Origin of the sequence: Acidovorax sp. Leaf73 (genome assembly GCF_916855635.1) — a bacterium.
Lineage (GTDB): Bacteria > Pseudomonadota > Gammaproteobacteria > Burkholderiales > Burkholderiaceae_C > Acidovorax > Acidovorax facilis.
Genome location: NZ_CAKASI010000003.1, coordinates 1 through 57,671, shown reverse-complemented (window position 1 = coordinate 57,671; position 57,671 = coordinate 1). Strand labels below are relative to the sequence as shown.

At 59.7% G+C, this 57,671-nt stretch carries 49 protein-coding genes, 2 pseudogenes and 1 other annotated feature (1 of these 52 running past the window's edge); of the genes and pseudogenes, 20 read left to right on the top strand and 31 right to left on the bottom strand.

The window, feature by feature from the left end; all coding sequences use genetic code 11:
- On the top strand, window positions 1-355 hold the end of the coding sequence (locus LPA35_RS10085; protein ID WP_057226039.1) for an amidohydrolase family protein. It extends 989 nt beyond the left edge of the window; only the last 355 of its 1,344 coding nucleotides appear in the window; the start codon falls outside the window, past its left edge; its stop codon occupies window positions 353-355.
- A 266-nt stretch (window positions 356-621) separates the two neighbouring features.
- On the top strand, window positions 622-1,020 hold the full coding sequence (locus tag LPA35_RS10080) for a hypothetical protein (RefSeq protein WP_140426212.1): 399 nt from the start codon (window positions 622-624) through the stop codon (window positions 1,018-1,020).
- Between the two features lie 488 nt (window positions 1,021-1,508).
- Here the strand turns inward: LPA35_RS10080 and LPA35_RS10075 are convergent, their stop codons facing one another.
- The 6 genes from LPA35_RS10075 to LPA35_RS10050 all read right to left on the bottom strand — a co-directional run bounded on the left by LPA35_RS10075 (window position 1,509) and on the right by LPA35_RS10050 (window position 8,987).
- Window positions 1,509-5,087, bottom strand: coding sequence for a hypothetical protein (locus tag LPA35_RS10075; RefSeq protein WP_228896877.1), 3,579 nt, complete (start codon window positions 5,085-5,087; stop codon window positions 1,509-1,511).
- Between the two features lie 359 nt (window positions 5,088-5,446).
- Window positions 5,447-6,349 carry a caspase family protein gene (locus LPA35_RS10070; RefSeq protein WP_228896876.1) on the bottom strand — a complete coding sequence of 301 codons (903 nt, stop codon included), beginning with the start codon at window positions 6,347-6,349 and terminating at the stop codon, window positions 5,447-5,449.
- A 119-nt stretch (window positions 6,350-6,468) separates the two neighbouring features.
- A complete protein-coding gene (locus tag LPA35_RS10065; RefSeq protein ID WP_228896875.1) occupies window positions 6,469-7,698 on the bottom strand; it encodes a hypothetical protein in 1,230 nt (409 codons plus the stop codon).
- 297 nt (window positions 7,699-7,995) lie between these two features.
- The gene (locus LPA35_RS10060) at window positions 7,996-8,367 is read right to left on the bottom strand and encodes a hypothetical protein (protein WP_228896874.1); all 372 of its coding nucleotides are present in this window, start codon (window positions 8,365-8,367) and stop codon (window positions 7,996-7,998) included.
- A 63-nt stretch (window positions 8,368-8,430) separates the two neighbouring features.
- Window positions 8,431-8,652, bottom strand: a complete 222-nt coding sequence (locus LPA35_RS10055; RefSeq protein ID WP_228896873.1) for a hypothetical protein — start codon at window positions 8,650-8,652, stop codon at window positions 8,431-8,433.
- 26 nt (window positions 8,653-8,678) lie between these two features.
- Window positions 8,679-8,987, bottom strand: a complete 309-nt coding sequence (locus LPA35_RS10050; RefSeq protein ID WP_228896872.1) for a hypothetical protein — start codon at window positions 8,985-8,987, stop codon at window positions 8,679-8,681.
- Between the two features lie 90 nt (window positions 8,988-9,077).
- On the opposite strand from LPA35_RS10050, the gene LPA35_RS10045 reads away from it, so the two are divergent.
- The 5 genes from LPA35_RS10045 (at window position 9,078) to LPA35_RS10025 (ending at window position 12,609) form a co-directional block, all read left to right on the top strand.
- Complete coding sequence (locus LPA35_RS10045; protein ID WP_228896871.1) at window positions 9,078-10,001, top strand: DUF72 domain-containing protein; 924 nt, start codon at window positions 9,078-9,080, stop codon at window positions 9,999-10,001.
- A 238-nt stretch (window positions 10,002-10,239) separates the two neighbouring features.
- Entirely contained in the window at window positions 10,240-10,533 is a 294-nt protein-coding gene (locus LPA35_RS10040) for a DUF4148 domain-containing protein (protein ID WP_228896870.1), read from the top strand.
- Window positions 10,534-10,809: 276 nt separating this feature from the next.
- Window positions 10,810-11,613: a DNA/RNA non-specific endonuclease gene (locus LPA35_RS10035; protein ID WP_228896869.1), complete on the top strand. Its 804-nt coding sequence runs from the start codon at window positions 10,810-10,812 to the stop codon at window positions 11,611-11,613.
- A gap of 70 nt (window positions 11,614-11,683) precedes the next feature.
- Window positions 11,684-11,995: an HU family DNA-binding protein gene (locus tag LPA35_RS10030; protein WP_228896868.1), complete on the top strand. Its 312-nt coding sequence runs from the start codon at window positions 11,684-11,686 to the stop codon at window positions 11,993-11,995.
- Between the two features lie 152 nt (window positions 11,996-12,147).
- Window positions 12,148-12,609, top strand: a complete 462-nt coding sequence (locus LPA35_RS10025; RefSeq protein ID WP_228896867.1) for a helix-turn-helix transcriptional regulator — start codon at window positions 12,148-12,150, stop codon at window positions 12,607-12,609.
- A gap of 42 nt (window positions 12,610-12,651) precedes the next feature.
- Here the strand turns inward: LPA35_RS10025 and LPA35_RS10020 are convergent, their stop codons facing one another.
- Window positions 12,652-12,888, bottom strand: coding sequence for an MbcA/ParS/Xre antitoxin family protein (locus LPA35_RS10020; protein ID WP_228896866.1), 237 nt, complete (start codon window positions 12,886-12,888; stop codon window positions 12,652-12,654).
- Window positions 12,889-13,016: 128 nt separating this feature from the next.
- Between LPA35_RS10020 and LPA35_RS10015 the strand changes: the two genes are divergently transcribed.
- Window positions 13,017-14,162 carry a hypothetical protein gene (locus LPA35_RS10015; protein WP_228896865.1) on the top strand — a complete coding sequence of 382 codons (1,146 nt, stop codon included), beginning with the start codon at window positions 13,017-13,019 and terminating at the stop codon, window positions 14,160-14,162.
- A 44-nt stretch (window positions 14,163-14,206) separates the two neighbouring features.
- Here the strand turns inward: LPA35_RS10015 and LPA35_RS10010 are convergent, their stop codons facing one another.
- Window positions 14,207-15,874: an FRG domain-containing protein gene (locus LPA35_RS10010; RefSeq protein WP_228896864.1), complete on the bottom strand. Its 1,668-nt coding sequence runs from the start codon at window positions 15,872-15,874 to the stop codon at window positions 14,207-14,209.
- Window positions 15,875-16,554: 680 nt separating this feature from the next.
- On the opposite strand from LPA35_RS10010, the gene LPA35_RS10005 reads away from it, so the two are divergent.
- Together LPA35_RS10005 and LPA35_RS10000 are read left to right on the top strand one after the other, a co-directional pair.
- Window positions 16,555-16,875 (top strand): heavy-metal-associated domain-containing protein, encoded by a 321-nt coding sequence (locus tag LPA35_RS10005; protein ID WP_255669595.1) that lies wholly within the window; start codon window positions 16,555-16,557, stop codon window positions 16,873-16,875.
- A gap of 18 nt (window positions 16,876-16,893) precedes the next feature.
- The gene (locus LPA35_RS10000) at window positions 16,894-17,409 is read left to right on the top strand and encodes a hypothetical protein (RefSeq protein ID WP_228896863.1); all 516 of its coding nucleotides are present in this window, start codon (window positions 16,894-16,896) and stop codon (window positions 17,407-17,409) included.
- 390 nt (window positions 17,410-17,799) lie between these two features.
- Here the strand turns inward: LPA35_RS10000 and LPA35_RS09995 are convergent, their stop codons facing one another.
- The 8 genes from LPA35_RS09995 to LPA35_RS09960 all read right to left on the bottom strand — a co-directional run bounded on the left by LPA35_RS09995 (window position 17,800) and on the right by LPA35_RS09960 (window position 29,317).
- Window positions 17,800-20,949, bottom strand: a complete 3,150-nt coding sequence (locus tag LPA35_RS09995) for an efflux RND transporter permease subunit (RefSeq protein ID WP_228896862.1) — start codon at window positions 20,947-20,949, stop codon at window positions 17,800-17,802.
- Window positions 20,946-22,463 carry an efflux RND transporter periplasmic adaptor subunit gene (locus LPA35_RS09990; protein WP_228896861.1) on the bottom strand — a complete coding sequence of 506 codons (1,518 nt, stop codon included), beginning with the start codon at window positions 22,461-22,463 and terminating at the stop codon, window positions 20,946-20,948. Before LPA35_RS09990 ends, LPA35_RS09995 begins: the two co-directional genes overlap by 4 nt.
- A 12-nt stretch (window positions 22,464-22,475) precedes the next feature.
- Window positions 22,476-23,678, bottom strand: a complete 1,203-nt coding sequence (locus tag LPA35_RS09985; protein ID WP_228897285.1) for a TolC family protein — start codon at window positions 23,676-23,678, stop codon at window positions 22,476-22,478.
- Window positions 23,679-23,876: 198 nt separating this feature from the next.
- Window positions 23,877-24,362: a hypothetical protein gene (locus LPA35_RS09980; protein WP_228896860.1), complete on the bottom strand. Its 486-nt coding sequence runs from the start codon at window positions 24,360-24,362 to the stop codon at window positions 23,877-23,879.
- Window positions 24,363-24,401: 39 nt separating this feature from the next.
- The gene (locus LPA35_RS09975) at window positions 24,402-26,771 is read right to left on the bottom strand and encodes a heavy metal translocating P-type ATPase (RefSeq protein WP_228896859.1); all 2,370 of its coding nucleotides are present in this window, start codon (window positions 26,769-26,771) and stop codon (window positions 24,402-24,404) included.
- A gap of 41 nt (window positions 26,772-26,812) precedes the next feature.
- Window positions 26,813-27,052 (bottom strand): DUF2933 domain-containing protein, encoded by a 240-nt coding sequence (locus tag LPA35_RS09970; protein ID WP_228896858.1) that lies wholly within the window; start codon window positions 27,050-27,052, stop codon window positions 26,813-26,815.
- A 208-nt stretch (window positions 27,053-27,260) separates the two neighbouring features.
- Window positions 27,261-28,634 (bottom strand): heavy metal sensor histidine kinase, encoded by a 1,374-nt coding sequence (locus LPA35_RS09965; protein ID WP_228896857.1) that lies wholly within the window; start codon window positions 28,632-28,634, stop codon window positions 27,261-27,263.
- Window positions 28,631-29,317 carry a heavy metal response regulator transcription factor gene (locus tag LPA35_RS09960; RefSeq protein WP_228896856.1) on the bottom strand — a complete coding sequence of 229 codons (687 nt, stop codon included), beginning with the start codon at window positions 29,315-29,317 and terminating at the stop codon, window positions 28,631-28,633. Before LPA35_RS09960 ends, LPA35_RS09965 begins: the two co-directional genes overlap by 4 nt.
- Before the next feature lie 146 nt (window positions 29,318-29,463).
- Between LPA35_RS09960 and LPA35_RS09955 the strand changes: the two genes are divergently transcribed.
- The 5 genes from LPA35_RS09955 to LPA35_RS09935 are packed head-to-tail and all read left to right on the top strand — an operon-like array spanning window position 29,464 to window position 33,543.
- A complete protein-coding gene (locus LPA35_RS09955; RefSeq protein ID WP_228896855.1) occupies window positions 29,464-29,781 on the top strand; it encodes a hypothetical protein in 318 nt (105 codons plus the stop codon).
- Complete coding sequence (locus tag LPA35_RS09950; RefSeq protein ID WP_228896854.1) at window positions 29,778-31,211, top strand: TolC family protein; 1,434 nt, start codon at window positions 29,778-29,780, stop codon at window positions 31,209-31,211. Before LPA35_RS09955 ends, LPA35_RS09950 begins: the two co-directional genes overlap by 4 nt.
- 19 nt (window positions 31,212-31,230) lie before the next feature.
- Window positions 31,231-32,643 (top strand): multicopper oxidase family protein, encoded by a 1,413-nt coding sequence (locus LPA35_RS09945; protein WP_228896853.1) that lies wholly within the window; start codon window positions 31,231-31,233, stop codon window positions 32,641-32,643.
- A gap of 35 nt (window positions 32,644-32,678) precedes the next feature.
- Window positions 32,679-33,164, top strand: coding sequence for a plastocyanin/azurin family copper-binding protein (locus LPA35_RS09940; protein ID WP_228896852.1), 486 nt, complete (start codon window positions 32,679-32,681; stop codon window positions 33,162-33,164).
- A 37-nt stretch (window positions 33,165-33,201) separates the two neighbouring features.
- Complete coding sequence (locus tag LPA35_RS09935; protein ID WP_226445176.1) at window positions 33,202-33,543, top strand: copper-binding protein; 342 nt, start codon at window positions 33,202-33,204, stop codon at window positions 33,541-33,543.
- A gap of 273 nt (window positions 33,544-33,816) precedes the next feature.
- Here LPA35_RS09935 and cueR read toward each other — a convergent pair whose 3' ends face one another.
- Complete coding sequence (gene cueR, locus LPA35_RS09930) at window positions 33,817-34,377, bottom strand: Cu(I)-responsive transcriptional regulator (RefSeq protein WP_370641400.1); 561 nt, start codon at window positions 34,375-34,377, stop codon at window positions 33,817-33,819.
- 101 nt (window positions 34,378-34,478) lie between these two features.
- On the bottom strand, window positions 34,479-34,670 hold the full coding sequence (locus LPA35_RS09925) for a heavy-metal-associated domain-containing protein (protein ID WP_228896851.1): 192 nt from the start codon (window positions 34,668-34,670) through the stop codon (window positions 34,479-34,481).
- Between the two features lie 183 nt (window positions 34,671-34,853).
- On the opposite strand from LPA35_RS09925, the gene LPA35_RS09920 reads away from it, so the two are divergent.
- Window positions 34,854-37,262: a heavy metal translocating P-type ATPase gene (locus LPA35_RS09920; protein ID WP_228896850.1), complete on the top strand. Its 2,409-nt coding sequence runs from the start codon at window positions 34,854-34,856 to the stop codon at window positions 37,260-37,262.
- 72 nt (window positions 37,263-37,334) lie between these two features.
- Here LPA35_RS09920 and LPA35_RS09915 read toward each other — a convergent pair whose 3' ends face one another.
- Window positions 37,335-38,399: a DMT family transporter gene (locus LPA35_RS09915; RefSeq protein ID WP_228896849.1), complete on the bottom strand. Its 1,065-nt coding sequence runs from the start codon at window positions 38,397-38,399 to the stop codon at window positions 37,335-37,337.
- Between the two features lie 361 nt (window positions 38,400-38,760).
- Here LPA35_RS09915 and LPA35_RS09910 point away from each other — a divergent pair.
- Window positions 38,761-39,384: pseudogene (locus LPA35_RS09910) on the top strand (tyrosine-type recombinase/integrase).
- 833 nt (window positions 39,385-40,217) lie between these two features.
- Here LPA35_RS09910 and LPA35_RS09905 read toward each other — a convergent pair.
- From LPA35_RS09905 to LPA35_RS09885, 5 genes are all read right to left on the bottom strand, one after another.
- Window positions 40,218-40,979 (bottom strand): VacJ family lipoprotein, encoded by a 762-nt coding sequence (locus LPA35_RS09905; protein WP_228896848.1) that lies wholly within the window; start codon window positions 40,977-40,979, stop codon window positions 40,218-40,220.
- A gap of 89 nt (window positions 40,980-41,068) precedes the next feature.
- Window positions 41,069-42,463 carry a cell wall metabolism sensor histidine kinase WalK gene (locus LPA35_RS09900; RefSeq protein WP_228896847.1) on the bottom strand — a complete coding sequence of 465 codons (1,395 nt, stop codon included), beginning with the start codon at window positions 42,461-42,463 and terminating at the stop codon, window positions 41,069-41,071.
- Window positions 42,432-43,118, bottom strand: a complete 687-nt coding sequence (locus LPA35_RS09895) for a response regulator transcription factor (protein ID WP_228896846.1) — start codon at window positions 43,116-43,118, stop codon at window positions 42,432-42,434. The genes LPA35_RS09900 and LPA35_RS09895 overlap by 32 nt, the downstream gene beginning before the upstream one ends.
- 88 nt (window positions 43,119-43,206) lie before the next feature.
- Complete coding sequence (locus LPA35_RS09890; protein WP_228896845.1) at window positions 43,207-43,638, bottom strand: hypothetical protein; 432 nt, start codon at window positions 43,636-43,638, stop codon at window positions 43,207-43,209.
- Window positions 43,639-43,714: 76 nt separating this feature from the next.
- On the bottom strand, window positions 43,715-44,542 hold the full coding sequence (locus LPA35_RS09885; protein WP_228896844.1) for a MipA/OmpV family protein: 828 nt from the start codon (window positions 44,540-44,542) through the stop codon (window positions 43,715-43,717).
- 945 nt (window positions 44,543-45,487) lie between these two features.
- Between LPA35_RS09885 and LPA35_RS09880 the strand changes: the two genes are divergently transcribed.
- Entirely contained in the window at window positions 45,488-48,541 is a 3,054-nt protein-coding gene (locus LPA35_RS09880; RefSeq protein WP_228896843.1) for an EAL domain-containing protein, read from the top strand.
- A gap of 11 nt (window positions 48,542-48,552) precedes the next feature.
- Here the strand turns inward: LPA35_RS09880 and LPA35_RS09875 are convergent, their stop codons facing one another.
- The 4 genes and pseudogenes from LPA35_RS09875 to LPA35_RS09865 form a co-directional block, all read right to left on the bottom strand.
- Window positions 48,553-48,813 (bottom strand): hypothetical protein, encoded by a 261-nt coding sequence (locus LPA35_RS09875; protein WP_228896842.1) that lies wholly within the window; start codon window positions 48,811-48,813, stop codon window positions 48,553-48,555.
- A 296-nt stretch (window positions 48,814-49,109) separates the two neighbouring features.
- Entirely contained in the window at window positions 49,110-49,283 is a 174-nt protein-coding gene (locus LPA35_RS09870; RefSeq protein WP_228896841.1) for a hypothetical protein, read from the bottom strand.
- Window positions 49,284-49,325: 42 nt separating this feature from the next.
- A pseudogene (locus tag LPA35_RS26165) lies at window positions 49,326-49,499 on the bottom strand (HD domain-containing phosphohydrolase); the annotation flags it as partial.
- Window positions 49,500-49,547: 48 nt separating this feature from the next.
- Window positions 49,548-50,779, bottom strand: a protein-coding gene (locus LPA35_RS09865; protein WP_228896840.1) for an IS3 family transposase whose coding sequence is annotated in 2 segments (ribosomal slippage) — window positions 49,548-50,491 and window positions 50,491-50,779 — 1,233 coding nt in all. Because the reading frame shifts where the segments join, the coding sequence is not laid out codon by codon here.
- Window positions 50,385-50,501, bottom strand: a sequence feature (AL1L pseudoknot). (Overlaps the previous gene by 117 nt.)
- A 248-nt stretch (window positions 50,780-51,027) precedes the next feature.
- Between LPA35_RS09865 and LPA35_RS09860 the strand changes: the two genes are divergently transcribed.
- Window positions 51,028-54,000, top strand: coding sequence for an MASE4 domain-containing protein (locus LPA35_RS09860; protein WP_228896839.1), 2,973 nt, complete (start codon window positions 51,028-51,030; stop codon window positions 53,998-54,000).
- Entirely contained in the window at window positions 53,997-55,244 is a 1,248-nt protein-coding gene (locus LPA35_RS09855; protein ID WP_228896838.1) for an EAL domain-containing protein, read from the top strand. The genes LPA35_RS09860 and LPA35_RS09855 overlap by 4 nt, the downstream gene beginning before the upstream one ends.
- Window positions 55,245-55,278: 34 nt before the next feature.
- On the opposite strand, the gene LPA35_RS09850 is transcribed toward LPA35_RS09855, so the two are convergent.
- The 3 genes from LPA35_RS09850 to LPA35_RS26160 form a co-directional block, all read right to left on the bottom strand.
- Entirely contained in the window at window positions 55,279-55,881 is a 603-nt protein-coding gene (locus tag LPA35_RS09850; RefSeq protein WP_228896837.1) for a hypothetical protein, read from the bottom strand.
- 39 nt (window positions 55,882-55,920) lie between these two features.
- Window positions 55,921-56,625, bottom strand: coding sequence for an IPTL-CTERM sorting domain-containing protein (locus LPA35_RS09845; RefSeq protein ID WP_228896836.1), 705 nt, complete (start codon window positions 56,623-56,625; stop codon window positions 55,921-55,923).
- 679 nt (window positions 56,626-57,304) lie between these two features.
- Window positions 57,305-57,671 (bottom strand): hypothetical protein (locus tag LPA35_RS26160; RefSeq protein ID WP_370641399.1); only part of this gene is annotated, 367 nt, incomplete at its 5' end.

Here is a 57,671-nt window from a genome sequence, read left to right as displayed (position 1 = left end):
GCACGGCACCAACGCCAACGATTTGCAATACTTTGTCGACTACATCGGCATGACGCCAGCCGAGGCCCTGCGCTCGGCCACCCAACTGGGCGGCGAGATCATGCAACGGCCTAACGAGCTGGGCATGTTGAAGCCAGGCTATCTCGCTGACATCGTGCTGGTGGATGGCAATCCGCTGAAAAACCTGGCCTTGCTGCTGGACCCTGCCAAGGTGCAATTGGTGATGAAGGATGGCGCCATCCATAAGGACTGTGCCACCCCAGTGCCCTTTGAAGCAGCTTTGCACCTTCCCGGTGCGGACCGTCCATTGCAAGAGGAAGGTGTCAAAGAGGCACTGGCTGACCTCGCGAGCTGATACTGCTGGTAGGGGGGCTGCGACGAGTCCGCAGCACCATTAAGTGAGTTAGCGGCGCGCTGTGGACGCGCGTCGCTTCACTGGCAGACGTTTGAATCGCCCCAGTGTTGAACTGACCCCCAGAAGTTGGACAAACTTTAAGGGGTTCATGAAAAGTACCAAACAGGGTTCAAGCTCAAAGTGGTTATGAGCTTTTGGCTCGGGATGGTGGGGCGAAGCTGCTGGCGCGTCAATGGTCGGTGCCTGAGGAGAAGATCCGCACTTGGGTGAGCCACTACCGCCTGCACGGCATAGACGGATTGCGCCCCAAGCGCAGCACGTACAGTGCGCAGTCCAAACTGCAGGTACTGTCCCATCAGGATCGCGAACAGCTCTCCAGCCGCCAGGTCGCGGCGATCTATGACATCCGCAATCCCAACCAAGTCGTGGTCTGGCGACGCAATCTCGATCAACACCGCCTGCAGGCTGTTGAGAATGAGAAAGAAGAGCGTCCCAAGATGAAACAGGAAGGTCGCTGCGCAGCGCCGTCGAACAAGGTTGCCGCCGACGCAGCGCAAACCCGAAGAGAAGAGAACGAACGACTGCGCGCTGAGGCCGCGTACCTAAAAAAATTGCAGGCCTTGATTCGGTCGAAGAGATCAGCTGCGCCGACAAAGCGCATCTGATTGCCGGGTTGAGGTATCACCATAAATTGGCATACCTGGAGCATGTCGCAGGCCTGCCACGCAGCACGTTCTACTACCAATGTGTTGATTTCCACGCAGAAGTGACCCACTAACCCCCAGGAGGGGGTATGGCCGCCAGACCTCGGGGAGCGGCGGCCAGAATAGGCGCCGAACGCCCGAGCCCAATGACCGCTTAGTGCTAGCTAGCGAGAGTTTGGTTGGCCGAATTGAGCGACAGCAATCGCTGCTTAGCGGACTACGCCGGGGGACGGTAAGAGACAGATTCCGGAAGTTCAGCAATCGCTACTTTGCAACATATCGGCACCTAGGAGGATTCCAACGGGTTCCGCCGTGCCACCATTACCTTGAGCGTGTTGGTGTAGATCATGATTGTCATCGTCGAGCTTGTGCACAGCGCTAGTAGTCTTATGCGCCTACGCCAGCGGAATTGATTCCCATAACTTCTCGGAGGACAACCCGCTCGATCTTCACCAATTCTCGACGTCGGCCACGTCTGTAGGCTGACAGTCGAACAAGGTAAACGCAAAGACGAATGACTCGATCAGTTCGATGGTCTCGGTTCGTTCGCCTCGCAGCAGCCTTGCGGCGGCATTGGCAATTGGGAACTCACCTTGAAGAGCCGCATCCACGAGTTGCAGGCCAGCCCCCTTGATGTCATCCGTGAGCCCCAAATTGCTCCAAGCCTTCCTCGCATCGTCGAGAGTCTCGGAGACCGCCTGATAGATGCGCTCTTCCTCGGGCGTCCTGGTTCCCTTGCTGCTCCAGTACGCATCAATGCCTTGGAGTTCTGCCAAAGGGTTGGTGAGACGCGTAAATCCGTTCAGCGAATCCAGCGGAGCTGCATCGAGTCCTGCGACGGCGCACCAGGGTTGCGCCAGTTCATTTGGTAGAACCGGGTACAACCTATCGGAGCCAGAGGTAGCGAGGTTCGTCAATCCGAGCCCGTTCATCACAGGCAGAACGCAAATCTTGCGCCCGTCGTCCACGAGAGCGCGCCAAGCTGGCCAGTCACTCGCTAGGTCCACATCTGTTCCATCGGTATTCACAGGCAACGTGACCAGCACATCCGCAGGCGGCCACACCTCGGGAATTGTGGCCTCAGCCAGCAGATAAACGCCGATGCCAGGGCTAATCTTGGTCAGCTCGGTCCTCAGCCTCTCTTCCAGATCCTTGAACTCGGCTTCGCGATATCGGCGCGCGGCGAGTGCCGCCTTGCCAAGCGCACTCCCCTTTGGTGCCGTCCGACACCGGTGGGCGACGAACGGCTGCAGCCCTCTTTTCCCAGCCTCCCCGGCCATCGTCTGCAACATTTCCGCGAGGCGCCGCAGCTCATCTAGCTCTTTCGGGGCCTCAATTGACAACACATCCCATGGCTCCTCGGACGCCGCAATGGTGATGCTCTTCTGGATGTCAGCAAGCCAACCCATGTAGGCTGGAGCACCCTGCGGCAGCGCAAGAAACCTGCGGACGAGGTCCGTGGAGCAACTGGAAAGGATCGAGGGCAGCCTCGACCACCCCTGGGCCTCACCAGTTGGCGGCTCCTCCTGTGGTCCCACCAAACCTTGGGCTGCCTCGTAGACGCGCCCTAGGGCGTTGAGCGCCGTGGCATCTGACTTTCCTCTGAACTGCCCGTCAAGAAGCGCTCTGAGATTTGGGACGAGAAGACGAAGCAGATCCAGGCATTGCGCTAGATAGGCGGTGTAGCTCTCAGTAGCCAAGTTGGTGTTGAGTATGGCTAGCCACGCACGATTGCGGGCGACCTGCTCGGGCGCGGGAACGTTCGCCCTGGGCATGCGTTTGCGGGCAAGCGGGAAATCTCCGACTGTGGACGGAGCGACGGCCCCGTCAGCTCCGAGCGCATCGCTGGACACAATATTGGCCACAGGTGTCAGCGCCAGCAAGGTCTCACAGGTCTGATACACCTCGTTGTTGAGATCGGTCTGCACGGACGTTGCCACAAACCAGATGTCTGAGCGAACCTCCTGACCTTCCGGACATTCCCTCAAGCTCGGTGCCTCAGCCCAGGCCACATTGTCGGAGAACCGGCGAAACAACGCGTCCTGCCCCACTGCATCGACCCAGCGAATTGCCAGCGGTCTGTTGACCCTGGCTGTGACCTGGAGTAAAGAGACTACGGCCTGAAAGTCTGCGTCGATGAGCGGGGGGGAAAGTGCGGCCATCTCATCCAAGTGCGAATTCGGGATGACTTGACCGAGCAGCGAAGCCATGAGCCGCGTCAAGTCTCCCATGCTGCTCGCCGCCTGCAGCACGCGCCGCAGGTCGCTTGGAGCCAACCGAGCCAAAAGGCGAGCGGTCAAACCAGAAGCGATGATCTCAGTTCTGATCTCAGTGAAGCGTCGGGACGCAGCCACCGTCGGACCAATATCCGGTGGCTCAATGTCGCCAATCGCGAATCCGGCAGGCGTGCCCTGCAAAGACTTCGCCACCGCTTGTGCTTCCGCGGTGTGGAGCCATCGTCCTATCACCCGATGTGCGTTCGCGCGGTCCAGGCCCGTCAGAATCGCGCCGAAAAGCGCCGGTGTCGGTGCGGCCTTCAACCTGAGCGCCAGACCTTCAATTACGGCGTCATCGCATCCGGGTTGCTTAGAGAGCGTGCGCTCGAGGAATCGAGACATCTCGGATGCCGGCACCAGCCAAACCGCAGCTGCAGCCGTCGTTGACAAAATGGGCGGCGGGAACTCGTGAGACAGGCGTAGCAGCTCTGTTGACCTCAACTCGTGCAGCCCCACGATCCTGCCGTCCTGTGCGTCTTGAACCAGGTGCTCATCCTTGAGTCTGGTCAGTGCGAGCGAGACCGCAGGCGTGGGCTTGGCCAATACTCGTGGCAACTCTGACACCTCGACACTGCAACCTGCGGCGTTCGCACAAGCCACCACTCTCAAGACGTCCAACTCATCGTGTCGAGTGACATCGTTCATGCGCGCCGCAACCTGCGCGTGCAGCGTCTCGCTCAATCGATGACCCTGCGTAAGCACGTGGGTGTACTCAAGCAGGTGACCAGCCGCCAGCGCCCAAGGTTCTCGCCATCCTTGCCAAGCGGTTTGCCCTCTATCCCTCAGCTCTCGCCACACTCGCTCCGCCAGGATGTCGTCACCCTGAACCTTGACCTGGGCAGCGCGACGGCTATCTTTCAGCGGGTATCGATCCTCCTCTCGTACAGATGCCAAGAGCAGCAGCCCGGGTGTGCGATTTACCTCCGCAGTCAATGCGGTCCACCCCTCCGAGAACCCTCGGCCAACGTCATCGATGATGAAGCCAACGGGGGCATCTGCAGTTGCCCTTCTGGAGCGCGCAAGCTGGACAAGCGACGCAATTGCGTCTGGCGGCAGACGCTGAACCTGAAACCAACGCACTGCGTGGCGACTGGCGTACGCGGCTTCCCAAAGGACTGCGGACTTTCCTGAGCCGGAAGCGCCGTGAATGAGCGCGTTTCTGCGGCTCTCCAGCCCTTCGAGAACGGCTGCACGCAGCTCAGAGCGTTCTACAACGAGTCCTGCGGCTACGTGCGATGCCTGCGCATCGACACCCATGTAGAACAGCGGATCCTCATCGGGCGTAAGGAAATCCACAGCTGAACACAAGCCCTCGGTCAGCGCTGCCTCGACCACCGCTGATGTCAAAAGCGGCTGTAGAGCGTCGAACCGCTGCTGGACATCGGACACGGCAAGCCCAAGATAGGCGTTCGCCGCGCGTGTGCCGTTGTCATCAGAAAGATGCCCGACCACGCCCAGGAGGTCCGCAAAGTACATCTCGGCTTCGAAGTAGGTGCAGGCCTGCCTGGCCGAAATCTGAGCTACTGCGCTTCCGCGAGGGTCAGGCAGCACAAGCACCTTGGTTCGCGCAATGAGGCCAGCCAGCCCCTTGCGTCCCTTCAACTCGGCTACAACGGTCGGATAGGCGGAAAGTTCCTGACACTGGCGGACCGCAGTGCGGCGTTCGCCAACGTTGCTCTCGAGCACCAGCAAAAATTGGTCGTCAGGTTGAAGCCCCTTTCCGTCCCACATTTTCCTGACGAAACCCGCCACTGAGTGAGCTGAAAACGGGCCCATGTGGTCGCGTCGCGACTTAACCTGCGCGAGCGTTCTAGTGCTGGTCGTCTTGAGCTCAAGGTCGTCACCCCCTTCAGGGACAACGCTGCCGTCCCCAGACTGTCCTACAAAGCCTTCTACGGCAAGGCTTGCCGCAACCGCATCTTGATATCGAAAACCACGTCCAGCATGAGAGCCAGCTCTTGTCGCCAAACCAAACCTCCCCTTTTTTTTGTCCGAGCGAAATCTTCGCGCGTTCGTTCCGAGCTGCGGCGGCTATACGTGGCGCGCACCGTCTTAGTTTGCACCGCACTTTCGTCGACCGCCCTGGCTCGGGAGCTAACAGTCGATTCAGGCTAGATGGTGAATGGGCGCTCGCGCTCGAAATCAGGATTCTCCGCCCCTACAGGGTAGTAGTTGGGGTTTTGTGAGGGCTCAAGGTCCCCGGCCGCTATGGCTGTCCAGAAGTCATGGTGAGTGCCCTTGAATTGGCCGCCGGCCCAAGCCTTCTTAAGTGCCTGCGTGAAATCCCCCCCCGTGCCATTGTCCCAGGAGGACTCTCCGTCCTGACATCCAGAGATAAGAATGACGCTAGCCGCTAGACTCGAGGCTGACTTGGCGCTCGGTCCAGCCGCTTGCTGGAGCTTGTCATAGTCGTCTTTGAATCGCGCGTAGTTAGCCATCGAGCGCCGAAGCGGAAGACCCTTGATCAATTTGCCAGGACCGCCACGCAAGCCTGCAATGAAGTCACTATTGAGCGTGAACGCGAGATGCATGTCCTCCGGCGAACCTAGATCGAACGGCCTATGCTTCACTTGTCGAAAGAGTGACTTGGCGACAGTACCGCTGTTGCAACTGTCAGAGATGACCAGAATTCGCACTCCAGACTTGAACTCGTTCCACATGGCGTAGAGTTCGTCATCGATCAGCTGTCGGTCATACAGGCACCAAGTCTCGTCAAGCTCATCCGTCTCGCCGTCGCCGTTGATGTCGGGAACTTGCCCGCCGTGGCCCGAGAAGGTCAGCAGAAAGATATCGCCGGAGTCAAGATTGCCCGCGACTCTGCGCATCTCAGTGAGCACTGAGGCTGATGTCGCATTAGCGGTGAGCAGTGTGGCGCCAGAGAAGCCTTGGTCCTCGGCGATGCGCGCCATGTCGCGTGCGTCGTTTTCACAACCTCCGAGTGTTCCTGGGCCTCCATAAGCGGCGGAGTCGAGGCTGTTGACACCAATTGTCAGATAGAGACCTTTGCGAGACATAGGGTGTTTCTCCAGTTGAATACGTCGAAGCCGACCAGCAAGCGTTCGTTGTCCGAATTGGCGATGCATCCGTGAGCTCCGCCCACTCGACACCATCGGCTCAAATGGCAATTCGGTGATCAGCCACCAGCTGCTGCGGATGTGTCCTTAGTCTTATCGCTGGGTGCGCGCACCTGATCGTCCGCACGCAAGATCAACGGCTGGCAAATCGGCTTAGTCGGGTCCTCGCAGGATTGCGCCGCCCCCGTGGCGACCCTACCGTCGGGGAAGACGAGGCGCCATTCCACGATGGTGTTACCCGCCACCGAAACCCTCAGGCCCTTGAACCAACCGTCGGCGGCGACGATGTCGGTCGCCGCCACCAAGCTTGTGAGCGTGAGCCTGGGTGGATCCTTGTCTAGCCTGTCCTTAAGCCAGAGTCCACGCTTGGCAGCGATGAGAGGGATTAGCCCCGTGTCGGATGGCGTATGAAGTGCGACGAGATACTTCGCCGAATTGTCGACGTCAGTCGTAAGGGCCTTGGCCTGCGCGGCGATCACCGCGGCATGGGCAGTCAATGCGGGATCCGGCTTTCCGTCGGGGTCGGCAGGCTTCGCCTCGTCGGTCAGCTTTTTCACATGTGTGTCGGCCGCGCGCAGAGAGTTCCGCGCCTTGTCGATGGCATCACGGAGATCCTTGACCTTGCCGTCGAGTACTTTTTCGGGAGCTTCAGGCCATTTGATCGCGGTATCCACGTCGTACACAGAGATCGCGGGGAGGATTGCAGTCGCCCCAGTCTTGCCGTCCTTCCTCGCCTGAGTAACTCCTAGCTTCGAGACCACCTGTGCTCTGAGGACCCTAGTAGATAGGTCTTCATGCCGACTTCCCCCCATAACGTAGCTTGGGCGGAGCGCGGAAGCAACCGCGAAACCGAGTTCAATGACCGGAAGAATCGCAGATACAGCCGGGAGGCTCTTAGCCTTCCTATTAGGCGGGGGGACCGGGGGTTTGACTGCCACCATCGCGTCGAGATTGGTGGTGAGGTTCTCCACAGACCTCTTGTTCGACTCAAGCAACGTTTCCACCGAAGTCAAAGAGGAGAGATATCCAAGAAGGTGCGGCGAGTCCAGGAGAATTTCGTTGACGTTACCCGCGTTGTCTTTTACTTGGGTAGCCAGTTCGTTCGCCAACAAAGCTGCTTGTGAATACGCGAGACGCGTACTCGTCGCGACGACCTCGGGCGTCGTCTTGGGCGCTTCGCGCTTGAAATCGGACAAATCCGGTACTAGTGATTTGTAAAGCTCCGCGCGGTCTTTCTCCACGCTCAGCTTAAGTTTCTCAAGCTCCAGCGACTGTTTGATGGCAGCCATCTCGGTTTCCGGCTCCGCTAGTGCTGCTGTTGCGCATGCGCATGCGCAAAACATTGCGCACGCGCGCGCGATTTTTCCAAATTGCATCCTCTCCATGGTTCCCCCTCGAGTTTGTACTGGCCGCGAGCGAAGTGCACGACGGTGGCAAACATCTTCAACTGAACCAAAACAAATGCAACTAAAAAATCTCACATTCGCAGGGGTCGCTGCGGAACGGGCTTGGTTTTTACAGATTCATGGACTGCCAGGGCAGTCAGTTCTGTAGTGCCAGGGGAACAAGGCTATCGCGCTGGTGCGTCAGACTTTCAAAGCGCCATCACCCACAGTCCACTGCAACTCATCCACCACCCTGCGCATGATCCACACGCACTGCGCATCGGTACACCATCGCTTGGCCAGCAGCCCCTTCAACGCAGCCTTCACTGTCGCCTCCTGGTTGCCTTCGTAGGTCGCCAGCTTTCTTTGGCAGTACGGCACCATCTGTGAGACCAGATCGTCACACATCTGGAAGGCCGCCATGACCTCGCCTGGCGACGTGCCCGGGGCATAGAACTTCCCACCTTCCTCAACCAGGTTCATCTTGGGCTGGGCACCCGCAACAGCAGACGGCACTGCGGCCACCGGAAAGTCTTCCGGCACCCCGGGATAGTTGGCACGGTCTATCGACATATCGACTCCTTGCTGGCTGATGCACCATACAACCGGTAGCTGGTGCGGTGCAATCGGTTTGCTTTAAAACGGCGCAGGCGACTCCACCAGCTCCACAGGCCCGGGCCCCTCGTAAAGCACTACACCCGAGTGCTTCACCATCACCCGCCAGATATCACCCTCCTGCGTGATCGCATAGGCCTCCGCCTCCAGCGGCAGCACGGTCTCCGTCAGGAACACACCACCGGCTCCACCCGGTGGCGTGCACATCAGCGTCGGGTAGTTCCAGGGCGATTCGATCGGCATGGCGTGTCCTCAGTGGATCTTCACCCTCACACCAGCCGAACTTCAAAGTACGCTCCATCCCCTTCTCCCAGATCCCGGAACCCCGCCTGCTTGGCTGCCGCGCTGGCCTTGCCCCAGGCCTTGAGCAAAGTGAGATCGCTAGGAGACACCACCTCGGGTGGCGACTCTTCCAGGCTGTGCATGGTGTCCAGGGCGGCGGCCACCTGCTCGGGGCCGCCGAGTTGCTTTTCCAGGGCCTTGGCGTACCGGGTTTCTGCGGCAATGCGCTCCTTGGCAGGGATCTCTTCGGGGTAGTCGCGCAGGGTGACGACATAGGTGGATTCGATGACTTGCATGGCGCTGCTTCTCCTGTGGTTGAATACTGGATAAATATACAGCTTTTTGCCGCAAATGCGCATGTAGCATGAACCCAAGGAGGCCTCCCCATGGAGCACTCTTTCGCCCCTCACAGTCATGGCTTCAATCCCTTGGTCGGGACTGCCTCCTGGTCGGACAAGACCTTGCTCGATTGCGGCAAGTTCTATCCGCCCACGGCCAAGACACCCGAAGCACGGCTGCGCTTTTACGCCTCGCAGTTCAACCTGGTGGAGGTGGACACCAGCTACTACGCCATCCCTACAGTCACTACGGCCCAGCACTGGGCAGAACGCACACCGCCTGGGTTTGTGTTCAACGTGAAAGCTTTCAGCCTGTTCACTGGACAGTGGACCAGCACAGACGTTTTGCCCAAGGACATCAAGGAGGCTCTGGGGCCTGGGCGGCGCATGGTCTACAAGGATATGGCAGCGGAGTTTCGGGAGGAACTCTGGAAGCGCTTTGTGGCCTGTCTGGTGCCCTTACAGGTCAACGGCAAGCTGGGTCTGGTGCACTTCCAGTTCTCGCCGAAGGTAGTGCGCCACCCCGCCGCCATGGCCCACATCGAGCATTGTGTGCAGCATCTTCCAGGTCACACCTTGAGCATCGAGTTCCGGCATCCAAGCTGGTGGGAGAACGATGCGGTGACGGCAGACACCCTGGGCCTACTCAAGAGCCTGGGTCTGGTCCACACCATCGTGGATGGGCCGCAAGGATCGCCGCACAGCGTTCCTGCCATCTGGGAGACCACCCACCCTGACCATGCGCTGCTCAGGCTGCATGGGCGCAATGAAGTGGCCTATGGGATGCCAGCCAAGTCCGCAGCCGAGCGGTTTGACTATGCGTACACCTCCGTCGAGCTGCAGGCACTGGCCCATCGGTACAGCCCGATTGCGCGGTCGGTGCGGTATACGCATACGGTGTTCAACAACTGCATGGAGGACAAGAGCCAGCTCAATGCGCGGGAGTTTTTGGCGGAGTTGAAGGCGAGCTAAAGGAGCGCTGAATGCGAAGCGAAGGCGTGGAGAAACGGCGTAAGAAGGTTCCGAAAGATTGTTTTCAATACTGGAACAGTTAGTTTGCGACTGGGTGGTTTTTCTCTGAACACCATCGGCGTACAGTTCATCCCATCGATGAGCCGAACCCGCAAGGCGACTCACCGAACCCGGTTCAGGAATGGTTTTTGACCCGGCTTTTTTGAGACGCTTTTTTTAGCTTTTAAGGATTCTCATCATGAACAAGACCGCCCGTTTCCTCTCCATCGCTGCTGTTGCTGCTTTCGCCTCGTTTGGCGCCCACGCTGACGAAGCCGATGGCTCGCAATTCGCCCTGAAGTTCGACACGAACCGCACCCGCGCTGAAGTGCAAGCCGAAGCTGTAGTGGAAGCCAAGACCCACAGCATGGAACCCGCAGGCTCGCGCGTGGTGACCTACAAGTCCACGGCTGACCGCGCCGCTGTGCGTGCCCAGGCTGCTGAAGCCCTGCGCACCGGCCAGATTCCCCACGGCGAATTCAGCGCCATGTAATGGGTAGACCAACTGCTTGAGTTGGATTGAAGCAGTTGCGGGACTTCCCAGGGTGGTGGCACTTTGCATTTGCGGGTGCTGCTGCCATGGGGAGTGTTAACTGAACCGCAGGGGCGGGCAGGCAGATCGGGCTCCCTTTGGGAGCCCTTTCTGTTTGTGGACCCCATCTCTGCAAGCAGCTGTAAAACCCTGCGGGATCCGAGCATTCGGGCCAGAAGCGAGAGGTGATCGGTGCTCCAATCGGGCTCCGTCAAAACCGACTCGAATGCCCCTGCTGTGAATCGTTTGTTCTCTTGGCCTGGCCGTGTGCGCCTGGCAGCTGTGCTGGCCCTGTCTCTGGCCGGCGTTGCTCTCCCGAATCTTTCCTGGGCACGTTCTCCGCAGTTCGACAGTGCGGCGCTGCTCACGCCCGAGCCCACCTCCTTTGCGCAGTGCCCGCAGTTCTTTGCGAACGGCACACCACCCGCCATCACGCCCCGGCCGCAGTTGCGGGAGCTTTGCTACGAGGCGTTTGCGGTGCTGCACTCCGGGACCACCAAGACACCGGTGTTCGTGGCCCAGCGGTTGAACCGCAGGCGCATTGAGGATGCTGACGAGAAGCGGGCGAAGCGCTTCTTTGCAGATGCGCGCTTGCCCAGTGGCGAGCGGGCGGAGCTGGAGGACTACAAGAACTCTGGCTACTCCCGAGGGCACATGGCCCCTGCAGGAGACATGCCCACGCCAACGGCAATGGCCCAGAGCTTCAGTCTGGCGAACATGGTCCCTCAAAACGCTCAGCACAACGGGGGCGCCTGGAACAAGATCGAGCAGGACACGCGGCACTATGTGAAGCGGGCCAAGGGGGATGTGTTTGTGATCACCGGGCCGGTGTTCACGGATGCGGGGCCACGCATTGGAGCCAACGGGGTGAAGGTGCCGACCTATCTGTACAAGCTGGTGTACGACGCCACGACCCAAAGGGCCTGGGCACACTGGCAGGAGAACCGCGAGGGGGAGACAGTGGGACGGCCGATCAGTTATCAGGAACTGGTGAAGAGAACCGGAGTGGAGTTTTTGCCAAAAAGTGCACTGCAGCATTGAGTGGCAGCAAGGGCCGTGTCAGGGGCGAGGTTATAAATCGGTCCTTTCCAACCTCTACACGTGAGCATCCATGAACCGCGCAGAACTCGTTGAAATCCTGGCTTCCAAGAATGACCTTTCCAAGACCGCAGCCAATGCAGTGCTGGAAACGCTGATCGACACCATCCAGACCGCCGTCAAGAAGGGCGATGCCGTGCAGCTGGTCGGCTTCGGCACCTTCAAGTCGGCCAAGCGTGCAGCACGCACGGGCAAGAACCCCTCGACCGGTGCAGCGCTGAAGATCCCGGCGAGCACGGTGCCGAAGTTCGTGGCGGGTGCGAAGTTCAAGGCGGTGGTGGACACCAAGGCTGCCAAGCGCAAGGCGGACAAGGCTGGAAAGTAAGTACAGCGTTCTCGGCCACAACCGAAACAAAAGCCGCCAAGGGCTTAGGCCTCTGGCGGTTTTGTTTTTTGCGGAGACGAAGAAGGATTGCGACACCGGCTGCGCACCAGCCCCTAAGTGCGCGTTAAGTGGTCAAAGTTACCATCGGGCATATGAATACATTTTCTAATGCCTTTCGCGCTGAAGTTGTTCGCATGGCGCGCAAGGAGCTAAAGCCTGAACTTCAGGGCATGCGCAAGGCGATCACTGGCCAACGTTCCGAGATCGCCGCTCTGAAGCGAGAAGTGAAGAGCCTCACTTCGCAGCTGAAGTCGACTCAGCGTCAAACCAAGGTTGGGGGTGTGGCTGCGCCATCTGATCAACCCAAAGTGTCGAAACGCGCCGCGCGCGAGGAGTTCGTATTCGCGCCGGAGATGCTGGCGCAGATGCGCAATGCATTGGGCGCCACCCAGCTTCAAATGGCGGCCCTGCTGGCCGTCTCTCCACTCTCGTACTCGCGGTGGGAGAAGGGGCAGGCCCAGCCCCGGACCAAACAGCTGGCGAAGATTGAGGAACTGGTGAACATGGGGCCAGCCAAGGCCGAGAAGAAGATGCGCCAGGCTGCGAAGGCCTGAGGCCCAGCTGCGCGGCATGCGCTGTGGACCGCCACGAAGGATCTAGGCGAAGCTGCCTTTCTGGATTTTCAGAAGCGTTGCTTGGATCAACGCCAGCCCTTCGGGTTCTTGCAGTACATCCCAAGGACGGCGGTTTCCGAAGGCGGGAAGTGGCGCCGCCAGCCACTCCTGCAGCCAAGCCTCGGCGCTGAATCCCTCGGGGTTGCCCGACTCCAACACGATCCGGTGGACCAGGTCCGTCAGAACTTGTGGGGGGCGGGCGTCGTTGGGGTTGACCATGCTGCATTCTGGTCTTGTGCCCCAGCACTCGCAACCCTGGGGCTGGGCCTCAGTGTGAAGACTTCGACCCGCGTGTTTGCCTACCACGCGCGTGTTAGATAACATGGCCGTGTTACCACGCCACCGCCATGCCCACCCCCAAGTCATCCCAACGAACCGCGCAAGCCTTGCAGCGCGTGGCTGGGCTGTTCGAATCCAAGGATTGGAAGGCCCAGGCCAGTGAACCCGGCAGCACGGGGCCAGACCTCGTCGTTCGGCGGCGGGGTAAGCGCTACGGGGTTGTACTCAAAGCCACATCAGAAGGGCGGGCGGACCGGGTGATTCCGCTGTTGTCCCAAGCCGTTCTTGAGGCCCGGGCATATGCCCTTCAGTCGCGTGGATCCATGCCCATGGCCGTGGTGCACGTGGACCATGCGCCGAGAGCGCTCGTTGCCAATGTGATGGCTTTTACGCAGGAGTTTGCGGCGGAGGTTGCCGTGGGCTTCGTCTCTGCAGAGGGAGCGAGTGAGTTTCTGGGGGAGGGATTGGATGGCCTCAACGTCTCCGCGCCCTTCAGACCACGACAGGTCAAGGGCACCCAGATTCGCACGGACAACCTGTTTTCTGATCTGAACCAGTGGATGCTGAAGGTCTTGTTGGCGCCAGAGTTGCCAGAAGGGATGCTGAACGCTCCCCGGGGCCGGTACCGCAATGGGGTGGAGCTTGCGCGGGCCGCCCAGGTTTCTGCGATGACCGCCTCCAGGTTCTTGCAGCAGCTGCGGCGCGAGAGATTCCTACTGGAGTCTCAAGAATTCCTCACGCTGGTGCAGAGAGAGGAGCTGTTTGAGCGCTGGAGTTCAGTGGCGCCCTACGGCACTCCAGATGTGCCTGCCCGGTTCTTGGCCAACATACAAATTGGCGAGCGTGTTCAAGAGCTCTTGAACAAAGTCGAAGGAGATGCCTGCCTGGGGCTGTTTGCGGCAGCGGATGGGCTCCGCGTGGGACATGTGAGCGGCGTTCCCAGGTGCATCTGCGTCCGTCACATGCCTCGGTTCAACCTGGCGACTCCGGGAAGCAATCCATGGAATGCCCTCCAGCCGTTTCCGAAGGAAGCGCCGCACGTGTTGCTACGGGTGGCGAGGTTTCCGGAATCGACGTTTCGTGGGGCTGTGCGCCGGGATGGGGTGATGGTGGCCGATGTGATCCAGGTCTGGCTGGATGTGTTGAATCACCCGACGCGGGGGCAGGAGCAGGCGGAGCACATTTTTAGGAAGGTGCTACGGCCTTTGGTTTGAAGCGACTGTCTTGGACGTCGCGAAACACAGGATGGAACCAAAGATCACTCCGGAAACCAGTACACGGGAAAGTGCTTTGGCAGATCGTCGGGCGCCTTATAGAGCGCCAAGATACGCTTCAACATATCGTCCTCATCGGGTCCGGGGAAGAGATGTCTTGCGGTCTGCAGCCCCGTCGGGCGAAATCCATCGGCAAACTTGATCTTCAGGCCGACGAATCGGCTTACCGCGTTTCGGTACAGATTGCCGGCACCACCCAGGAGCGCGCAAGCTTGGCGATGGGGCCTCAACGCCTGATCTGGCGTTACTAAGTGCTCGGTGTCGACCATGGGTGCCAGCCCTTCCGGAACAAAAAACACATAGATAGCCGAGCCACTAAACGGGGCAGGCAGCATGCCGCTGGTTGACAGGCCGGTCGGCTCGACGGTTATCTTGTTAAATGCGAACCACTCGGCCACCCTGATGTCGCGCGTCACGTCGATGTAAGGAGTCGGTGCACCGTAGTGCTGCAAGATGAGGTTGCGCCTCACATTGCCGAAGCCTAGGTTGTGGCGCTTCACATAGGTGTCAATCACGCTCCCGTCAGAACCGGTCACTGTCAAGACAGAGTGCGGCTCAACGCCGTCGAAGGCGCGGGGCAAATCCGAACTGTCGCCCGCGAACACCTGGCACGACGCAGCGGCAGGTCCGGTCAAGGGCTTCGGTAGGTACGGTTGCCCGTCCAATGTGAAATAGTTGACGGGGTCACCAAACGCCATATCGGAGTAGAAGTGCCAGTCCAGCATGTGTGCGGCGAACGCGCGGAAATGGTTAGGGTCGTTAAGGAACGCGTCATAGTGGCGATACAGCGAGGGCACGATACTGTGATCGCGAACATCGGAATACGGCGTGACGAGTGCTGCCACTAAGTTTCTCCGGTCAGGTAGCCGGTGCTCCCGAGACTGGCCTCGAAACACGACCGAGACCTTGAGGGGCGACCGTTCGCAGGCGATTCGCAAGTCGTCGACAAGACCATCGAGCTCAGCTTGGTCGTTCACAACAAGCGTTGGGATGCCAGCGTCATCGTCGTGCACCACGCGCCGTCGAGGCAATAGCGGGCCTACAAGTCGCATCATTAGCGAACGCCCGAGGCAGAAGTGGTCTGAGGGCCCTCGCAGCAGCACATCCTTTATGGCGGTAGGCTGAGTCTGCAGTTGGACGAGATCCCGCTGGTTTCCAAGCCAAGTGTTGCGAATTTTTCCATCCTGGGGCCACATGACGAATCCCGTCAAGGGGTCGAAAAGAAACAGGTCCGGGTGGGAGGATGGGGCATCCACATTATCGAAAAGCGACGCCGCCGGGTTGTAGGCGTTCACCATGGAGCGCGAGATAAAGCTGAGTCCCTGGTCATCAGTTGGCGTCTTGACTCCAAGGGTCCTCAGCAGGTCCACGATGCGCTGGTTGTGATCGAGGTCGGGGAGCGGATGGAGCGGTTCGATGGACAGGCGCAGTTCGCCAGGAAGCGTCCCTAACTGCGAGAAGCACATGCCGAATGACAGGAAGAAGCGGGCTCGCCGCCGATAGGCAACCTCGACGGTATCAAGCATGCCGTCGTACGGGCCGATCGCATCGCCATCGCCTGCGTCGAAAGCCGGAAGCCGAGCGCGATCCATGACGTGGTGAATTACGCGCTGTTGCGGGCACGAAATTATTTGGCCTGCGATGTTGTTCATGCTTTCTCCCCAAAGACAATCCAGACTGTGGGACCAATGATGGCACGAGTACAAAGGGTGCTTGCCTCCCGAAAGCACTATCCAACCATCGAGGCAGCGCGATGCCTTCAGCTACTCGTATGCTGCGGCGCATCGATCGGGAGAGCCCGTCTCAGCGCACAAGGCGGATTGCCGGGTCGGATGCCCGCGATATGCGAGCTTGGAGGCCGATCGCTATGGTAGGTTGGCGACGACTGATTTGGGTCGATAGCTGCCAGTCCTTGAGTACACGCTAACTACCGCACCCAGCCTTGAATAGCCATCCCGGCAGGCCGCTTTGCAGCGATTGCGGTCGCTCGTCCAGCCACCATGGAAGTCCGCTGACGAACTCTCATCGGACGTTCGGAGCGGTGGGCCATTTTTTTGGATGGAGATGGAGAACACCAATACGTTGGCTCCTGACACGTGTTGCGCCTTGAAGCCAGTTCAAGCAGGTTCGCGAGCTTCGCAGTCGACTCGGAAAGACGTTAAGTGCCTCTCAGCATGCAGCTCGCAAAGCATGATCGAATCGGCATAGCCTTGTCTGCCTGAGCGAGTGCCGCTCTCGATCTTGATGCCCGGTTGATCTTTGCGAATGAGCTTGACCTTCTCATCGTGGAAAGGTTCATAGTCAAACAGTGAATCAACCAAAGGAGGCTCACATGGTCCATTTCAATGTTCCTGATATGACATGCGGCGGTTGCGCTCAGCGCATTCGTCGAGCAATCGCTCAGGCTCAAATGCCAGCGGGCGTCGAAGTAGAAATCGATGTGGCCGCGCGGCAGGTCCGCGTTCCTGGGCAAGCCGAAGACGGCACTGTGGAGCTTGTCCGCTCTGCACTTGAGCGTGCCGGATACAAAGCAGACGCCGTGGTGGGGACTTCATCGAGCCGAACAACTGGTGGCTGCTGTGCGTCTCGGTCCACAGCCTCTGTTGACGTGAATCAAGGCGCTGCGAACCGTACGTCGTCATGCTGCAGTTGAACCAACAAGGAGACCATCATGCGTCTGAATATCGTCGCTGGGCTGTTGACAACCCTTTTCGTGGCGGGCTGTGCCATCGCGCAATCTCCAAAACCTGCGGACGAACACGCAGGCCACCACCCCGGTGATGCGCAGAGCGGTGGCGTAGCCGTCCAGTCCGCCCCGGCAGCTACTACCCCGCCAACACCGGACGCCTTTGATCGCCAGATGAAGGCGATGCAGGAAATGCACAAAAAAATGCAGGTGGCCAAGACTCCCGCCGAACGATCCGCACTGATGGATGAGCACATGAAGCTCATGCAATCCGGCATGGCCATGATGGGCGCGGGTAGTTCTGGTGGCATGGGCATGGGCATGGGCATGGGGATGATGCAGCAAGGGGCACAGGCCAAACCTGCCGCACCTGCAGCCTCTGGAAACCCGGGCATGGGAGGCATGATGGGTATGCACGCTCAAATGGAGCGCCGCATGGCCATGATGGAACAGATGATGCAAATGATGGTGGATCGCCAGGCGGCCATGCCATCCAAATAGCCCCCGCGAGCGTCCTGAGGGGCGCTCGCCGCAAATCTCATTGAGATTCTTTTGTAGATTGCCTTCCTGAATCAACCAGCGCAAGGCGCGTTGTCCCTGAGCCCGTTACTGCCGCCCCCCAAGCACGACGCATCTCACGAATGGGCATGTGTTCGGTTCTTGTGCATCCATGGTTGATCGATAGCTCAACTGGATGCCATTGACATCGGCGACGGTGCTCTTATCGGGTTTTCAGCGACAGCGACAGGGGGTACCGCTGACCGGGTGGCGCCGCTTTGAGCGACACCCAGGCCATGGAGACCAGTTCGATTGAGGCTGCATTGCCTGGCGTCGCCACGCAACCTCTCGATTTGCAAACTCGATGCCCCCAAGGGGCCACCAAAGCCAGCCTCACGAAGCCTCAGCGTCCAGCAGATCGCGTTTTCTCGGCTTTCTCATCAGCACATAGGCTGCAGGAATCACGAACAAGGACAGCAGCGGCGCGGTCACCATTCCGCCCAGCATGGGGGCCGCGATGCGGCTCATGACCTCCGAGCCCGTCCCACTGCTCCACACGATGGGCACCAGGCCCGCCAGAATGACTGCCACGGTCATGGCCTTGGGTCGCACGCGCAGCACGGCACCTTCCCGAATCGCGTCCAGCAGCTCTTCCAGTGTGGGCTGCCTGCCGTCTGGACATCTCTCTGCGAGTGCCTGCTTGAGGTAGATGAGCATGACCACCCCGAACTCTGCCGCGACCCCCGCCAGGGCGATGAAGCCCACACCGGTGGCGATGGACAGGTTGTAGTTCATCAGGTAGAGGAACCAGATGCCCCCGGTCAACGCGAATGGCAACGTCGCCATGATCAGTCCCGCCTCACCCATGCGCGAGAAGGTCAAGTACAAAAGCACGAAAATGATCAGCAAGGTGGCTGGTACCACCACCTTGAGGCGAGCATTGGCCCGCTCCAGGTACTCGAACTGGCCAGAGTACGTGATGCTGACTCCTGGCTGCAGCTTGATCTGTCGGCTCACCGCATCGCGCAGGTCATTGGCCACCGATGCCAGATCTCGTCCCCGCACATCAACATACACCCAGCCCGATGGACGGGCGTTCTCGCTCTTGAGCATGGGCGGACCATCGGTGATGGAGATGCTGGCCACCGTACCCAGCGTGATCTGCTGCCCCATGGGGGTGACGATGGGCAACTGCACCAGGCGTTCTGGCGAGTCTCGCCACTCACGTGGGTAGCGCAGGTTGATCGGGAAGCGGGCCAGGCCCTCGACGGTTTCCGAGACGTTTTCACCGCCAATGGCCCCGGAGACCACGGCCTGGATCTCGCTCACGTTCAGCCCGTAGCGACCTGCGGCCGTGCGATCGATGCGGACATCGACATAGCGGCCCCCAGTCAGGCGCTCGGCCAGTGACGAGCTCACTCCCGGAATGCCCTTGGCGACCTGCTCGACCTGTGCAGCGATCCCATCGATCACTTCCAGGTCGTTGCCGGTCACCTTGACCCCGATGGGACTCTTGATGCCCGTGGCCAGCATGTCGATGCGGTTACGGATGGGCGGAATCCAGATGTTGGACAGGCCGGGAATCTTGACGGCCTTGTCCAACTCTTCGATCAGGCCCTCGGGCGTCATTCCTGGACGCCATTGATCTCTGGGCTTGAGCTTCACCGTGGTCTCGAACATTTCCAGCGGGGCTGGATCGGTGGCTGTCTCTGCTCGGCCAGCCTTGCCGAAGACGCGTTCAACCTCGGGAACCGTCTTGATCATCCGGTTGCTGAGTTGCAGCAGTTCGGTAGCCCGCTGTGCCGAAAGGCCCGGGAGCGCCGAAGGCATGTACAGCAGATCGCCTTCATCAAGCCTGGGCAAGAACTCACCCCCCAAACGCGTCAATGGCCAGATCGTGGTCGTCAGTGCGAGCACTGCGATAACCAGGGTGGATTTCGGACGGTGCAGAACCCATTCCAGCAAAGGCCGGTACACGGCAATCAGCGCACGCGTGATGGGGTTTTTCTGCTCGTCAGGGATACGCCCTCGGATCCAGTAGCCCATGAGGACAGGGATCAGCGTGACCGAGAGAGCCGCTGCTGCGGCCATCGCATAGGTCTTGGTGAACGCCAGCGGTCCGAACAGGCGGCCTTCCTGCGCTTCCAGCGTGAAGACCGGCACGAAGGACAAGGTGATGATGAGCAGCGAGAAGAACAGCGCGGGGCCGACCTCCTCGGCAGCTTCGGTGATCACCTTCCAGCGTTCTTCCCCCACCAGCTGGCGGTCGGGATGCTTGTGCTGCCAGGCCTCCAGCTTCTTGTGAGCGTTCTCAATCATGACCACTGCTGCATCGACCATGGCGCCCACGGCGATTGCGATCCCGCCCAGGGACATGATGTTGGCGTTGATGCCCTGGTAGCGCATCACCAGAAACGCCGCCATGATCCCCAGAGGCAGAGAAATGATGGCGACCAGCGCAGAGCGCAGGTGCCAGAGAAACAGAACACAGACCAGGGCCACCACGATGAACTCCTCCACAAGTTTGGTGGCGAGGTTTTGGATCGCACGCTCAATGAGTGCATTGCGGTCGTAGGTGGTGACGATCTCCACGCCCTTGGGCAGGCTGCTTTGAAGCTCACTGAGCTTGGCCTTGACGGCTTTGATGGTCTCCTGGGCATTTTTGCCAGAGCGCAGAATCACGACGCCACCGGCTACTTCACCCTCGCCGTCGAGTTCCGCGATACCGCGCCGCATCTCCGGCCCGATTTGTAGCGTCGCGACATCGCCCAGGCGAATAGGAATCCCGGCGCGCGACACCAGCGGGATGGCGCGGAAGTCGTCCAGCGTCTTGAGGTAGCCGCTGGCGCGCACCATGTACTCGGCCCCGGACAACTCCAGCACCGATCCCCCCGTTTCCTGGTTGGCTCCCATGATGGCCTCGCGCACTTGCCCCTGAGTCAGCCCTTGGGCCGCGAGCTTGATCGGATCGAGCACAACCTGGTACTGCTTGACCATACCTCCGACAGAGGCCACTTCCGCGACGTTGGGCAGGCTCTTGAGTTCGAACTTCAGGAACCAGTCCTGCAGGGCGCGCATCTGGGCCAGGTCGTTCTTGCCGGTGCGGTCTACCAGGGCGTACTGGAAGATCCAGCCGACCCCAGTGGCATCCGGGCCCAACGACGACTTGGCCGTAGCGGGTAGTCGTCCCTGCACCTGGTTCATGTACTCCAGCACCCGCGAGCGCGCCCAGTACAGGTCCGTACCATCCTCGAACAGGATGTAGACGAATGAGTCGCCAAAGAACGAGAAACCTCGCACCGTCTTGGCGCCCGGGACGGACAGCATGGTGGTGGACAGCGGGTATGTGACCTGGTTCTCCACTATCTGCGGTGCTTGACCAGGATAGGAGGTGCGGATGATGACCTGGACATCCGACAAATCGGGAAGAGCGTCCACGGGGGTGCTGCGCACGCCCCACACGCCCCAGGCGGTCAGCATCACGGTCGCCAACAGAACCAGGAATCGGTTCGCCACCGACCAGTGGATCAGACGCGCGATCATGGCTTGATCCTTTCCACGGCGGTGATCACAAAGTCCTTGCCTTGCTGCTGGAAGGTGAACTTGACCTGCTGCTCGGGTTTCAGGGCCTTGGCCAGCTCCGGGTTTGCCAGCTTGAAAGGCATGGTCATGCCGGGCCACTTCAGCTCAGGCACGGCCTCATGGGTGAGGGTCAGCTCGGTCGGTGTGATCTCATCGACCACTCCCCGCACGGTGTAACTCCTGGCGGCTGTTTCAGCCGGGGCCGATGGACTCTGTTCGCTGATCGGCTGCGCGCCGATGGCTTGAGGCTGTGCGGGCACGATACCCCGCAGGCTGGCTTCCGAGTCGATCAAGAACTGCGCCGAGGCGACCACCTGTTGCCCTGCGGTCAGCCCGCTGTGTATGACAAGGCGGTCATCGATTTCGGCGCCGAGTTGCACCTGGACGGGGTGGTACTTTCCGGGGCCGTCCACCACGTAGACCAGGGCCCGCTTGCCGGTACGGATCACCGCTTCGCTGGGGACGAGCAGCGCTGGCTGTGTGCGTCCAGCCAGGACAATTTGCCCGGACATGCCCGCCTTCAGGCGCTGGGTGGGGTTGGGTAGCTCCAGGCGCACGCGCACCGTGCGGGTGTCCCTGTTGGCCTCTGGAAGGATGCTCACGACACGCGCCTTGAGGGTTTCGCCCGGAAACGCGGCCAGGCGCACCTGGGCGTCCTGCCCCAGTTGCAAGGGACCGCTTTGCGCTTCGGGAACAGCGGCCTCGATCCAGACGCTGGCTAGGCCGTTCACGCGCACCAGGCTGGCCCCAGCAGCGACCGTCATGCCCTGGCGCACCATCAGTTCGGCCACCAACCCCGCCTGTGGAAAGGTCACCGTGTAGCGGCCCTGAGGTTCGCCCGTGCGCTCCACCTGGGCCACCAGCGAGGCAGGCATGCCCAGCAGTGACAACCGCTGGCGCGCTGCTGCCGTTAGCGATTCGTCCTTAAGCGCCCGGACAGCGAGGAACTCGCGCTGCGCAGACACCCACTCAGGCAGCAGCAGATCGGCCAATGGCGCGCCTGCTGCCACCACGTCGCCCGGGGCCCGGGCATAGACACGCTCCACAAATCCAGCAGAACGCGCCTGGACGATGCTCACATCCCGGTCATTGAGCTGGACCGTGCCCAGCACATCCACATCAGCCCCAATGTCGCGCTGCTCCACCATGGCGGTGCGCAGGCCGAGGGCTTGCACCGCCTGGGCGGAGACGCTCAATCCTGCGCCTTGTTGAGTGTCCTCATCGGCGTACTTGGGAACCAGGGCCATGTCCATGTAGGGCGATTTGCCAGGCTTGTCGAATTTCTGCGTCGGCACCATGGGGTCGTACCAGTACAGCACCTTGCGGTCGGTCTTCGCAGCTTCTGCAGATGCGGGCGTAGCGCCAGGTGCATGACTGCTTGCGATGCGCCATTGGGAGACTCCCCAGCCGAGGGCAATGCCTGCAGCAACCAGTGCCACAGCCACAACTGTTTTCCTGAAAACGGTATTGGTCATGTTGTTCTCCCTTCAGTCCGCGATCAGGCTGTTCAGGCGGGCAATCACGGTGTCCCGCTGTGCCTGCAGCTCAATGAGCCGCCAGTGCGACTCCCGCACTTGAGCCCGAGCCGCCAGCACGGCGCTCAAGTCATCTTTGGCGGCCTGGTAGTTGGCCAGCGCGAGTTCAGCGCGCCCCTGTGCCAGGCCCATACCAGCCGACTGCAGCCGCTCGATCTGGCTGTTCAGTGACGCCAGCTCTGAGGCGCTGTCCTCCAGCTCCTGCAGGTGCCTGCGGGTCACGTCTTCCTGCTCAGCTTCCAGGCGCTGCAGCTCCAGCTGCTTGGCCTTGATCTGGGGTCCCTGGCGCCGCTCCTGTTGCCAGGGAAGGTCAAAGGTCACCTGGAAAGACACCATGTCGCCCCAGCGACGGTCGCGGCGGCTGTAGGCGACTTCCCAGGACCAATCACCCTTGGTTTCTGCTTGGGCTTCGCGCGTTTCCGCTAAGGCTATCGCCTGCATGGCCGGGTACTGCGCTAGTTCCGCGTGGCGGTGTACCTCAGAGCGCAGCTGATCCAAAGGGCGGCTCAGCGGCCCGGGAGTTCCCTGCAGCGCCTCGTCGGCTCGGGCTCCGACCCACCGCCGCAGCATCGCCCTGGCCTTGGAGCGGTCCCGCTGCAGTTCGTCCCTGCGGTCCGACAGCGCAAGCGCTTCCTGCTTGGCCATGAGAAGATCGCCCGCCTGGGCCGTCCCCCCCGCGATGCGGGCAAGCAGGCTGTCCTGCAGGCGCTGGTTCTCACTCAGTAGACCGGCGAGCACCTGGGCGCGCTGTTCAATGGCCTGGGCCATGATCCAGGCTTGGCTCAGCTCCTGGCGGATCTGCAGACGCTGGACGCCCAGGGCTGCGCGCTCGCGTTCCACTTTGGCCTCGGCACCGGCAATCTGGGCATCTCGTTTGGCGCGGTTGGGCACCTCCTGCATCAGCGCCAGGCGCTGCATGGTCATGGACTCGCGTGTGAGGCTGAAGCGGTCCATGCCGCTGATGGGAAAGTTCTCGATTCCGACTGAGAGCTTGGGGTCCGGCAGGGTTCCAGCCGCTTTCTGGGAACTGCTGGCCGCGTCAACCTGCAGTCGCTGGGCCGTGATGCGGGGACTGTGCTGCTCCGCCAGATCCAAGGCTTCGGAAAAGCCCAGGGCGTGTGCCTGGTTGCCAGCCAAGACAATGCCGGCCAGCATGAGCCACGAAGCGGTCAAACGCACATTCCCGGGGTTTGGCACCCAGATGCGCTGGGAAACGTGAGAAATGCGCAGTTGCGCAGGCAAGCGCTCGCATGGAGCGCCAAAGGAGATGATGGGCATGATGGTCCTCGAAATGAAGGGGCACGAAGTCAGACCTGCGCATACGCTGCAAGGCAGCGCGCAAGACGTGCACGATCAATTCCGAAAGACCTGATGCGTCAGATAGATGGGGGGAGATCCCGCTCGACTGTCCAGCTCTGCGTAGACAGCCCGAGGGTCAATAGGGCTCTCGGAGTCCAGGATTACAGGCAGCACATAGGCGACCCAGATGGCGTGCGCCGCGAGCGCCTGCAGATCGAGACCTTGGAGCGAGGGGGAAGACAAGCTGTCGCCGTCACAATGGGCTCGGCACAGCTGAGGATCTTGCTCATCCATCGTTCCCGCCATAGCGTGGCAATCGGGCATGGAGGGCATGCCGACTGAGTCCTCCATGGCCATGCCCGCTTTTTGCATCGATGCCGCATGGGCTGCGGAGTCCAGCTTGGGACAGGCATAGGCGGCCAACGCGAACTGCATCAGAAGCAACACCGCGACCAGAACGCTGGTTATCCAGCGTCCTTGGCGCAACACGGTGTTCCTGACAGCGATCATGGTGCGAATGGTATCCAGAATGCCAGTCACGGACTTAACCCAGATCAAGTCCGTGCAAGCAGCCCCTCCTCAGCCCTTGCGCAGCCGCAGCGCGTTGGTGATCACCGACGCAGAACTCAGGCTCATCGCCAGGGCCGCAATCATTGGCGACAGCAGCCATCCGGTGAAGGGATACAGCAGCCCTGCGGCGATCGGGATGCCCAGCGCGTTGTAGAGGAAGGCAAACATCAGGTTCTGCTTCATGTTGCCCACCGTTGCCTCCGACAATTCCCGCGCTGTGGAAATCCCCCGCAGATCGCCCTTGACCAAGGTGACCTGTGCGCTGTTCATCGCCACATCGGTGCCGGTGCCCATCGCGATCCCCACATCCGCCTTGGCAAGGGCGGGCGCGTCGTTGATTCCGTCCCCCGCCATGGCAACGACACGGCCTTCGGCCTGCAGCCGCGACACGAGAGCCAGCTTGTCGGCAGGCTTGACCTCACCATGGACCTCATCAATCCCCAGCTTTGCCCCCACCGCCTTGGCAGTGGTCATGCCGTCACCCGTGGCCATGACAATGCGCAGTCCCGCCGCATGCAAGGTCGCCAGCGCTTCCGGCGTGCTGGCCTTGATGGCATCCGAGACCGCCAGCAGGCCTTGAAGCTGGCCGTCGGCCGCCAGGTACATCACGCTGGCGCCTGTGGCGCGCAAGGCCTCTGCCTGCGAAAGCAGCGGATCTGCAGAAACCCCCACCTGCTCCATGAGGACCGTGTTGCCCAGGGCGAGTTGGCGCCCGGAGACACGCCCGCGTACACCGATGCCCGACCCGGACTCGAAGTCCTCGGGCTTGTCCAGAACCAACTCCTTGGCGCGGGCCGCCTGAACAATGGCATCGGCCAGCGGATGCTCGCTGCCTTGGTCCAGACTGGCCGCCAGGCGCAGAACCTCATCCTCGGACAGACCGGGCATGGCCACCACACGTTCGAAGGAGGGCTTGCCTTCGGTGAGCGTTCCGGTTTTGTCCACGATCAGCGTGTCCACCTTGCGCAGGTTCTCGATGGCTGCCGCGTCCCTGAACAGCACGCCGCTGGTCGCCCCCCGGCCGGTAGCCACCATGATCGACATGGGTGTTGCCAGGCCCAACGCACAAGGGCACGCGATGATCAGCACCGCAACTGCATTGACCAGGCCGTAGACCCAGCGTGGCTCCGGACCGAACAGGCCCCACGCGAAGAGTGTGAGCAACGCGATACCCACCACGGCCATCACGAAGTAGCCCGCCACCTGGTCGGCCATGCGCTGCATGGGAGCCCGTGAGCGCTGTGCCTGCGCAACCATCTGAACGATCTGGGACAGCATGGTGGCGGAGCCAACCCGCTCGGACCGGATCACCAGTGCCCCGTTGGTATTGAGCGTGGCACCTATAACTGCATCACCAGGCCCTTTGACGATGGGCACCGGCTCACCAGTGAGCATGGCTTCGTCCACTGCACTGCTCCCCTCGACCACCACGCCATCCACCGGCACCTTCTCACCGGGGCGCACGCGCAAGAGGTCTCCCACATGGACATGGGACAAGGGAACATCACTCTCCTGACCGTTGGCGTCAATACGCCGCGCGGTCTTGGGGGCCAGGCCCAGCAGCGACTTGATGGCGGCCGAAGTCTGCGAGCGCGCCTTGAGCTCCAGCATCTGACCCAGCAGCGTGAGAGAGATGATGACGGCTGCAGCTTCGAAGTACACCGCCACGCGGCCCATGGCCTGGAACGAGGCTGGAAATACCCCAGGCGCCACGGTGGCGACTACGCTGTAGACGAAAGCGGCACCGGTGCCCAGGCTGATCAGCGTCCACATGTTGGGACTGCGGTTGGCGATGGACTGGGCGCCACGCACAAAGAAGGGCCAGCCAGCCCACAGCACGATGGGAACCGTCAGCACCAGCTCAATCCAGCTCTGTGTGGCCATTTCGAACCACTGCAGCCGGTGCCCCACCATGGCCAGAACAGTGACCACGACGGTGAGGGGCAGCGTCCACCAGAAGCGATGCCGGAAATCCACGAGCTCGGCGTTTTCTCCCTCATCCAGCGTGGGGAGTATGGGCTCCAATGTCATGCCGCATTTGGGACAGTTTCCAGGATGGTCCTGTTGCACCTCCGGGTGCATTGGGCAGGTGTAGGTTGTGCCCGGTTGTGCCGCTTCGGGCTCGGGCTGATGCGTGCTCTCGCTGATAGGAGTCGAGAGAAACTTTTGCGGCGCTTCCATGAAGCGTGCTTTGCATTTGGCGCTGCAAAAGTAGTAGCGATTTCCCTCATGCTCTGTCGAGTGATGCGACTGTTCTGTCACACCCATCCCACACACGGGATCCTTCAGCCCCAAGGACGGCGCAGCTGGATTCCCGTGTTGCCCATCATGATGGTGGTGTTCGTGATGGGAGTGCTCGTGCGATGTTGGGGATGACATAGATGGAACTCCGGTTAGTGTGTTGGGTGTCCTGAGCAGGGTTACTTTTGGCCCGAACTGCCTTTGTGTGAACCGTGGCCCCCGTGTCCATGGAAAAAGTGCATCAGGGGACACGCCAGCAACAGCAGGTAGGGCCAATAGCCAGCGATATGCGACCAGTGCTCTCTGAGAAGAAAAAAGACACCGATGAACGCAAGCATGATCACTGCTCCGATCAATTTTTTGCTGCTCCCAGTAGGGGCTGTAGCGTCCGGATGCTCTGCGGTGTGGTCGTGGTTCATAGTGCTCTCCGAGGGGGGTCAACGAAATCGTGTGGGACCTTGTGGAAACGATAGGACTTAACACGATGGGAATGTCAAGCGTTTAAGTGAATGGGTCTGGACGTTCACACCTGGGCTGTTCGTGAGGTGGTGCCTATTGAGTCCTTCAGGTTTGGGCGTCAATGAGCTTTGCGGTGGTCATCCATCTGCGTCGCATGGTTTACAACGCTCAGCCCATCGGGAAAAACATGGAGAAGCACGTCTTGCCATGGCTTGAAGTCACCGAAATGTGGCCACGATGCGCATGAACGATGGCCTGGGTGATAGACAGACCAAGACCTGCTCCATCTGAATCCAGTTGCCTTCGCGACTTGTCGGCCCGGAAAAATCGGTCAAACAGCCGAGGAATCATCTGTTCATCGATAGTCGGCCCTGTGTTGAGGACACTCACTGTGGTTCCTTGAAGGTCCCCCTTGATGTCAATGACTACGTCTTCGCCAGGCGGCGTATATCTGATCGCATTGGAGAGAAGATTGCTAAGGGCCCGCCGAAGCATCAGCCGATCACCGGAGATCTCGGCCTCTCCAGATTGCTTTAACTGCACCTGCTTCTCTTCGGCGAGCGCCTCATAGAAGTCAAACAGAGCCTGCGTTTCATCGTGAACTGCGATTTTTTCCAAGCTGGGTAGGATGAGCCCGTGGTCAGCCTTCGCCAGGAACAGCATGTCGGCGATCATCCTGGCCAGGCGCTGGTATTCCTCGGCGTTAGAGGCCAGGATGTCCCGGTATTCCCCTGGCGACCGGTTCTGGCTGAGCGTTACCTGCGTCTGCGTCATCAGGTTGTTAATGGGCGTACGCAGCTCATGGGCCAAGTCCGAAGAAAATTCGGACAGACGATCAAACTCTTCCTTCAGTCGGCGGAGCATCTCGTTGAGAGTGGTAGCAAGGTCTGCCATCTCTACAGGAAACTCTTGAGTGGGCATCCTCTCGTCTAGCCGCTGTGCCGTAATAGCCATAGCGCGAGACCGCATGGCGCGAAGGGGGGCCAAGCCATTCTTGGCGGCCCACCAGCCCAGGACCCCGGCCACTAGCGTTGCCAGTGCCACATAGCCCACGAGCACCTGAATGAGGCCTTGCATGAAATGCTTGTGGTGTGCAATGTCCAATGCGACCCAGATCTGGAGCGGCGGAGCAGAGGAGCCCGGTAACAGCACGGATTCGGACATTCCCCGGTACTCGTCGTCCTTGGTTTGCCACGACGCAACTCCCAAGCGAGCTGTTTGGGTCCGGGTGGTCAGGTCCTGTGGAAACTGGAAGTCTGCTGTCGAGTAAAGCGGTTGCGTCCCCTGCAGCACGCTGACGTATAGACCTGCATGGCTATGCAGAACGTCGTCCAGCCGTACTTGCAGGTCCTCGGGCGATTTGGCTTTTCCAATCACTTCGCGTGTCAGGTGAATCTTGTCACGCAGTGCATCCCGGTCCAGTTCCACGAAATGCTTGTCAATCGAGATAGCTACGAGGGTCCCCAGCCCGACGAGCACAACCCCGGAGGCCAAAGTGAAAAAGACCGTCAGTCGTGTTGTGAGCGAGTAGCCAACTTTCACACAGGCTCCTGAGGTGCCTCAAGCACATATCCCATGCCCCGCACCGTCTGGACCAGTTTGGTGTCGTAGGCGTCATCGATCTTGGCCCGAAGCCTCCGCATCGCAACCTCAATCACGTTGGAGTCGCTGTCGAAATTCATGCCCCATACCTGAGATGCAATCAGGGAGCGAGGTAGGACTTCCCCTTGGCGGCGCATGAGCAACTCCAGGAGTCCGAACTCCTTGGCAGTGAGGTCGATGCGCTTGCCCAAGCGACTTACGCGTCGGCGCAGAAGATCGAGTTCGAGGTCGGCCACCTGCAGGACCGTCACCTCCGTGCCATTGCGACCGCGCCGCAGGATGGTGCGCACGCGCGCTAGCAGCTCGGCAAAAGAAAAAGGTTTGACCAGATAGTCGTCGGCACCAAGTTCCAGGCCCTTCACCCGGTCTTGGACTTGGTCCTTTGCTGTGAGAAACAGGACGGGCATCGCCTGGCCATGACGGCGCAGGCTGGAGAGCACCTGCCATCCGTCCATCCCTGGAAGCATCACGTCCAGGATCACCAGGTCGTAGTCACCTCTCTTTGCCAAGTGCAGGCCATCCACGCCGTTGTGGACCAGATCGGCATTGAACCCCGCCTCGCGCAGCCCTTGGCGCAGGTACTCGCCAGTTTTGATTTCATCTTCGACGATCAAAATTTTCATGCGGTAACCCCAGCACTGCGTGTGGCCGCAAGTGTGCTCGCAGATCGCAGGCTTTCTTGAACATAACAAAGATGTAATAAAGCCGTTATGTCGTTGGAAGCCAGTGGCTCACACAATGATCAGCATCAAGAACGCATGGTGAACCTATGAAAATTTTCTGGCTTTCACGTACTCGCTCAAACCGCTGGCTGGCCGCTGGGTTGATGGTGCCGTCCCTGGCATTTTCACAAATGACAGAGGGTGACACCGCGAAGGTGGACTACCAGCTTTCGTACCGATCAGCCCTCTCGGGCTACGAGGCCTACAAAGAGCAATCCGTCCAGCCCTGGAAAGCGGCCAATGACAAGGTGGGCGAGATCGGAGGATGGCGTACCTATGCAAAGGAAATGCGCCAGACAGTGCCGACAACCGGGCAGGATGAGCCCGCCCAGGGCCACGACGCGCACCACGGGAGCAAGCAATGAGCGGCCCCGTGCACACGCCTCGCACCAAACTCGTGATCGCCGTGGCGGCAGTTGCGGTCTTGTCTGGCTGCGCCAGCGTGAATTTGGAGCAGAACCTCTCCAGCGCCAATGCAGCGACAAGCAGTTTCACGGACGGCAAACTCACCTTGGCCCGAGACAAGAAGGAGCAAGACGCGTTGCGCCAGCGCGCTTCGGATTTGCTGTCCAAACCGCTGAGCCAAAAGGATGCCGTGCAACTTGCATTGGTCAATAGCCCATCCATGCAGGCCCTCGTGGCCCAAAACTGGGCGGACGCTTCCACAGCAGCCCAGTCCGGCCGCATCGCCAACCCCATTTTGAGCCTGGAGCGGGTTCGCCTGGGTAGCGAGACGGAAATCGGTCGCCTCCTGTCCTTCGGCCTGCTGGATCTGCTGACCTTGCCAACACGCAAAGGTATTGCCGAGCAGCAAATCAAAAAGACCCAGTTACGCCTGAGTAGCGACGTGGTGGACCAAGTGACACAGGTGCGCCAGGCCTGGGTCCGCGCTGTCGCCGCACAACAGACGCTGACTTACACCCAACAGGTCTTCGCCAGCGCCCAAGCCAGTGCTGAACTGGCCAAGCGCATGCAGTCGGTGGGCAATTTCAACAAGCTTGATCGTGCACGCCAGCAAGCGTTCTATGCGGACACAGCGACTCAGCTGGCCACCGCCCAGCACCAGGTCACCGCAGCCCGTGAGGAGCTGGTGCGGCTGATGGGCCTGGACGACAACCAAGCCCAACAGCTCACGTTGCCTGAGCGCCTGCCCACACTACCCAAGGAGCCGCTGTCCCCATCGGACGCTGGCCGCCAGGCGTCCAAGGGACGTCTGGATCTGCAGATCGCGAAGGCCGACTACGACGCAGCCGCACGCACGCAAGGCTGGAACACGATCACGACCTTCACGGACATCGAGTTGGGTGTACGGCGCGACTCTGTCTTCGATGCAGCCGAGAACACCCACGCCACACGGCGCGGCTTCGAGATCAGTCTGCAGCTGCCGATCTTCGATTGGGGTGGCATGCGACGCGATGCCATGAACGCGCAAACCCTGGCCGCTGCCAACCGCCTGGAGGCCGCAGGTCGCGCGGCAGGCTCGAACTTGCGCGAGAGCTATTCCGCGTACCGCACGGCGTATGAAATCGCGCGCCACCACCGCGACGAGGTGATCCCTCTGAGAAAAACCATCTCCGAAGAAAACCAGCTTCGCTACAACGGGATGCTGATCAGCGTTTTCGAGTTGCTTGCTGACTCCCGCGATCAGGTGAACTCGGTGATGGCGGCCCTGAACGCCGAACAGCAGTTCTGGCTGGCGGACGCCGCTCTCCAGGCGTCTCTCATTGGCAAGCCCACCAGCGTTGGCGTCTCGGGCGGCGGTGCAGCCGCTGCCGAGGCTGGTGCAGGCCACTGATCCCCTCAAGGAAACCATCATGAATTCAAGAAGAGATTTTTTCCGGTTTGCTGGCATTGCTGGAGGGGCCGTGGCGGCAGCGAGTGTGAGCAGGGTGGCGATGGCCGCTCTCCCTGAGCCTGTGTTCCAAACCAGCGCGGACACCATGGCACCTCTGGTGCCTAACTCCGGGCGCCCCTACAACCCGGTGGTCACGCTCAATGGCTGGACGCTGCCCTGGCGCATGAATCAAGGGGTCAAGGAGTTCCACCTGGTGGCAGAGCCGGTGGTGCGAGAAATGGCCCCAGGTATGAAGGCCCACCTGTGGGGATACAACGGCCAGAGTCCTGGCCCCACCATCGAAGTAGTGGAAGGTGATCGCATTCGCATTTTCGTGACCAACAAGCTGCCCGAGCACACCAGCATCCACTGGCATGGACAGCGCTTGCCCAATGGCATGGATGGCGTGGCGGGCCTTAATCAGCCCGCCATTCAGCCTGGCAAGACCTTTGTCTACGAATTCGTGGCACGCCGTCCAGGCACCTTCATGTACCACCCGCATGCCGATGAGATGACGCAGATGGCCATGGGAATGATGGGCTTGTGGATCACCCACCCCAAAGCCAAACATCCCCTTATTGATGAGGTGCAACGCGACTTCTGTTTCCTCCTGAGCGCCTACGACATTGAACCCGGCGCCGCGACGCCCAAGGTCGCGGAAATGCTGAACTTCAATCTGTGGACATGGAACAGCCGCATCTTTCCTGGCATCGATTCATTGAACGTCCGGCACAACGACAAGGTACGCATCCGCGTCGGCAACCTGACCATGACCAATCACCCCATGCATTTGCATGGCCATGAGTTTTTGGTCACAGGCACGGATGGTGGTCCTACGCCAAAGAGCACCCGTCTCTATGAGGTAACCACCGATGTGGCCGTGGGCCAGATGCGCCAAATCGAATTCGTCGCGGACGAAGAAGGCGACTGGGCATTTCACTGCCACAAGAGCCACCACACCATGAACGCGATGGGACACAACATTCCAACCATGATCGGCGTGGACCACCGAGGCGTGGCCAAAAAGATCAACAATCTGATCCCCGACTACATGGTGATGGGCGAGCGGGGTATGGCCGACATGACCGAGATGGAGATGCCCATTCCGGACAACACCATTCCCATGATGACTGGGGAAGGCCCCTTTGGGTCGGTCGAGATGGGTGGCATGTTCAGTGTCCTGAAGGTGCGCCGCGACCAGAAGCCTGGTGACTACAAGAACCCGGGTTGGTACAAGAACCCAGTGGGTACGGTGGCCTATGAGTACACCGGCCCAAGTGCTGAGCCTGCCCGATTCAAGGCCGAGGGTGGTCAGTCTATGCCCCTCAAAGAGAAGCCCAGCTCGGACACCATCGTCAAGGTCAAAAAGCCGTCCTCACACAGTGGCCACTGATCGTCTCCATTCCACGTTCACAACCCAAGCTAACTATGAAACGCACTCTTTCTCTGATCGCTGCCTCAACCCTGGTGGCTCTGTCTTTCAACAGCTTTGCGGGCGGTACCCACAGCGGCGGTCACGGCCACGGAAGCGAGGAGTCAGCCATTGGTCAACCCGGCAAGGCTGCCAAGGTGACCCGCACGATCAACGTGGACATGGCTGACACCATGCGCTTCACACCTGCTGCCATATCCGTCAAACAGGGAGAAACCATCAAGTTCGTGATCAAGAACAGTGGTCAGGTCAAACACGAATTCAGCTTGGGAACCGAGGCCGAGCTGAAGGAACACTACGAAACGATGAAGAAATTCCCGGATATGGAGCATGACGAACCCAGCAAGCTTTCTCTTGCTCCTGGCAAACAAGGCGAAATCATCTGGCAGTTCACAAAGGCTGGTGAAGTCAAGTTTGCCTGCCTCTATCCGGGCCACTACGACGCGGGTATGAAAGGCCAGATCACTGTGGTCAAGAAGTAAGAAGCTATTTCTCTCATCCACTGAACAAGGATTTCATATGAAAAACGCACATACCTTTCTGCTCAGCATCGCGCTATCGTTGACCACTCTTTTGCCGATGTCCGCGATCGCGCAGGCCTCGGCCGAAGCCGGTAAACCCTCTGCCATGACGTCCGCCTCGATGACAGATGGAGAGGTGCGCAAGATCGACAAGGATGCGGGAAAAATCACCATCAAGCACGGTGACATCAAGCATTTGGAGATGCCGGGCATGACCATGGTTTTCACAGCCAAGGACAAGGCCTTGCTCGACAAGACACAAGTGGGCGACAAAATCCGCTTCATGGTTGTCAGCGAGGGCGGAAAGATGGTCGTTACCGCCATCGAACCTGCCAAGTAAGGAGGCTGGGGTAGAGAGCGCCCCCAGGGGGCGCCCCTCACCACACGTAGTCAAACCGGTAGGGAAAAATCGCTTCTAACTACATCGACACTGCGATGGCGACTGTGTCGCCCGCGTTCCTGTTAGCGGTACTCCCCAAGTCAGGCTTTCCGTCAACTCTCAGGAGCAAGCGCTGGGCAAGGAGCGCAAAAAGTCATGATCCTCGATACGCGGCCGCCTAAGCATGGAGGCCAGCAGCAGCCGCTTCATGTGGAAGGCTCTTGGCTATCTAGGTCAGTGCGCGCCTCGATGCACATGTACGCCACGCATCCAAGTCATGAGATCCAAATGACTGGTTGTCGGCTTGTCGGCCACCCCAGAGTGAGCAGTGGATGCCTTGGCACCGCGACGCTTCGGTTTGACAAAGCTAGCACTGTGATTAGGGGCCGAGGGACTGTCTGCGGCGAGGTTTTCCAGAATGGCGCAATGGGCATGATCGTCCCCTGCGCACACAGAAACCAACTGCTCTAACGCCGATTTCATCTCGACAATTTCCCGTAGCTTTTCCTCCAGATCTGCCAGATGGCGCTCGGCAATAGTTTTTACCTGCCGACTGGTGCGGTGTGTGTCGCCCCATTGGCCGATCAGCTCTGCAATCTGGGGCATGGAGAAGCCGAGGCGGCGCGACTGCCGGATGAAGCGGAGTACCGAGACTTCACGCTCACCGTATTTTCGATATCCGGCCTCGCTGCGTTCAGCTTCCGGCAACAAACCTGTTTGCTCGTAGTGGCGGATCATCTTGGCCGATACGCCTGCCGCCTTGGCTGCATCGCCGATGTTCATGAGTGTGGTCATGGATGCTCCTGTGCAATGGAATAACACGGTAGCAAGGACTTTCGTCCTTACCACCGTGTCAATGTCAAGCGCTCTGAGTATTACGTTCTGTAAAGCCTAGATCAGGCGGGCGGATATCCAGCTTCGGTCAGTGCCTCGACCAGTGTCTTGCGATCTTCCGCACTTTGCACAGTGACCATGCGTTTGGACATGTCCACCTGCACTTTGCATTCAGGGTCTGTCATCTGAAGCGTCTGGCTCACCATACCAGCGCAGTGTCCGCAGGTCATGTCGGGGAGTTGGAATTGATGCATTTTTCACCTCTTGGAAAAAGTTAAGAGGCTTTCAGTCTCCGGTTTGCCACTGGGGCAAGGTCAAGTGGCCAGATAGATATCCAAACAAGGAGCGCCGGCTCGCTTGCGTCTCCCATCGTGTCAACCCTGAAAGTTCGAACTCTGCCGGTTAACGCCGGAGTTGAACACCACATGGAGATTGCTATGAATACCTCTGCCCATGAAGCGGGGCCGTCCGCCTCACTATCGATCGCACACCTGAATCTTCCGATACTTGGCATGACCTGCGGCTCTTGCGTTGGACGGGTTGAAAAGGCCCTCAAAGCCGTCCCTGGGGTCCGTGAGGTGACCGTGAATATTGCTACTGAGCGCGCCTCCGTGGTTGCCGCCTCCACGGTGCCGGTCCCGGCCTTGGCTGCGGCTGTCGAAAAGGCTGGATACGCAATAGCGGAAGAGTCCGTGGAGCTGTTGATCGGTGGGATGACCTGCGCGTCGTGCGTGGGACGTGTCGAAAAAGCGCTGAAGGGTGTACCAGGCGTCAAGCACGCGGAAGTCAATCTAGCCACGGAGCGTGCGCAGGTTCGTTTCGATGCAGGATTGCCTCCCGAACGCCTGGTAGCCGCCGTTGTTAAGGCGGGCTATGAGGCAAAGGTTGCGGATACGAGCACTTCCACTGAACACGACAAGCAGTCGGCGCCCTGGTGGCCTGTCGCTCTAGCCGCTGGTCTGTCCTTCCCCCTGGTATTGCCCATGCTTGGCATGCTGTTCGGTCAAGACTGGACACTCAACGGCTGGATTCAACTGGCCCTGGCCACCCCTGTGCAGTTCTGGCTGGGCGCGAGGTTCTACCGCGCTGGCTGGAAGGCTCTTCGTGCAGGCGCAGGCAACATGGATCTGCTGGTCGCATTGGGTACGTCGGCCGGGTACGGCTTGAGCTTGTACCTGCTGTTCAAGCACGCTGAGCACGGGACGCCCCACCTGTACTTTGAAGCCTCCGCTGTCATCGTCACGCTAGTCCTTCTCGGGAAGTGGCTGGAAGCCCGAGCCAAACGGCAAACCACGGAAGCGATCCGGGCGCTGCATGCGCTGCGCCCAGAAATTGCGCGTGTGCGCACTGATGCCGGTGACATTGATCTACCACTCTCACGCGTGAAAGTAGGTGATACGGTGGTTGTCCGCCCTGGGGAGAGAGTCCCAGTAGATGGCTCGGTGATCGAAGGCGCCAGCCAGGTGGATGAGTCATTGATCACCGGGGAGAGCCTGCCTGTGGCGAAGCATGTCGGCGACAAGGTGACGGGGGGCGCCGTGAACGCAGAAGGCTTACTGCTTGTACGAACGACCGCCATTGGCGCTGAGTCGACCCTGTCTCGCATCGTGCGAATGGTGGAGTCGGCCCAGGCAAAAAAGGCTCCCATCCAGCGGATAGTGGATGAAGTGAGTGCAGTCTTTGTGCCTGTGGTGCTCGGCCTTGCTGCCATCACACTGATGGGCTGGGGCTTCGCCACTGGCAACTGGGAGGAGGCAATCCTTAATGCCGTCGCGGTACTTGTGATCGCGTGCCCTTGTGCGCTGGGCTTGGCTACTCCCACCGCGATCATGGCGGGCACCGGCGTTGCAGCACGCCACGGTATTCTGATCAAGGATGCAGAAGCACTGGAGGTTGCCCACCGCATAGACACCGTGGCGTTCGACAAGACCGGTACCCTGACCGAGGGGAAGCCCACTTTGACGGCTGCGATGCCTGCCGAAGGCCTCCAGGATCAGTTGCTGCCGTTTGCTGCGGCCATTCAGAACGGCAGCGAGCATCCACTGGCAAAGGCCGTGATGGACGCTGCACGCACCCAGGGTGTGACCGTTCCTCGTGCCACTGAGGTCACAGCGGTAGCTGGCAGAGGCATGTCTGCTGTCATCGAAGGACGCCAGATCCGCCTCGGGAGTACACGTTACATGGAGGAGTTGGGTGTCAACATGGCCAGTCTGACCGGGGCTGCAGCACAGATGCAACAAGAGGGCCGCACAGTATCCTGGTTGGCTGACGTGACCGATGCGCCAGAAGTGATGGGTTTATTGGCATTTGGAGACACAGTGAAGCCCAGCTCACAACAGGCCATTGCCCAACTGCATGCTCTGGGCATCCAGACCGTCCTGCTCACCGGGGACAACAAGGGAAGCGCAAGCGCAGTAGCCCGCGCGTTGGGCATCGATCAGGTTCGTGCTGATGTGCTGCCGGAAGGCAAGGCGGATATCGTGGCGCAGCTCAAGTCAGGTGGCAGGCACGTTGCGATGGTGGGTGACGGCATCAACGACGCGCCCGCTCTGGCTGCGGCGAATGTGGGAATTGCCATGTCCACGGGCACCGACGTGGCCATGCATGCTGCGGGGATCACGCTGATGCATGGTGACCCCGCGTTGATCGCAGATGCCATCGACATCTCCCGGCGCACGTACGCAAAGATCCGTCAGAACCTTTTCTGGGCATTCGCGTACAACGTGGTCGGGATCCCCTTGGCTGCATTTGGCCTGTTGAATCCCATGGTGGCGGGAGCAGCTATGGCCCTCAGCAGCGTGAGTGTGGTGACCAATGCGTTGCTGCTGCGTTCTTGGAAGAGGTAAGGACTAGCGCCAGATCCGACAACGGATCCTGTCAGATGCAGACCGCGTATGTCCATCGCTATCCGGTCGAACTCAAGAGGTTCTGTGAACGTGCTGATGGTGCACATCTGGTGCGTGGGGGTGAGCGTGGGTCATAGGCTCATGGGTGTGCTTGTGACTGTGGCTGCCCCTTGGCATCACATCGTGCACATGTGAATGGTGCCCATCGTCGTGCCGGTGGGCATGCTCATGCTCAAGCACTTCGTGCGTGTGCTCGTGACCATGTCTTTCCGTCAAGTGCAGTACCACTCCCGCCAGCATCAGTACCCCGCCCAGCAGCATCAACCATCCCGCAGAGCGGTCCCCGAAGCCGAAGGCCACGGCAGCGCCAATGAAGGGCGCAAAGGCGAACACCGAGCCCGTCCGCGCCGCACCAAACGCCCTCTGGGCAAGAAGGTAAAAGCGCAGGCTCAGGCCGTAGCCCGTGGCGCCAACGGCGAGAAGCCCGAGTGCCGCATACAACGACGGCAAGGGCTCACCCGTAGAAACAGCCAATGCTGCCGTCGCGACGGCGCCCAAGGTAGCCTTGGCCATCACCACCTGGCTGGGGTCGCGCTCAGCCAGCCCACGGGACAGGGTGTTGTCCACCCCCCAGGCGACGGTGGCCAGCAGCACGGCAAGTAGTCCCATCAGCTGCACGCCCCCCTGCTGGGCCTGGTCCAGAACGAGCGCCATTCCTCCTGCGAACAGCAAGAGCATGGCGGCCCACACTCGGCGATCCATAGTTTCGCTGTACAGCCACCATGCCAGCGTGGCGGTGAACAGCGCTTCCAACGTGAGCATGAGTGATGCGCTTGCGCCGCTCGTGTGTTGCAGGCCCCAGGCCAGGGCGACCGGGCCCAGGGCGGCACCGAACCCCGCCATAGCTATGAGGCGCCAGGTGTCGGATCTCTGCAACCTTGCCTCGTGGGCTGCAGTTCGCAAGGACAAGGCTCCGACTGCAGCTGCTCCAGAGTACAGAAGCGTGGCCGTCGTGAACGCCCCCAGCCCTGCACCTAGCCTCTGGACCGCAGGCGTGCTGATGCCGAAAAGAACCGCCGCCAACAGGGCGAGAAAGCCGCCGCGCAAGGCGGGGAGGTGCAAAAGTTCACGCGTCATGGTGCAGGTGATTTCGTCATGAACCGTCGTGGAGGTATTCTCCTGCTTGATGAACCCTAAAGTTCGTCAAGGTCAGACACCAAGGCCAGTGGTCGGTTTCTCGGCGAAGAGGGGATAGTCAGCTTTCGGGAATCGCGGTCATCGGCCTATCCAAATTCAGTCGTCCCGGATACTGCAGAAAGTTGCCGAGAATTGTGGAGCACTACTCGACACGGTCCGGCAGACACCCGCATCCCCCGGAATGCTGAGCAGACAGTCGGCCAATGCTGCTTGCGAGTCAGCAAGCTAGTTGAGCAGAAGCAAAGACTTTGAATTCGATCAGGAGCATCGTCCTCTCCCCTCAACTCGATGGGAGACCATCATGGGATCCGAAGCCAACGCCTCTCGCCATGAGCCTTGGAACAAAGGCAAGATTGTCGGTCAGAAAGCTCCGTTCAAGCTCAAAGATATCTGGGCACTGCGCGTGCGCCTTCAGATGGAAAATCGCGTTCGCGAGCTTGCTCTCTTCAACCTTGGTATCGACAGCAAGCTTCGCGGCTGTGACCTCGTTGCCCTCAAAGTTCGGGACATCTGCCACGGTGAGCAAGTTGCAACCCGCGCTGTCGTGATGCAGCACAAGACTCAACGCCCCGTCCAATTTGAAATCACAGCAGTTGCCCGTGACGCTGTGCAGAAATGGATCAAGGTTGCAGGGCTAAAGTCCGACGACTTCCTCTTCCCGAGCCGCATTCACGACTCACCGCACTTGGGGACGCGACAGTACGCGCGGATACTAGGTAGCTGGGTCGAGGAGCTTGGTCTTGACCCAGCAGAATATGGCACGCACTCTATGCGGAGAACCAAGGCAACGCTGATCTACCGGCGAACAAAGAACTTGCGCGCTGTGCAGCTTCTTCTTGGTCACTCCAAGCTTTAGTCCACTGTGCGCTATCTCGGCATTGAGGTGGATGATGCGCTTGAAATCTCCGAGCAGACTGAAATCTAGTCGGCAATTCAGTCGCTCCGACGCGCAATTGCGCGTCCACGGGCGATCGTACCCACTTCTAACCACAGGGTACGTGAGTTGGCAAATTTCCGCTTTTGACCGGACCAGTCATTGGGCGATTCACACTGAACGACCACAACCAGCCTGAAGCCGCCGCGTTGGCGGTCTGTGGTGCAGCGGTTGCTGCCGTTCGTAAATCGGTCACGAATGGGTGCTATCGGCCAATAGCAGCCGATGGCGGCCAGTAAAAGCGGACACTAAACGCTTGAGGTGTGAATCGCACCGACAATGAACTGCCCCGAGAAGTTGGACGGTTGCCATCCCGCCAACTAGGCGGTGTTTCTCAGCCGATATCCATCCGGGCTAAGTCTGTTGGCGTCGGTGCCGGATTGACCAGATTTGCCCCAATGTGCCGATTGCGGTGTGATCACCCGAGGACGACGTAGAACTCTCATCAGCTTTGACCTTTGCGGCGAGCCCCCGACGGTCAAAGCTGGATTGGCATTGGCGGTCGGTTTGGCGCTGGTGCCAACAAGCCGCGTGACGGCGGACCGTGGTGAGCCGCTATTGAACGCCGTCGTGGCGGGCATGGGCATCGTATTGCCACCACTGGAGGTGTTCCGATCAGCCCTGGACGACGCGCCTTGTGGAACTGCTGCCAAGTTGCAGGGCTCCTTCCCAGCCCTTGCACCTGATCTACGCAACAGACCGTCGCGTCGCGACAAAGCTTCGCAGTTTCATTCACTTCGCAGCCGAGGAATGTCGACAAAGACCAGATACCCGGTAGTGCGATACGCCCCGTCCAAACAGATGCTTTTACCATTTTTTCGCATTCACTCAGGAAGTCGACCGTCCCCGCTGTCGCCCCTTCCCTGAGCCAAGATATCCCCCTCACCGTGCGCACGATTGCGTCGCTTCAAATGAAGGTCCCTGAGCAGCAGGTATTTGTCCAAAGCTGCTTGGTCCATCAGTCTGCTAGCTTCCAGATGCTCCGCGCGTCCACTGACGGCCTGAACCACGGTCATTGTGTTGCGCACCGATACGCTTGCAATGTGCCCCTTTGCGTTGCCCATGCTGTCCACGGGTGAGGCCAAAGTATCGCGGAGATTCGAGGGGCCAAAGATGGGCAGCACCATATAGGGACCGGTGCCAACACCCCAGGTGTCCAATGTCAGACCAAAGTCTTCCTTCTTCTCGGGCATGCCCCAACCTGTAGCGACGTCCATCAGTCCCAGGACCCCCACGGTGGAGTTCGTTCCAAAACGGGCGAGTGTTGAGGCGCTATCACCGACCCGTCCCTGGAGCATCAGATTGGCCGACGACCACGGCTCCTGCAGGTTCGAGAAAAAATTCGAGATGCCTGTCTGGGCCGCAGCGGGCACCACTTGTTTGTAGGCCGAGGCCACTGGTTTGAGCACCACCTTGTCCACGCCTTCATTGAAAGAAAACATCTTTCGATTCACTGGCTCCAGCGGGTCCGGCTGCGTTGTTGTGGCGCAGCCTGAGAACAGGATCGCCGCAGCGCTTGCAATGCAAAGGAGGATAGGAGTTCGCGCGCTCAGGCGCGTGCGGGGGGATGATGCGAGTTTCGGCATGGGGTCCTTACAGAGAGGGGTTTCAGAATCCGCGTGGGTCTGCCCACACGACGAAACGCCATCCTCATGCCGCCTGTATTGCTAGATACTTACTCGACCACCTTGTTAATCGCCATGGAAGGAATCAACACGTGCATTTGCAGCCCGGAGTCACCGAGCCGTGCTTCGATATGCCATCCGTGCGCCGAAACGATCTCCTTGCAAATGGATAGCCCGAGTCCCGCGCCCTCATCGCGCCTGGATGCGCCCCGCCAGAAGCGTTCAAAGAGTTTCTCCAGGTGCTCGGGAGCGACACCAGGCCCCTGGTCAGAGACGGAAAATCCGTCGGCGTGAACCCGCAAATACACCGTGCCACCGGCCGGGCTGTGCTGAATGGCGTTCTCCAGCAAATTCTTGAGGAGCGTGAACACGGCTCCGCGATCCGCCATCCAGGTTGTTCCCACCGCATCCTCGAAAATCAGGCTGATCTGCACATGGCCGCGCTGGGCTACGCGGTCCATGAAATCAGATGCCTCCATCATGACCACGCGGGGATCGCATGCCTCCATGCGGTAGTTCCGCTCCTCGCTGGCTTCGGCCAGAAGCAGTAGTTGTTGCACCTGGCGTGCCATTCGGTCAATGTCCTGAAGGAGATGCGAATTGCGAGTTTCTGGCGCTTCCATCTCTACCTGCGCCCGAATCAGCGCCAGTGGCGTCTTGAGCTCGTGCGCAGCATTGGCAAGAAACTCCTGCTGTGTCTGAAACCCCAACTGGAGGCGGTCCAGGGCCCGATTGAATGCATCGACCAGCGGGACCAGTTCGCTAGGGAGGCTCTGCAGATCAAGACGATCACCCAGCGATTGCGGCGTGATGCGCTGCGCCTTGAGCGATGCAACCCGCAAAGGCCTGAGTGCACGCTGTAGCGTGAATTGTGTAGTGATCAGAAAGACCACCAGAAACGTCACGCAGGTCGCCACCACACCCTGAAACATTGCCGGACGACCAATGCTCTGTTGCACCTGCAGCACCAGCCGGTCACTAAGGGCAAACTGCACGTACCAGGTGGTATCGCCACGCCTGGCAGGCACCGTGGCTGCATGCATGACAACACCGTGGCGAACAAGTTGGAAAGACTTTCTCGAAGGATCAAACTGCGCACCGTCGGGTGCCAACGGCTGCTTGTTGCCGTCTGAGGTGAAGTGCACCACACCTTGGCTGTCGAGGATGCGCGCAGCAACTTCCTCCTGCAAGCTGCTGAACGCCCAATGCTCGATCACCGTGTGGTCAAACCCCGTTGGAACTCCCGTGGCATCAAACTGCACCCTGGCTGCAATCTGCTGCGCCTTGTCGACGGCTCCGCTCTCCAGCATGTACCGGTTGAAGGGTTCAGCCAGCACCAGGACAACGACGCCTACTAGGGCAGCGCTCAGTGCCATGCCTGCCACATAAACGAGCAGCAGGCGCGCGCGGAAACTACGAGGCCACCGAATGGTCACGAAGCGCATAGCCATGGGCCCTGATGTTCACGATCTCCATGTGCGAGCCGATCGCCAGGAGTTTTCTGCGCAGGCGATGCAACGCCACGTCCAGCGCATTGGGGGTTACCGCTTCCGAGATGCCCCATGCTGCAGCCTCCAACGCAGACCTGCGCACGACTTGGTCCGTCTTTCGCATCAGGCACAGCATGATCTGCATCTCGGCGGGCGGCAACGTGATGGACTCTTGGCCGCATGCCAGACGGGCTTGGTCCGGGTACAGACACAGATCACCTAAAGCCGGGTTCATCGCCCGCAAAGCGGCGGGACGCCGCAGCAGCGCCCGCACCCTGGCAATCAGCTCTTCCATGGGAAACGGTTTGGTGAGGTAGTCGTCCGCCCCGGACTCCAAGCCATCGACCCTGTCATGCAATGCGTCCCTGGCCGTCAGCATCAGACACGGGATGGTGTTGTCCGCCAATCTCAGCCGTCGGACCAACTGGAGTCCATCCCCATCTGGCAGCCCCCGGTCCACCACCAAGGCACCGTAGCTGATGTCTCGCAAGGCAAGCCATGCTGACTCAATGTCCGGGAATACGTCTACACCAATACCTGCGCCCGCCATGGCCCGGCTGACCAGGTCGGCTAGGCGTTCGTGGTCTTCCACCAGTGCGATGCGGTTCATCTTTGTATCAATAGGGAGCGCCAAGCTTAGTGCATGCATGCTGGGAATGCCGCTGACAAATCAGCAGCCGTCTGGCTGGCACGCCATCTCATGCGTTCGTCAACGCCAGGAGGCGCTGCTGTACATCGGCGACGTGATCTGGCCCAGACACTCTTTCCAGGGCATGGTCCAGCCAAAGACCTTCCGCTGCGTAGCGACAGGCCATCTGCGTTGCAAGGTCCACAGCGTCGCCACTGCAGACCTCGTCGATGAAATCTGACCAGATCACCCGATACTCGGGAGCGCACATCAGCGAAGCCACTGCAGCACGCTCGTTCGGTCCCATCGTTATAGCGCTGACGCATACCGCCCGGACATAGGCCCGAACATGCCGCGCAGGGCCGGGGGCTTCCGCGCCCAGCGCATCTTCCAAGGCATGACGGAACAGAGAAACGTGGTGCTCAAAGAGCTCATCCAGCGCAATGTCGTGGACCTGCCCACTGAAAGGCGGCACGCACGCGAAGACACTGGAACGTGCCAATGACCGCCCCATGTCTGTGCCGACCGGCCCCCCACCAGGAATGGGCCGTGCGAAAGCGAGCGCGCAGCCACGCATCTCAGAACCGGTAGAGATAGCCAACAGACACCCGCGATACGCTGGAGCGGCCCACAATGGGGCTGCTCTTGATTTCTTCGGGCAGGCTCGTGGCGCTGACATCCACAAAGACCGTTTGCTTCGGCCGGAACATGTAGTCCATCCGGACACCCACTTCCAGCGTAGAGGCAGCCTTGCCTGTGAACTGCGAGAGCCCTGGCAGCGCCTCATGTGCCCGTACGCCGAAGTAGTAGTCGACGTACTTCTTGTCGAGCCATTGGGCCTGGAGCCGTGGCGTGACGGCAAAATTGCCAAATCCAAATCGGCGGTCCACCTGCAGTTGCAGTTTTTGCCCCTTGCTGTTGCTCGAGAGATCGGAAAGCCATTCACCCGAGACCCGGACCACGGGATGGTTCCAAGTTGCAGCAGCGCCGCCCCATAGTCCCCCTTGCCGCTCGTCCATCCCGGTGAGCGATGGCGAGTCATCGGCTTTGAAGCCACTGTCCTCGTATTTCAATCGCCCCGCAAAAGCCAGGGAACCGTTGGAGCCAAAGTCCTTGTTCGCAAATTTGATGTCTGCACTGCCGCCGTTGACCCGGAGCCAGGCGTTCTCGTAGTACAAAAGGGGAATGGCGGTGTTCTTGTTCTCGACGCCGGGATACGGGCGTTGGGCCGATGAAATACCCAGACCAAGCCCCCAGGCCGAAGAGGTTTCTGGAGTTGCAGCAGCGCCAGCATCTGATCGCACCTGGGCGCCAGCGGTAGCGCACCCCACAGTGCAAAGAACGGCTGCGGCGATGGTGTGAATACGCAGTGAGCGGTGGGCTGCGGGGAGTTGGAGTTTTTGCATGAGCTCTTACAAGGGTTTGTGAAGAGCTCATCGTGTCTTTGGTTCTATTACCAGGCACTTACTGGGGAGGATGTAGCTTACTGCCCTGAACGGGGCCCCGGGCAAAATCAGCGATCCATTTGCATTTGCAGCAGGCACTCTCGGGGCCAATGCGGTTGGCCTATCGGTGGATGCACCGTGGGCGCGGGGCTGCTGTCGGCCGTGCAGGGGTTCCTGGGCTGGCGCAGGCAGCGGAGCTTGGCCAGCGGCTGAGGTGAGCCAAGGGGTAAGTGCTTCTAGGATTTACGACTGCTTCGCGTCGCACGTAGATGATTGGGTATCGCCCCTGGACGAAACTAAGCTGCCTATTCCCGTCCTCATACTTGAGCAGGAAGCGTGCATGCCACCAAAGAATTTGATCGTCGCGTACGCTAGAGTCCCGCTGGATTGCCGGTTTTAGCGGTGCAACGGTCGGCTAGCCTAAGCAAAGTCCGATGACCGGTAATGGCGGTAGCGGTCGTTGGTCCAAAAAAACTAGATGTCGGCAACCAGCCTAAAACTGTCGCGCCAAAGATCGGTTCTGGGGCGGTGGCGATCACTCGGATGTCAGTCAACTAGTGATTACTCACCGTGCGAATACCGGTCTTTAGAGGGCCGCCGTAGACGAAAGGATCGTGCGCGAGCAGGGCGGACAAGTGCGTCAGTGAGGATAGCCTGGCAATTGGCCGCGCTAGGTCTTCTCGCCATAAATTGAAGAAGCTTTCTTGCAGCGGGGAAACTGGGGAAGCCTACTCGGCCCCATTGAGCACCTGGTGAGCCTTGGACTTACGGCATAAAACCAGTCCAAGTTTGTATCCGCACCCCCATGGTTCCCATGGCCGACGAATTGTCAAAACTTGAAAAGCCCATCTGGGTTTCGTAGACTGCATTGAGAAAATTGCGCTAAACCTGCGCGGGGAGATCTTTTTGCAGATAGCAACCCTCAGCATCGTAGTGGTTGAAGATGACCCTCGCGACGTCGAATTGATCGCCAAGGTATTGCACCGCGCAGCGCTGAAGTTCGAGATACACCACGTCAACTCCGCTGAGGCACTGCGCTTGGCGCTGCACGTGCGCGCGCCCGATGTGGTTGTTTCGGATTTCAAGTTATCGGGGTCCAGCGGATTGGAAGCCCTCGCCGTCGCTCGCGAAGCGAACCCGATGATTCCTTTCATTCTCGTGTCCGGAACCATCGGGGAAACCAACGTCATCCATGCGCTTAACAGCGGTGCAACGGACTACGTACTCAAGCACGATCTAGCGAGACTTGGTCCCGCGATTCGAAGGGCTCTCGCAGATGTCAACGCGGCAGCTGAGCAACGTCGCACGCTCGAGGCCCTGCGCCACAGTGAATTGCGCTTTCGGCTTGCCGCCTCGACAGGTGACGTGTGGGATTGGGAGATTGACACCGGCTTGGCTCAGATATCGCAACAGTGGAAGATGCGGCTGGGCTACTCCGAGGCGGAGGTAGAGAACACTGCAGAAGGTTGGCTTTCTCTCCTAGAGCCTGCGGATCGCCTGCGCGTCCTTGCTGCATTCTCCGCACACATCAGGGAGCACGTGCCCTACGATATTGAGTACCGCGCACTCGCCAAGGACGGAAGCTACCGCTGGTCGCATGCGAAGGGGCAGGCCGTTTGGAACGAGGAGGGGCACGCCACCTACATGGCGGGCTCGGTAGTCGACATCACGGAGCGAAAGAACGCAGAGATCAAAGTGCAGCGCCTCAACAGGGTCTACGCTGTGCTCAGCGGTATCAACTCGCTCATCGTTCGGACCGAGAACCGCGAGGAGCTTTTCCAAGGAGCCTGCAACATTGCCATCAACGCCGGGCAGTTCAAACTGGCATGGCTCGGCTTGGTGGACAACGACTCGCGACGTGTAGCCTCGGTCGCGTGGGCTGGTGCTGGCGAAGAGTACATCGAACACATCCCCATGGGCCTGGACCGCCACCAGAGGGCCGAATTCGGTCTGATTGGCCAGAGTATCCTCGAGGGAACCACGATCCTGGTGCAGAACACGACGAAAGACGATCGCATCGTGCTCAAGCAGCAAGCGTTGGATCGTGGATTCGCGAGCTTTGCCGTATTGCCACTGCGTATCGCGCAGCAACCGATCGGCGTGCTAGTGCTGTATTCCGGCGAAAAGCACTTCTTCGACGATGCGGAAGTGCTTCTGCTGGAGGAACTGGCCAACGACATTGCTTTTTCGCTGGACCACTTGGAGAAAGCCGAGGAACTCAACTATCTGGCTTACTACGATGTGCTGACCGGCTTGCCCAACCGGAGTCTGCTGCAAGACCGGATGCAGCAACTGATGCAAAACGTAGCCCAACACGAGCAGGGCGGCACCTGCAAGATGGTCTTGCTCTGGTTGAACATTGACCGATTCAGGAACGTGAATGACACGCTTGGCCGACATGTGGGGGATGCCTTGCTCAAGCTCGTCGCATCCCGTTTGGCAGAAACTATAGGACCCACGGACCAACTTGCGCGCATTGGAGCAGACCAGTTCGGTTGTGTATTGAAGCATTGCGGCACGCCCTCGGAAGTGGCGCATTTCCTGCAGGAAAAAGTGCAGACACAGATGGACCGGCCGTTTCACATCGAAGGAAAAGAGCTTTATCTGACCCTGCGCACGGGGATCGCTATGTATCCAAATGACGGGCACGACGTGGACGTGCTCCTGATTAACGCGGAGACTGCGTGCCGTGGCGCAGGAAGCAGCTCGGGCCGCTACCAGTTCTATACCGCTGCGATGAACACGCGTGTGCGAAACCAGTTGAGCATCGAGAGCAAACTTCACAGGGCCCTGACGAACAACCAGTTCCTTTTGCACTACCAACCCAAGGTAGGACTGCTGGATGGAAAAATCACTGGCATGGAAGCCTTGATCCGGTGGCAGGATCCCGAGGTGGGCTTGGTGCCCCCCGTGCAGTTCGTTCCAATATTGGAAGAAACCGGCATGATCGGTGAGGTAGGACAGTGGGTCATTGATCGCGCGCTGGAAGATCACGAACTCTGGCGCGCCCAGGGGCTGATGCCGCCGCGCGTCGCTGTGAATGTGTCCGCCGCCCAAATGCGGCGCCCGGACTTCGCGGCGGCGATCCGCAAAACCCTCCAATCCCGTAGCGCTGGTTCCCTGGACATAGAGATCACCGAGAGCTTGTTCATGGAGGATGTGGAGTCCTGTATCCAGCGCCTGCACCAGATCCGTGAACTGGGCATCCGTGTGGCCGTGGATGATTTCGGGACGGGTTATTCGTCCTTGGCCTATCTCAAGAAGCTGCCGATCGACTATCTGAAGATAGATCAGAGCTTCGTAAAGGATGTGATCTACAGCCCCGACGCGGCGGCTATTTGCGTCGCCATTATCGATCTTGCCCACAACCTCAAGCTCAAGGTGATCGCCGAAGGCGTGGAAACAGACGCGCAAATGAACTATCTGCGCCGCCGAGCTTGTGATGAGATTCAGGGCTTTCTCTTCAGTAAGGCGGTCCCTGCGGAAGACATGGGGCGGCTCCTGGCAACGGGCGCCAGCATTCCCATTCCGCAGGAGACGGACGCGCCGGTGCGCAAAATACTCATCGTGGACGACGAGCCCGGCATCCTTTCTGCACTCAAACGCGTCTTGCGCCGAGACGGCTATGAGATTCTTGCGGCGCCCAGCGCCAGAGAGGGGCTGAACATCCTTGGAGATCACGAGGTGCAGGTGATTCTCTCAGACCAGCGGATGCCAGAGATGTCGGGAACCGAGTTTCTGTCACGCGTTCGCGAACTTTATCCGGAAACGATTCGGATCATCTTGTCGGGCTACACGGATCTGGAATCCATCGCCAATGCCATTAACCGCGGGTCCATCTACAAATTCCTGACCAAACCGTGGGAGGACGACTTGCTCCGCGAGAACATCCGCGAAGCCTTCAACCACCACGATGCGGCCCGAGCAAGGGCCCGGCGGTCCGTGCTTCCCGCCGCTTGAGCAAATTTTCCCTACTCTTCTGGCCCCAAGACTTCGCCTTCTGGACCCCATGCAACGCGTGTGAGGCCGGGCTCTAGGGTTTCGAGGCGGCGCTTTTCCAGTTCTGCGGCACTCAACTGGCCGAACTCATGGCGGCCTATATCGGCCATTTCGGTTTCGTGGCGGAGCTGGTCATACCGGTCTAGTGCGGCGCGCACGTGCCGGGTCAAATCTTTGTCGTCCCAGGGCTTGAGCAGGTACCTGAACACTTCGGCGTTGTTGACGGCTTGCATCAAGACCTGCGAATCGGAGGACGCGCTCAGATCATCCGAACGGCCGTAGGCTGGATGGAGCGCACCACACCGAGGAACTCGACGCCGGTCATGAGCGGCATACGAAGTCGGAGATGACTACATCAAATGAGGCATCTTTGAGGCGGGCGAGCGCGGGCTCAGGCTCCATAAAGTCCTCGACCCGCACCACAGGCACGATCCCACCCCGAAGGCTCCGTTTGATTGCTGACAACACGTTCTGCTCATCGTCCAGGAGCAAGATCCTTGGCATGGCATGAGCTCCCTTCAGGTCGTTGTCAAGGTTTGATGGGCAACACCAGCTCGCTGCCGTCTCGGGCCTCACGCATGCGTAGCCGCCGGATAAGGTCCTCGGTCAGCATGTGGTCGACGGCGAGCAGGACCGCCCCTTCGCTGGTCAAAAGATCGCGCGCCAACACCATACCTGGTCGCAGTTGCGCCGTGGTCAGCATGCGAGGCGGCCGCTCTGCTTCTGGCACTGTTTTGAGCAACACCTACAGAAACACGTCCACGACTTCGGGGTTGAACTGAGTGCCTCGGCCCCGCGCAATCATTGCCTGAGCGTCAGCCGCGTTCAAGGGCGTGGAGCTGAGATGGCCGATTTGCAGATCATCGTAGGTATCTGCAACTGCCAAGATACGCGCGCCCAGCGGAATATGCTCGTCCGCGAGGCTATCTGAATCGCCCCGGTTTCTGCGGAGGCTGTTTGGTTTAAGTCAGCCCACTTCCACAGTGACCTGACTGGCGAGTTGCCGGTAGTAGTTTGCCTCAGCCTCAGCAGGCGGGATGTACCCGATGGGTTCGAGCAGGCGATGGTGGTTGAACCACGATACCCATTCGAGCGTGGCGAACTCGACTGCTTCCTTGGTTTTCCATGGAGCCCGGCGGTGAATCAGTTCGGCCTTGTACAGGCCGTTGATGGTCTCGGCCAGGGCGTTGTCGTAGCTGTCGCCCTTACTGCCCACCGAAGGCTCGATGCCAGCTTCCGCCAGTCGCTCGGTGTAGCGAATGCTGACGTATTGCGAGCCTCTATCGGAGTGACAAACCAAACTGCCATCGCGCTCAGGCTGACGGGCATAGAGGGCTTGCTCCAGGGCGTCGAGAACAAAGTCCGTGCGCATTGAACTGCTCACCCGCCACCCAACGATGCGCCTGGCAAACACGTCGATGACGATGGCTACGTACAGCCAGCCTTGCCAAGTCGAAACGTAAGTGAAGTCGCTCACCCACAACTGGTTCGGCCTCTCGGCCCGGAACTGCCGGTTGACCCGGTCCAATGGACATGGTGCTTTGCCATCACTGACGGTGGTTCGTACGGCCTTGCCGCGCATCACACCACGCAGTCCCGTGCTGCGCATCAGACGCTCTACCGCGCAGCGGGCCACGGTCACGCCTTCGCGCGCTAGTTGCCGCCATACCTTGTCGGCGCCATAAACCTGCATGTTGGCCTGCCAGACTCGTTGAATCTGCGGCATGAGCAATTCGTCGCGTTTCGCTCGAGCGCAGCGTTTGTGAGGCTCGCGCACCAGCGCGGCGTGGCGCCGATACGCTGACGGGGCAACCTGCAAGACCTTGCAGAGCGGCTCGACCCCGAAAGCATTGCGCTGCTGGTCGATAAAGGCCCTCAAGACTTGAGCCGGCGGTCGAGCTCCGCCTGGGCGAAAAACGCGCTGGCCAGCTTCAATATCTCGTTGGCTCGGCGCAATTCTTTGACCTCGCGTTCCAGCTCCTTGACCCGCTGGGCTTCGGCTGTGGTGACGCCTTCTCGCGTGCCTGCATCAACTTCGGCACGCTTGACCCACTGGTTCAGGGTCTGCGGCACGCAGCCAATCTTGGGGGCAATGGATTCGATGGCAGCCCACAGGGATGGGTACTCCCCGCGCTGCTCCTGCACCATCCTCACCGCGCGCTCACGCACCTCAGGCGAGAACTTGTTCGTCTTCTTCATGGCTCAATCCTCTCAGAGTGTTGAGCCTCCTCAAAAACCGGGGCGATTCAGCACTGTCATGCGCATTTGGTTACATTCGGCGGTTGTCTTGCGAAGCAAGCATTCCCAGCATACGAAGTTGCCCACTCAACGCATTTTTCCTTGCCCGACTCAAGCTCATGCACTAAGCTGATTCGATCCAACAGGACAAGCCCTCAGCCCCCATCGGGAGTACGCAGTGCTGGAATCGATGCTAGGGGAGGGTTGCGATGCCCATCGTGCTTTCTCTGAATACCCCTTCAAGTAGTCGTTCGGCGTATCTGTCCACATTGGCGGCAGACAAACGTCATCGCCGGATGGCCTGGGCAGCCTTGTGTGTATCTGTCCTGATTTTCTTAGCGCTTGCTCCGTTTGCGCGTGTGGCACTGCCCCAAGTAAGTGCGTTTATTCCGGTTTACCAGACCGCGCTGATTACCAATGACCTGATCACTGCGGTTTTATTAATGGGGCAGTACGCTTTTTTGCGCTCCCGTGCTCTACTCGTTCTGGGTACTGGCTACCTCTTTTGCGCATCAATGGCCGTAGCGCATGGACTGAGCTTCCCTGGCTTGTTCTCACCTACTGGAGCACTGGGTGCGGGGCCGCAAACCACGGCCTGGCTGTATTTTCTGTGGCACGGCGGGTTCCCCTTATTCGTACTCGCGTACGCATGGTTGAAGGATCGCGAGGCCGTGCCCGTGGAGGTGGGACGAGGGTCCGCACGCGGCGGGATACTTGGCGCCGTTCTGGGGGCCTTGGCGCTTGCCGCAGCTCTGGTATTTTTCACCACTGCTGGTCACGACTCTTTGCCTGCGATCATGAAGGGCAACCAAGATGCTTCGAGCAAGTTCAAGGTGGCCGTCTGCACTTGGTTCTTGTCATTGCTGGCATTGCTTTTCCTGTGGCGTAGAGCGCGCAGCGTGCTCGACCTGTGGTTGATGGTGACGCTGGTGGCCTGGGTGCTGGACATCGCGCTGGCCGCAGTCTTGAATGGTGCTCGCTTCGATGTCGGCTTTTATGGTGGCCGCATATACGGTTTGATGGCCTCCTCTTTCGTGCTTGTGGTCTTGCTGCTTGAGATCAGCCGACTCTACGCAGAACTGGCGAAGGCGAACGTGCGCGAGCGCCAGCGGAGCGCAGAACTGGAACTGGCTCGGAACGCCGCCGATGCTGCGGCGCAAGCCAAGTCCAACTTCCTAGCGGTCATGAGCCATGAGATTCGTACGCCGATGAACGGGGTTATAGGCATGATTGACGTGCTTGCACGTTCCAGTCTCAAAAGCCCGCAGATCGCTATGGTCGACCTGATTCGAGAATCAGCTTTCTCGCTCTTGAGCATCATTGAGGACATTCTGGATTTCTCGAAGATCGAGGCTGGTCATCTAGACGTGGAAAGTGAGCCGATGGCCGTTGGCGAGGTGGTTGAGAAGGTCTGCGCCATGCTCAATCGTCTCGCGGAAAAGCAGGGGGTCGAGCTCACACTTTTTACCGATCCAGACATACCACCAATGGTGTTCGGAGACGCCCTTCGGTTGCGCCAGATCCTGATCAACCTGATCAACAACGCGATCAAATTTTCCGCCGGCGGTCGAGTAGCAGGAAAGGTGGCGGTGCGTGCCTTGCTGGCGAGCGGGGACCACCGGCAGGTGGAGCTGGAGTTTCAGGTCATCGACAACGGAATTGGCATGAGCGAGGCCACCCTTGCCCAGATCTTTACTGCATTCACTCAGGCGGATGTATCGACAACGCGGCGCTTTGGTGGCACAGGGCTGGGGCTGGTCATCTCCAGCAACTTGGCCCAACGCATGGGCGGCAGCATTTCCGTAACCAGCACGCTGGGCGAGGGTTCGACTTTCCTGCTACGCGTGCCATTCACCTGCGTTGCACTTGCCGAGGAGCCGGACGACGCCCTTTCGTCGATGGTTGAGGGTTTGTCCTGTCTGATCATCGGGAATGGGAAGACGCTGTCGGGGGACCTCGCCGTGTACCTGAACAAGGCGGGAGCGAGTACGAAGCACGTGGAAAGCCTAGACGATGCCAGGCAATTGGTTCCAACGTTGGCCCCGGGGCCCTGGGTTTGGATCGTCAATGCAGAGGCGGAGAATCCGCCCACGCTGGAGAGCCTGCGGGAAATCGCCCGCGCCAATCCCGGGCTGACCCCCTGTTTCGTAGTGATTGGCCATGGGCCTCATCGCTATCCACAGCAGTTTGACGCGGACAAGGTCTCCATTGATGGCAACGTATTGACGCGCAGCGCTCTACTGCATGCCGTAGGAATTGCAGTAGGCCGTATTTCCTACCACGACGACGCATGCACGCCGGCGCCCATGCGCTATCCAGGCGCGCAACCCCTGTTGTCACGCGAAGAGGCGCGGCGCCAGCGCCGCCTGATCCTGGTGGTCGAGGACAACGACATCAATCAGAAAGTCATCATGCAACAGCTGTCTTTGCTGGGACTGACTGCGGATCTGGCAAGCGATGGCCTGCAGGCTCTGAAACGTTGGCGGACGGGAGACTATGAATTGATCGTGACGGATCTGCACATGCCTGGAATGGACGGCTACCAGCTCACCTCGGTCATCCGTGCGGAGGAACAGGAACGGCTGAACGCTAGCTTGGCGGCTGGAGAACGTCCTCCCGCGCCCGTGCGCATACTGGCACTCACAGCGAACGCGTTGAGGACCGAAGCGCAGCGCTGCAGGGATGCGGGCATGGACGACTACATGAGCAAACCCGCGCCCCTGTCCGAGTTGCAAGAGCTCCTGGAGCGCTGGCTTCCCAAGCTGGAGCCGGTCTCGTCACTCCGCGGAGGGCCGCCCCACGGCACGCCGATAGCCCCCAAGGGACCGGTAGACGTCGAAGTCCTGCGCAGTCTGGTCGGGGACGACCCCGAACTCATACGCGAGTTTCTCCAAACCTTTCGCAGTAGCGCGGCGCGCATCGCGCAGGAGGTGGAGCACGCATTTCGCGCTGGCAACGCCACACAAACCGCATCGGCCGCCCACAAACTCAAATCGGCAGCGCGATCTGTGGGGGCGGTCGAGTTGGGAGAGATTTGCGCCGATATGGAAAGGGCCGGAGGGGCTGGGCAGATCGAAACCCTGATCGTCGGGTTTGATCTGTTCAGTCGCGAAATGCGGGTTGTTGACCAGCACCTTTCAGAGCTCTTGTCCGCTGATGGGCCAAAGGACGCTACATCATGATTGCCAACTCCGCCATCCGCATTCTGGTGCTCGATGACGAGTCCTTCATGCTCAAGCTAATGACGCACTTGCTCGCCAAACTGGGATTTACCAACGTCACCACTTGCGATACCGGGCTGGCCGCGTTGAATGAAGTTGATCAGGCTTCACGAGTCCCCCACCTGATCCTGTGCGACTTGAACATGCCTGGGATGGACGGCTTGGAATTCGTGCGCAAGCTGGTGGAGCATGGGTATGTCGGGAGTCTGATTCTCGTCAGTGGAGAAGACGAGCGGACCCTGCAATCCGCACGGACACTTGTGCAGGCCCATCACATTGAAGTGCTGGGCAGTTTGCACAAGCCAGTGTCGCCGCAGGCTCTGTTTCAGCTTGTCGAGCGGTGGGTACCGCCAGCTGGGGTGGCGCATCATCACAGAAGCCAGGGCTATGGGGCTGAGCGACTGGCCGAGGCCATTCGAGCGGGCGAACTGACCAACTACTATCAGCCAAAGGTGCATGTTTCCACGGGAGAAATGGCGGGCGTGGAAACCTTGGTGCGCTGGCGCCATCCGCAGGACGGAATGGTGTTTCCGGACCAGTTCATTGGCGTCGCCGAGGGCAATGGCCTCATTGATGCCCTTACCCAGGTGGTACTGGGGCAGGCGCTCCGGGATTGCGCAGGGTGGGCGCGCGCGGGGCTGCAGCTAAAGGTGGCCGTCAATGTCTCGATGGATAGCCTCAATGCGCTGGAGTTTCCTGAGCAGATGACTTCGGCCGCTGCCAGTGCCGGCATAGCGCCTCAGTCCATAGTTCTCGAGGTGACGGAGAGCCAATTGATGAAGGACCTGCGCGCTCCCCTGGAGATCCTGACGCGCCTTCGCCTGCGCCGGTTCAAGCTTTCCATCGACGATTTCGGCACTGGCCATTCCTCTTTGGCGCAACTTCGGGACGTGCCGTTCGACGAGCTCAAGATTGATCGCAGCTTTGTCCATGGCGCCCATCACAACGAAACGCTGCGTGCCATTCTTTTGGCGAGTTTGAGGCTCGCCAAGGAGCTCAACATGGAGGTCGTCGCAGAGGGGGTCGAAGATGCTGCGGACTGGTTCTTTTTGCAGAGCGCCGGGTGCGATCTGGCTCAGGGCTACTTCATCGCACGTCCCATGCCAGCAGAACGCGTTGCTGAGTGGGCAGCCGAATGGCCTCACCGCTGGGAAGCCGAGCTTTTGGGGAGGGCTTCAGTTGGGCCAGGCAACTTTTCGATCTAGTCCGTTGACATTTGCGGTCTGACCGGGGCCACGGTTACCACAGGGAGCACGTTGTGTTGCGAAATCGAGTTTCAAAGTCTTCCAACCGTAGTTCAAGAGCGAGAGCGTGTCGGGAGAGGATTTGGATCGCAGCTTCAATTTCGGCCGCGTCAGGCGTGAACGCACCTGGGCCGGTATTCCCGTCCCGGTTGTCGTGCACCTTCAGCTCCTGCAGGCCCGCAGCATGCTTGGTCTCCAAGGCAACAGCCTTCAGCAAAGTGGAATAGACCTCTCCAATGCGCTGAATCTCCTCAAGACTATCTACATCAGAGGTAGGTAGGGCGGTTTTGGCCGCACTTGGCAAGGCGGAGAGCGTCAATTTCAGGGCACGCCCGGCAGTCTCCGCAACTTCACTGGCAAGATTTGCCAATGCGGTCACCTGAACGGTCAGCCTCGAACTGTGCAAAGCACCGGTCGGTCCCAGTTCCTTGAGGCTCACGATTACCAATACGCCCGTCGTCAAGACGATGGCTTGAGAGCAGTTCGCAAAAAGATATGCTGCTCCGTGGTCCGGTGCGTGAGCCGTGGTTTGCAATGGCGTCTGCATTTGCTCCGCCGGGTTAGGGATCTTTAGAAGCTCCCAGATGCTGCGATTCATTGTGCGCCTGCGTCAATCTGCTCCTAGGAGCGCGAACACCTAACCCCGTTGTTCGCCTTTGAAACGGTGAAGCGGCGTCACAAAGGCGGCCAATGCCATCAAGGCAACCAACAGGATCAAGCCCCATTCGGACAGGGTAGGCACGGAGGTGGCCGCCGGGGCCGCCGCTATAGACCAGACCCGAGCAGAACCAAATGCAAGCGACCGGCTGGTGTCGCCGGCCAGTACGAGAGTGCACGAGTCCGGTACACCCGCAGGCGAGGGGGCGACGGCAAGGCACTGCGCATTGTGATCAACTTCTCCTGTTGCCTGGAAAAAGATCCAGGAATGCCGATCACCTGGCATATGGGGAGAGGTGCCGGTCAGCCAGCGCTGAATCCGGATATCCGTGGTGGTGATGGCGCCGGAGGCGTTGGTGGATACGTTAAAAAGAAAGATGCGGGCAGCCGGGTCGGCGCTGGAATATGTGTGGATCCCATCCGAGAAGCTGAAGGCCGTGACCAGGGGCGCGATGTTCGCGCCAGCGAGATTGGCCGCTAGCGGGGCGGACGTTGTGAACGAGCCTGATGCGCCTATGCCTGTATTGAAGTTCTGACAGGGACCTGTAACACAGAGCGTGAAATTGATGAGCAGGGTGTAGTTACCCGTCGCGGTTGCCACGTAGGTCGTGGGCTGCGCATGGGCCACCGCTGCAGTGCACAGCAGCACAAGCGCCGCGAGCCAGTTCTTTAGGCACTCTTTCATCGGGACCCCTCTCTGCATATTTGAAAAGTGCTCCATAGTACCTACATCCGCCCCGGATGTGGCCTTGCACTTGACATGGTCCAATCGTTCCATGCGTTATACGAGCCCTCTTTCTGTAAGCGGTTGGCCAACCCATCTTGACTGCGTTGGCAAAGTGAAGCCGGTATATTCCTGACACCAGCAGTTGCTAGGATGCGCATGAAGTTGGCATGCAGTCCAAGGACCATTGGGAACAGGTGTATTCGACAAAGGCCATCTCTGGTGTGAGCTGGTTTCAAGAGCATGCTCAGCAGCCCGTTCAGTTGGTCCGTCAGACTGGCCTCGCCCGGAACGCCGGAATCATCGACGTTGGAGGGGGCGCCTCGACTCTGGTGGATGACCTCCTCAATGAGGGATACACGAACGTCACGGTTCTTGACTTATCCGAGGCGGCATTGACTGCATCCAAGTCGCGTCTGGACCAACGCGCAGATGGCAACTCCTGGCTCGTGGGCGACATCACCCGTGTGGAGCTCCACGTCATGCCTATGACGTCTGGCATGACAGAGCAGTTTTTCATTTCCTCACTTCGCCAGCAGAACGGGAGACCTATGTTCAGGCTGTCTTGCGCGCAGTTAAGCCTGGTGGGCATGTCATCGTGGCAACATTCGCAGAGGACGGTCCTGACAAGTGCAGTGGCTTACCGGTCATGCGGTACAGCGCAGATGGATTGCATGCAGAGTTCGGTGTCCCATTCACGCTTTTGCAGCAGGAGCGCGAGGAACACCACACTCCGTTTGGCACGGTTCAGAAGTTCATCTACTGCCTGTGCCGCAAGGAGCCCAACTGACTTTTGCCTTCCTGCGTGGCCATCCTGATCACCTTCTGAAAAAAGCTCTTGACGGCCGCAACTTGCCGACGAGCGCGAACAATGGGCAGGAGTGTTGGTGCCGATGCAATCTTGACCAGCTAAACCGCAAAGTACCAATCCAATATTGACCAGGGTGTTCCACTGACCTGCTGAGAATTTCAGCAGGGATTCAAGGTGATCACCATGGACATGATTG

What these genes read in the sequence shown, in the direction of transcription:
- LPA35_RS09945 (WP_228896853.1), top strand. Translation starts at nt 31,231, where the DNA reads ATGAATTCAAGAAGAGATTTTTTCCGGTTTGCTGGCATTGCTGGAGGG.
- LPA35_RS09960 (WP_228896856.1), bottom strand. Translation starts at nt 29,317, where the DNA reads ATGAAAATTTTGATCGTCGAAGATGAAATCAAAACTGGCGAGTACCTG.
- LPA35_RS10030 (WP_228896868.1), top strand. Translation starts at nt 11,684, where the DNA reads ATGAACCGCGCAGAACTCGTTGAAATCCTGGCTTCCAAGAATGACCTT.
- LPA35_RS09900 (WP_228896847.1), bottom strand. Translation starts at nt 42,463, where the DNA reads ATGCGCTTCGTGACCATTCGGTGGCCTCGTAGTTTCCGCGCGCGCCTG.
- LPA35_RS09925 (WP_228896851.1), bottom strand. Translation starts at nt 34,670, where the DNA reads ATGCATCAATTCCAACTCCCCGACATGACCTGCGGACACTGCGCTGGT.
- LPA35_RS09860 (WP_228896839.1), top strand. Translation starts at nt 51,028, where the DNA reads ATGCCCATCGTGCTTTCTCTGAATACCCCTTCAAGTAGTCGTTCGGCG.
- LPA35_RS10045 (WP_228896871.1), top strand. Translation starts at nt 9,078, where the DNA reads ATGGAGCACTCTTTCGCCCCTCACAGTCATGGCTTCAATCCCTTGGTC.
- LPA35_RS09970 (WP_228896858.1), bottom strand. Translation starts at nt 27,052, where the DNA reads ATGAACCACGACCACACCGCAGAGCATCCGGACGCTACAGCCCCTACT.
- LPA35_RS09850 (WP_228896837.1), bottom strand. Translation starts at nt 55,881, where the DNA reads ATGAATCGCAGCATCTGGGAGCTTCTAAAGATCCCTAACCCGGCGGAG.
- LPA35_RS09905 (WP_228896848.1), bottom strand. Translation starts at nt 40,979, where the DNA reads ATGCCGAAACTCGCATCATCCCCCCGCACGCGCCTGAGCGCGCGAACT.
- LPA35_RS09940 (WP_228896852.1), top strand. Translation starts at nt 32,679, where the DNA reads ATGAAACGCACTCTTTCTCTGATCGCTGCCTCAACCCTGGTGGCTCTG.
- LPA35_RS09915 (WP_228896849.1), bottom strand. Translation starts at nt 38,399, where the DNA reads ATGACGCGTGAACTTTTGCACCTCCCCGCCTTGCGCGGCGGCTTTCTC.
- LPA35_RS09895 (WP_228896846.1), bottom strand. Translation starts at nt 43,118, where the DNA reads ATGAACCGCATCGCACTGGTGGAAGACCACGAACGCCTAGCCGACCTG.
- LPA35_RS10060 (WP_228896874.1), bottom strand. Translation starts at nt 8,367, where the DNA reads ATGTCGATAGACCGTGCCAACTATCCCGGGGTGCCGGAAGACTTTCCG.
- LPA35_RS10005 (WP_255669595.1), top strand. Translation starts at nt 16,555, where the DNA reads ATGGTCCATTTCAATGTTCCTGATATGACATGCGGCGGTTGCGCTCAG.
- LPA35_RS10050 (WP_228896872.1), bottom strand. Translation starts at nt 8,987, where the DNA reads ATGCAAGTCATCGAATCCACCTATGTCGTCACCCTGCGCGACTACCCC.
- LPA35_RS09855 (WP_228896838.1), top strand. Translation starts at nt 53,997, where the DNA reads ATGATTGCCAACTCCGCCATCCGCATTCTGGTGCTCGATGACGAGTCC.
- LPA35_RS10065 (WP_228896875.1), bottom strand. Translation starts at nt 7,698, where the DNA reads ATGGCTGCCATCAAACAGTCGCTGGAGCTTGAGAAACTTAAGCTGAGC.
- LPA35_RS09935 (WP_226445176.1), top strand. Translation starts at nt 33,202, where the DNA reads ATGAAAAACGCACATACCTTTCTGCTCAGCATCGCGCTATCGTTGACC.
- LPA35_RS10040 (WP_228896870.1), top strand. Translation starts at nt 10,240, where the DNA reads ATGAACAAGACCGCCCGTTTCCTCTCCATCGCTGCTGTTGCTGCTTTC.
- LPA35_RS09975 (WP_228896859.1), bottom strand. Translation starts at nt 26,771, where the DNA reads ATGTCATCCCCAACATCGCACGAGCACTCCCATCACGAACACCACCAT.
- LPA35_RS09875 (WP_228896842.1), bottom strand. Translation starts at nt 48,813, where the DNA reads ATGCAAGCCGTCAACAACGCCGAAGTGTTCAGGTACCTGCTCAAGCCC.
- LPA35_RS10025 (WP_228896867.1), top strand. Translation starts at nt 12,148, where the DNA reads ATGAATACATTTTCTAATGCCTTTCGCGCTGAAGTTGTTCGCATGGCG.
- LPA35_RS09885 (WP_228896844.1), bottom strand. Translation starts at nt 44,542, where the DNA reads ATGCAAAAACTCCAACTCCCCGCAGCCCACCGCTCACTGCGTATTCAC.
- LPA35_RS09920 (WP_228896850.1), top strand. Translation starts at nt 34,854, where the DNA reads ATGAATACCTCTGCCCATGAAGCGGGGCCGTCCGCCTCACTATCGATC.
- LPA35_RS09990 (WP_228896861.1), bottom strand. Translation starts at nt 22,463, where the DNA reads ATGACCAATACCGTTTTCAGGAAAACAGTTGTGGCTGTGGCACTGGTT.
- LPA35_RS10055 (WP_228896873.1), bottom strand. Translation starts at nt 8,652, where the DNA reads ATGCCGATCGAATCGCCCTGGAACTACCCGACGCTGATGTGCACGCCA.
- LPA35_RS10070 (WP_228896876.1), bottom strand. Translation starts at nt 6,349, where the DNA reads ATGTCTCGCAAAGGTCTCTATCTGACAATTGGTGTCAACAGCCTCGAC.
- LPA35_RS10020 (WP_228896866.1), bottom strand. Translation starts at nt 12,888, where the DNA reads ATGGTCAACCCCAACGACGCCCGCCCCCCACAAGTTCTGACGGACCTG.
- LPA35_RS09955 (WP_228896855.1), top strand. Translation starts at nt 29,464, where the DNA reads ATGAAAATTTTCTGGCTTTCACGTACTCGCTCAAACCGCTGGCTGGCC.
- LPA35_RS10000 (WP_228896863.1), top strand. Translation starts at nt 16,894, where the DNA reads ATGCGTCTGAATATCGTCGCTGGGCTGTTGACAACCCTTTTCGTGGCG.
- LPA35_RS09845 (WP_228896836.1), bottom strand. Translation starts at nt 56,625, where the DNA reads ATGAAAGAGTGCCTAAAGAACTGGCTCGCGGCGCTTGTGCTGCTGTGC.
- LPA35_RS09950 (WP_228896854.1), top strand. Translation starts at nt 29,778, where the DNA reads ATGAGCGGCCCCGTGCACACGCCTCGCACCAAACTCGTGATCGCCGTG.
- LPA35_RS10010 (WP_228896864.1), bottom strand. Translation starts at nt 15,874, where the DNA reads ATGAACAACATCGCAGGCCAAATAATTTCGTGCCCGCAACAGCGCGTA.
- LPA35_RS10015 (WP_228896865.1), top strand. Translation starts at nt 13,017, where the DNA reads ATGCCCACCCCCAAGTCATCCCAACGAACCGCGCAAGCCTTGCAGCGC.
- LPA35_RS09995 (WP_228896862.1), bottom strand. Translation starts at nt 20,949, where the DNA reads ATGATCGCGCGTCTGATCCACTGGTCGGTGGCGAACCGATTCCTGGTT.
- LPA35_RS09985 (WP_228897285.1), bottom strand. Translation starts at nt 23,678, where the DNA reads ATGCTGGCCGGCATTGTCTTGGCTGGCAACCAGGCACACGCCCTGGGC.
- LPA35_RS09870 (WP_228896841.1), bottom strand. Translation starts at nt 49,283, where the DNA reads ATGCTGACCACGGCGCAACTGCGACCAGGTATGGTGTTGGCGCGCGAT.
- cueR (WP_370641400.1), bottom strand. Translation starts at nt 34,377, where the DNA reads ATGACCACACTCATGAACATCGGCGATGCAGCCAAGGCGGCAGGCGTA.